Genomic DNA, 55,465 nt, shown 5'->3' on the forward strand with positions numbered 1-55,465 from the left:
CACCTGGGCGAGCAGAGCCTGCACGGGCTGAATGCCCGCGACCGGGCCCGCCGGGTCGCGGTGCTCGAACAGCACTCGGTCACGGGGCTGGACCTGCGGGTGCGTCAGGTCATCGAGCTCGGCAGGATCCCGCACCGCGGTCGCTGGCCCGCGTCACGGACCGAGGGTCGTGACGCCATCGCCCGGGCCATCCAGCTGGCCGAGGTCGGCGACCTGCTCGACCGCAGGTGGCAGACCCTGTCGGGAGGCGAGCGCCAACGGGTGCAGCTCGCCCGGGCCCTGGCGCAGGAGCCCGAGATCCTGATCCTGGACGAGCCGACGAACCACCTCGACCTGGGCCACCAGATCGACTTCCTCACCACGGTGCGGAGGTTGGGGCTGACGGTGATCGCGGCGCTGCACGACCTCGACCTCGCTGCTGCCTTCTGTGACCAGCTGGTGCTGCTGCAGGACGGAGGGGTCGTCGCGTCGGGCGCGGCTGTGGACGTGCTGACGCCGGCCACTATCCAGCGGGTCTACGGCGTCCGGACGTCCGTCGGCCCGCACCCGGACTCGGGACGACTGCACGTCGTCTGGCACCACCGGGACCGACTCGTCGGCCCGTCTCACGTCGGCCCGTCTCACGTCGGCCCTCACTCGGACGGTTCGGTGTCGCACTCGACCTTCGGGTTGACGCCGAAGTAGTTCAGCGGGCCGGCCACGATCGTCAGCGCGGTGTCGCTGAAGGTCTTGCAGTTGACGTCGCGGTCGTCGCTGAAGTAGCCGCGCTGGATGGCGGCCAGCACTCCGAAGACCAGCCAGATCACGACCACGATGCCGCCGATGCTCGTCTGTCTCACGGTGCCCTCCTGGGGGTCGACGCTGTGGCCCCTGCAGTACCCCGAATCGGGTGGTTCACCGCGATTGGTTCGGCTCGGGGCGCGATGTCCCACCACGGCCACGACAGCACGGCGGCCACCGCGGCGCCGGCGGTGTTGAGCAGCACGTCGTCCACGGAGGAGACGCGGTCGAGCCGCAGCGTGTACTGAGCCGTCTCGATCAGGGCCGAGCAGCAGGCCGCGAGGACCACGATCCGCGGCAGTGACGCCAGCGACCGGAACCGCAGCGGGGCGAAGAAGCCCAGCGCCGAGAGCAGCACGAGGTTGCCGACGACCTGGATCTCGGACATCGTCTCGAGGTCGCGGAACGGTTCGAGGCTCACGGCACCAGTCACCAGACCCGCCTGGTTGCCGGGCAGCATCGTCATCCACACCCACGGCACCGTTCCGTGGACGAGCCCCACCTCGGCGATCGACGTGCGCCAGGCCCGGCCGGGCAGCGCGCCGGTGCGGATCCGAAGACGGGCCAGCGCCCAGACCCCCAGCAGGGCAAGGGGAAGCAGCGCCAGCGCGCCCACGGCGATGCCCGTCGCCGTACCGAGGATGTCGTGCACCCCGTGGACCCTCACTGCTGCAACCTCGGGTCCTCGGTCGGGTCGGCGTACGGGCGCGGACAGCCGATCTGCCGTGCCTCGGGGCGCAGCTCGAAGTGCCACGGTTCGTTGCGATAGACCTGACAGAGGCCGTACGACGACCCGTGGCGGGCCAGCCAGGTCGTGGCGTCACCTTGCGAGATGTCGACGGCGTCACCGGAGACGTGGGCGGAGGTCTCCGGGGTGGCGACCCAGCGGGCCGCCTCCTCGCGCGAGCCGTACTCGTCGACCGCGTCGTCGAGCAGCTGCTCCTGGTACGCCTCGGAGCGCCAGCCGCTGTTGACCTGGAACGTGATGCCGCTGGCAGCGGCATCGTCGGCGGCATCGCGGAGCGCCTGCAGGAGGTCGGAATCGAGGTTGGCCACCGCGGGGTAGCTGTCGTCGTGGACCGTCACCCCGTCCGGGACGACCCCGCCGTCGCGGCCCAGCGCGCCGCGATCGTGACCGAGGAAGGCGTCGAACGGCGTGGTGATCGTGGAGGAGGTGGAGCCCAGCACCTGCTGGCTCAACGGGACCGCGATCGCAGCGATGACAACGATCGTCCCGATCGCGATCGTCTTGGCGTGGTTCATGGGTCCAGCCAAGGCAACGCGGCGTTGCCGGCGCGTATGCGGTTTTCGATATGCCGGCGATATGCGGGGACTCGTAGCATCGGCATTGCCATGCGCGTGCTGATCGTCGAGGACGAACCCCTGCTTGCAGTTGCCATCCGCGATGGCCTGCGTCTCGAGGCGATCGCTGCCGACATCGCGGGCGACGGTGACACCGCGCTGGAGCTGCTCGCGATCAACACCTACGACATCGCCGTGCTCGACCGCGACATCCCCGGACCGTCGGGCGACGAGGTGGCCCAGCGCATCGTCGCGTCGGGCAGCGGGATGCCGATCCTGATGCTCACCGCGGCTGACCGGCTCGACGACAAGGCCACCGGGTTCGAGCTCGGTGCGGACGACTACCTCACCAAGCCGTTCGACCTGCGCGAGCTGGTGCTCCGGCTCCGAGCTCTCGACCGCAGGCGGGCCCACAACCGTCCGCCGGTCAGCGAGATCGCCGGACTGCGGCTCGATCCGTTCCGGCGCGAGGTCTACCGCGACGGCCGGTACGTCGCGCTCACTCGCAAGCAGTTCGCGGTGCTCGAGGTCCTCGTGGGTGCCGAGGGTGGCGTGATCAGCGCCGAGGAGCTGTTGGAACGGGCGTGGGACGAGAACGCCGACCCGTTCACCAACGCCGTGCGGATCACCGTCTCGTCCCTGCGCAAGCGGCTCGGTGAACCGTGGCTGATCGCGACGGTGCCGGGGGTCGGCTACCGGATCGACACCACACCGTCGACCGCCACCGAGGGAGTCGGGCATGCGTAGGCAGCGGGGCCTGAGCGTGCGGCTCAAGCTGACCCTCAGTTACGCCGCGTTCCTGATGGTCGCCGGGACCTTGCTGCTCGCGGTGGTGTGGGTCTTCCTGCTGCGCTACGTGCCGGAGGTGACCAGCACGGGTGGGTACGTCGTGCCCGACCGGTCGTCCCTGCAGCCCGCCTTCATCCCGAACCGGTCCGACCTCGAGCGCGCCTTCGTCCCGAAGGCGGCGGCCATCCTGGGATTCCTGCTGCTCTTCGGCCTCGTGGGCGGCTGGGTGCTTGCCGGCCGCATGCTCGCGCCGCTGAACAGGATCACCCGCGCCACCCGCCAGGCCACGACCGGCTCGCTCTCCCACCGGATCGAGATGGAGGGGCGCAACGACGAGTTCCGCCAGCTCGCCGACGACTTCGACGCGATGCTCGCCCGGCTCGAGGCGCACGTCGCCGAGCAACAGCGCTTCGCCGCCAACGCCTCGCACGAGCTGCGCACCCCGTTGACGATCACGCAGACCCTGCTCGAGGTGGCCCGCAACGAACCGACCCGCAACGTCGAGGAGCTCATCGACCGGCTGCACCACGTCAACACCCGCGCCATCGACCTCACCGAGGCGCTGCTGCTGCTCAGCCGCGCCGACCAGCAGGCCTTTGCGCGAGGGGTCGTCGACCTGTCACTCGCCGCTGAACAGGCAACGGAGACCTTGCTGCCGCTCGCCGAGAAGCGCGGTCTCAGCATCGAGACGTCCGGTGACCAGGCGCTGACCACCGGGTCGCAGGCACTCCTCCTGCAGATGACGACGAACCTCGTGCACAACGCGATCGTGCACAACCTGCCGGCAGACGGCGCGGTGTGGGTACGGACCGGAGCTCATCCGGCGGGCGTCGTACTCACTGTCGAGAGCACGGGCGAGATGCTCACGCCGCAGCTGGTGTCGACCCTCGTCGAGCCGTTCCAGCGCGGCACCCAGCGGATCCGGACCGACCACGCGGGCGTCGGCCTCGGGCTGGCCATCGTGCAGAGCATCGTGAACGCCCACGACGGAACGCTCACCCTGACCCCGCGCCCTGGCGGCGGGCTGAGCGTCACCGTGGCTCTTCCGCCGTCGACGACCTGAGGTCAGAAGGCCTGCGGACCCATCCGCTCCACCGCGACGAAGACGGCCAGCGCCAGCAGGACCACGGTGAAGGCGACACTCGGCCACTCGTTGCGGCGGGCGTGGGTCAGGGCCGCGCCGGCCATCGTGACGGCCAGGCCGATCGCGGCGGCCGGGACCAACCAGGTCGCGACATCGAACGCGCCCGGAAGGATCAGGCCGAGTGCGCCGGCGACCTCGGCTGCGCCGATGAGCTTGATCATCCCCGGGGAGAAGGACTCGGCCCAGCCCAGCTTCGGATCGGCGAGGATCTGCTCCTTGGACTTGGCCAGCTTCATGGTGCCGGCCATGAGGAACAGCGCGGCCAGCAGGCCCGAGACGATCCAGACGACGACGTTCACGGGGACTCCCTTGGGTGACGGATCTTCAGGTCACCTCGAGGGTAGTGGACGTGTCTACGAGTCTGCGCGCTCGCCCGGTCCCTCGGGATGGGTGAGGTCGTAGGCCCGCGCGACCTTCTGCGGCACCACCATCCGCCATGCGTCGACCACGAACTCACGGGCCTCGACCGGATCGAGAGCCGCCAGGTTCGCATGCACCCAGTGGAAGCGCAGGTCCGACTCCCGTGGCATCTGGAACTTGTCCGGGTTGCCGGCGACCAGTGCCGCCCGCTCCTCCTTGGGGAACGCGAACCCCATCACGGTCTCGTCGAGGGAGAACGCGACGTACACGATCTGCTTGACCCGGAACTTCAACCGGTTGCGCACGTACACCTCGTAGGAGCGCTCGAGCTCGGAGCCCAGCGCCCGCACGTCCTCGATCGTTGCCATGGTTCGCCCAGCCTCTCACCGGACTCCAGAAAGAGGGCTTGACCCTGACGTAGCGTCAACCCTTGAAGGTGGGTCCATGAACCAGACAGCACCTGCCATCGAGGTCGCCGGACTGCGCAAGGCGTACGGCGACCACACCGTCCTCGACGGCGTCGACCTCTCCGTTCCGGAGGGCACCGTCTACGCCCTGCTCGGCCCGAACGGCGCCGGCAAGACCACCATCGTCCGCATCCTGTCCACCCTCACCACCGCCGACGGCGGCGCCGCCCGGGTGGCCGGGTACGACGTCCGTACCCAGTCCGACGGCGTACGACGCTCGATCGGGGTGACCGGGCAGTTCTCTGCGATCGACGAGCTGCTGACCGGCCGGGAGAACGTGCGGCTGATGGCCGATCTCGCCCATCTCCCGAAGCGTGAGGCCGCCGCACGAGCCAGCGAGCTGCTCGAGCGCTTCGGACTGACCGACGCAGCCGACCGGCGCGCGGCGACGTACTCGGGCGGGATGAAGCGGCGCCTCGACCTGGCCATGACGCTGGTCAATCGACCGCGACTGATCTTCCTCGACGAGCCGACCACCGGGCTCGACCCACGCAGCCGCCGCGACCTGTGGCAGATCGTGCGCGAGCTGCTGACCGAGGGGGTGACGGTCCTCCTCACGACCCAGTACCTCGAGGAGGCCGACCAGCTCGCCCACCGGGTGGGGCTCCTCGACAACGGCCGGCTGGTCGCCGAGGGGACGCCCGCCGAGCTGAAGGCGCTGGCCGGAGGGGAGTCCCTGGACGACGTCTTCCTTGCCCTGACCGGCCACCCGGCCACCACCGACCCCACTGACGACAACGACAAGGAGACCGTCCGATGACGACTCTCGCCCTCACCGCCCGTGACTCGGTCACGATGCTGCGCCGCAACCTCAAGCACATGGTCCGCTACCCGTCGCTGACGATCATGTTGATCGCCCAGCCGGTGCTCTTCCTGCTGCTGTTCGTCTACGTCTTCGGCGGCACCATGGGCGCCGGGCTGCCCGGTGGCGGCGGGCGCGACGACTATCTCGCCTACGTGGCGCCGGCGATCCTGCTCGTGACCGTCTGCTCGGTCGCGCTCAGCATCGCCATCTACGCGGCCAAGGACGCCACCGAGGGGATCATCGACCGCTTCCGGACGATGCCGATCGCGAAGTCCTCGGTGCTGACCGGCCTCGTCCTCGCAGCCCTGGTGCAGACCGCACTGGCGCTCACGGTCGTGTTGGTGATCGCCGTCGCGCTGGGTTGGCGTCCCGATGCCGGACCCGTCGGCTGGCTCGGTGCGATCGGTGTCCTGGCCCTGCTCGCCATCGCCCTCACCTGGCTGTGTGTCGCGCTGGGACTCGCCGCGGACAGCGTGGAGACGGCGAGCAACAGCCCGATGTTCCTGGTGCTGCTGCCGTTCATCTCCAGCGCGTTCGTGCCGACCGACTCGATGTCGACCGGGCTGGCCTGGGTCGCGGAGAACCAACCGTTCACGCCGATCATCGACACCCTCCGCGCCTGCTTCGAGGGCCGCGCTCCGGGAGCCGACCTGGCCTGGGCCATTGGCTGGTGCGTGCTGATCACCGTGCTCAGCTTCGCGTGGGCATGCCGACTCTTCGCCCGGGCTCAGGCACGCTGAACCCATGCTGACGATCGGTGAGCTGGCGTCGTACGCCGGAGTGACGGTGCGCGCCGTACGGCACTACCACGCGAAGGGGCTGCTCCCGGAGCCCGAGCGGGACCACTCCGGCTACCGGCGCTACGACGCCAGGGCGGTCGCCGACCTGATCAAGATCCGCACGCTGGCGGAGGCCGGCGTACCCCTCGCCCGGGTGCAGGAGCTGCTTGCAGCCGATCCTGTCGAGTTCGCTGCCGCGGTCACCGACATCGACCACCGGCTGCGTGCGGAGATCCGGGAACGCCAGCGGCACCGGGAGCGGATCGCCCAGCTCGCGGCCGGCGACAACCTCGCGCTGCCGCCCGAGGCGGTGGCCTACCTCGACCGGTTGCGGGAGGCGGGCGTCTCGGAGCGCCTGATCGAGGGCGAGCGGGACGCCTGGATCCTCGTCGCTGCGCAGCTGCCCGAGCACATGCCGCTGTTCATGGAGCTCAAGGGACAGCAGCTGGACGACCCCGTCGTCGCCGACTTCTACGGCGACCTCAACGAGGCCCTCGACTGGGCGCCCGACGACCCGCGCCTCCCCGCGTTCGCCGACCGGATGGTGTCGATGTTCGAGGCGGGCGAGCCGGCCGACCTCGAGGAGTGGGAGGCCTTCGAGCTCCCCGCCGACCTGGTCGAGCTGCTCGACACGGTCTTCCTCGACGCCGTACCCCTCGCCCGGACGTTGCTCGGACTTCTTGAGGAGCGCGGCTGGAGGGGTTGGACGAAGCTCGAGCGGATCAGTTGACTGCTCGGGACGTCATACGAAGTGGTCGCCGGAGCAGCCAGATCGTATGACGTCTGGCGGGCCAGCCACGTCAGCGAACAGCCCGCTCCGCCAGCCGTACGGCGGCGTGCCGGACGATCGCGGCTTCCTCACTGTCGCGCGCGGCCTCGTGGGGAACCGCACCGCCGAGCAGGCCGGCGGGCTGGGTGAGCCACGCCCACACCTGCCACGCGTCCATCGTCGAGGCGAGCAGCGGCTCGAGCACCGGCACCAGTTCGGCGCGCACCTCGCCGGCGTCGTCGAGCTGGAACGCCGGGATCAGCGTGCCGCCGTCGTGGGACACGACGAGGAGGGCGTGCCGCTCCGCGGCCTTGTGTACGGCGAACCGGGTGGAGTTCTCCGACGTACCCCGGACCTCGGCCAGGCTCGCGTAGCCGTGCGACGCCGTGGCGAGCAGGGCCGTGCGGACCCGTGCCTGTCGCCGCAGCTGCACCAGCGCCAGCGGGACCGCGTGGGCCGGGTCGTCGCCGTCCTGGTGCAGCATCCGGTCCAGGGCCTCGATCTGGTCCGCGTTCATCGGCAGCCCGGTCGCGGGGTCGCGCCAGTGGGCGACCCCGTCGGCGTCGCGTTCGAAGGTCGGCAGGCCCGCTTCGCCCAGGTGCTGGGCGAGGTCGAGCTCGTCCAGCCACGCCGCCAGCTGTGTCCCGACCTCGGTGGATCCCGATGCGGTGGAACGGCAGGCGTGGGACTCGTCGTGCATGGATCCAGCCTCCCACCGGAACCAGGCGTGTCCGACCAGGGGTCAGCTGGTGATCGAAGCGGGCTCGGTGCGCCCGACGATCAGCCGGTCGAGGGAGATCCGGCCCGCGCCCGTGCCGGCCAGGACGAGAGCGAGGAACCCGATCACACCGACCAGTTCCCAACCACCGGCCGAAGAGAGCACCTCGGTGCCGCGGTGGGCGTACCAGAACGCGCCGGCCATCTGGCCCACGACGAGCAGCCCGGCCAGAGGGGTGAGCAGCCCGGCGATGAGCAGGGCGCCGCCACCGATCTCCGCCACCAGCGCGTAGGCGGCCGCGACCTCCGGCATCGGGATCCCCATGGCCGCGAAGCCGTCGGCGGTGGGGCCGAAGCCCGACTCGAGCTTGTCCAGGCCGTGGGTGAGCAGCACGACGCCGAGGCCCACGCGGGCGACGAGCAGGACGATGTCGCGCAGGGGAGCGGGTGTGCTGAATCCGAGAAGGGCGTGCATGGGTGCCTCCGAGTGGGCGTCGTTGATGAGCGGCTCAAGTAGTTGAACCTTCATCCAGACCCTCCCGGACGATCCTGTGGGGTTCCTGAGGGAATCCCGTGCACCTCCCGTCAGGTGGTGACGAGATCAGCGGCCGTACGGGGCCGGAGGACGAGGAGGGCGACGAGCAGCGCGCCCGCCATCATTGCGACCGGGAGCCAGAAGGCCGACTGCACCGCCGCGCTGACGTCGGGTGCGAGGGCGAGCCGTTCTGCGGGGGAGAGTCGCTGCAGGTCGCCGATGCCGTCGTCGCCCAGCTGGGGCAGCCGCGCCGACAGCTGGCCGGCAAGGAGCACCGCCACGGCTGCCGTGGTGACCGAGGTGGCGAGCTGGTTGAGGACGTTGATCATCGTGCTCCCGGACGGGATGTCCACGTCCGCCAGGTCCCGGGTCGCCAGCGTGATCGTCGGGAGCATGGTCGCTCCGGCACCGGTCGTGCCGAGCATCAGGAACGGCACCAGTGACCAGTACGACGCGTCGGCCGCCAGCTGCAGGGTGAAGCCGCCGTACCCGGTCACGGCCAGCGCGATCCCGGTCGAGATCACCCGCACCGGCGGCACCCGGTCGATCAGCCGGCCGGAGACCTGGATCGAGATCCCGGCGAGGACGGCCTGCGGGATCATCAGCAGCCCGGTCGTGGTGGCCGTCTCGCCGCGCGCGACCTGGAAGTAGAGCGGGACCAGGATGAGCGTCGAGAAGTAGCCGCCGGCGAACAGCACCATCAGCAGCGCGCCGCCGCCGGTCGCCCGCACTCCGAGCAGCCGCACCTTCAACAGGGGTACGGCGGTCGTCAGCGCATGCCGCACGAAGCCGGCGAGCAGCACCAGTCCCAGCCCGATCGGCACCACTGACCTGAGGTCCGAGAGATTGCCCTCGGCCAGCGAGGTGCCCACCACCAGCAGCGCCATCGCCGGAGCCAGAAGGAGCAGCCCGGCGCGGTCGAGGGGAACGGACGGGTCGCCCGGCACCGCGGGCAGGTTGCGTCGCCCGAGCCAGAGTGCGACCAGGCCGATGGGCACGTTGACCAGGAAGATCCAGCGCCACGACAGGCTGTCCAGCACCCAGCCGCCGAGCGGCGGACCGAGGACCGGCCCCACCAGGATGGGCAGGCCGAGCAGCGACATGACCCGGCCGCGGTCCCCGACCGGCGCCGCGCGCAACGCGAGGGTCATCGCGGCCGGCATCACGAAGCCACCGCCGAACCCCTGGACCACCCGGAAGGCGATCAGGCTCGGTGCGTCCCACGCGGTGGCGACCAGGGCAGAACCCGCCGTGAACAGGGCGATCGCCGCGAGGAAGACCGAGCGGGCGCCGTACCTCCTGATCGCCCAGGCGGCTGCGGGAATCACGCTGGCCAGGGCGAGCGTGTAGCCGGTGCTCACCCACTGGATCACCGGCAGCGACGCGTCCATCTCCCGGGCGAGGGGTGCGAGCGCGACGGCGACGACGGTGACGTCGAGGGGGATCATCACCGTCCCGGCGATGACGGTGAGGGCGACGGTGGTGGCGCTCCGGGACGCGAGGGAAGGGCTGGCGAGAGCAGTCATGGACCCTACGGTCCAACCTCAACTTCTGTTGAGGTCAAGCGGTCTCGAGACGGTTGCTGCGCAACCTCCTCGACCAACGTCGCTCCGCTCGCACCGGAGCCCCCGCCCAGAGTTGGCGGGGGCTCCGGTTGTCAGTGGCGATCAGTACGACGTCTGCGACTGCACGTTCAGCTCGCCGACGGTCACGCCCTGGGCCGGGGCGACGCGTGGGTCGTTGACCTGGAACACGTCGAAGCCCTGCTGGATGTCACTGGAGTAGATGTGGCCGTTGTACCAGTACGCCGACCACGAGCCACCCAGGATCAGCCGCTCGGTCGAGAGGGGTCCGCGATCGAAGTACGCGATCTCCTTCGGGTGGGCCGAGTCGGTGAAGTCCCACACCGAGATCCCACCCTGGTACCAGGCCTGGACCATGATGTCGCGGCCCTTCACCGGCACCAGCGAACCGTTGTGGGCCACGCAGTTCTCCGTGTTGGCCTGGGTCCGCGGGATCTTGAAGTAGGAGCGGAACTGCAGCTTGCCGTCGACGATGTCGTAGATGCCGTCGGCACCCTTCACGTCGCCGACGGTCGGGTTGCAGGTCGGGCCGCCACCGCCGCCGAGCTCGTCGGTGAAGACGACCTTGGTGCCAGCGTTGTTGAACGTCGCCGAGTGCCAGAACGCGAAGTTCTCCGTGTCGCGCACCTGCTCGGTCACAACCGGGTTCTCGCGGTCGGAGATGTCGAGCAGCACGCCGTCACCCATGCACGCACCGGCCATGACGTCCTTGTTGGGATACGCCGTGAGGTCGTGGCACCCGGACGTCTCGCGGGAGTAGCCGCCCGAGGGGTTGCCGCCTTCCGGGAACAGCACCGGTGTGCTCACGATCGCCGCGTCCTCGGGAGCATCCACGGGCACCTTGACCACGCTGATCTGGTCGTGCGGCGGCTGGCAGTCCGGGTAGCTCGCGTTCGGTGCGTACGACGACGCGTAGACGAACACGTCCTTGCCGTCCTTCGACGGGGCCAGTGTGTGCGTGTGGGACCCGCACGCGGTCTCGACCGCGGCGACGTACTGCGGGGAGGTCGGGTCACTGATGTCGAAGACCCGGATGCCCTCCCACGACTCCTTGATCGTGGCCGACTGGGGCACGTTGTCGCAGGTGTTGTTGCTGCGGCTGGAGTCCACGCTGAGCACGAGCAGGTCGCCGTACACGGAGATGTCGTTCTGTGAACCGGGGCAGAGCACCTGGGTCACGATCCGCGGCTTGCGCGGCTTGCGGATGTCGTAGACGGTCAGGCCGTCGTAGTTGCCCTGGAAGGCGTAGTTGCCCTGGAAGGCGAGGTCGGTCTCGAACGACGACTCGGCCGAGAATGCTCCGGACTTCGGAAGGTTCGCGAGCAACTCGATGTTGCGGCTCTTTTCGATCGCACCGGGCGCGAGGACGGCGTCGGTGTCATCGAGCTGCGCGATGTCCTGGCCTGCGATGTCGTGGCCGGGCTGGCAGGCGTCGTCGAAGTTGTCGCCGGCCTTTTCGGCGGCGCGTTCCTGGCCGGGCGGACACGCCGAGGCAGGGTGGTCGTGGTCGCCGTCATGGGCGTCGGCGGGCAGGGTCACTGCCGTGATGCCGAGGGCCAGCACGCCCAGCGCGGTGACGCCGAGCCTGCGCAGGCGCAGGGGAACAGGGATCGCCATGTTCACTCCCGAGAAAAAGTTGGCTGCGGATCCGAGCTTCGACCCTCGCCTATGGTGAGGGCTTCCCACAACCCCTTTTGAGGAGCTTCTCGGTGTCTCGGTCTCGGTCTCGGTCCTGGTCGATGTCGTTGTGCTCTGCCGCCGTCGCCCTCGTGGCGGCGCTCTCGCTGAGCGGATGTCTGGAGAAGGAGAACGACCCGGAGCCGGACGACTCGTCCTCGCCCCGGGTCGTGCGGCCCGGGGGACCGGGGGACGACGCGGCCACCGTCGATCCCGGTCAGGTCGTGAAGGAGTCCGACGTCGCCCACGACGACGTGGCCTTCATGCAGATGATGATCCCGCACCACGCGCAGGCGCTGACCATGTCGAAGCTGGCCCGCACCCGCGCGGAGTCCCCCGCAGTGAAGTCGATCGCGCGCCGGATCCTCGCCGCCCAGCGGCCGGAGATCCTGACCATGGCCGCGTGGCTCGAGAACAAGGGCGTCGCCGTACCGTCGGCCAAGGACGACCCGGCGGACTTCGATCACGGCGAGCACGGACACGACACGATGCACGGGATGCTCACCGACGCCCAGCTCGCCGACCTCAGGAACGCCAGCGGCGCGGACTTCGACCGGCTCTACCTCGAGGGCATGATCCAGCACCACGAGGGCGCGATCACGATGGCTGACGCCGTCGCGACGGGTGGCACCGACGTGCAGGTGACCGAGATCGCCAACGAGATCGTGATCGGCCAGGGCGCCGAGATCGACCGGATGAAGGCGTTGCTGGCGGGCCTCTGACCGGCCGATTTCGCCCGGTGTTCGGCCACTGGCATTGCGCGCCCCCCCGGCCCAGCGGTTAGCGTGGAGCCCATGACTCGGGATCATGAACACGCTGGCGCGCACACCGCATCGCGTCCGGCCCGCCAGTACAGCGGCCCGCCGACGGCCTACTCCATCCGGCAATTCGTCGCCTACCAGCGGCTGATCGAGCGCCGCGAACGCGTCGATCCGGCGGTGGCCGTCGCGGAGTACGCGCGGGCGAACCCCGGCATCGACCTCGACGCCCGCAGCACCTTCGCGGAGTGGCGGCGCGGCAGTCGCCTCGACGACACCGCCGAGCGCCCGGGTGGCTACTTCCGCTGACCCTGCGGACGACGCTGCGGATGACGGGGCGCGGATGACGGGTCGTGCGCACGGCGGCCCTACGCTCCAGACATGCATCGAATCGTGGCCGCCGCAGCGTGCGCCGTCCACATGGTCTTCGTCGCGTTCGCGATCCTGGGCGGCTTCCTCGCCTGGATGATGCCGTGGGTGTTCCTTCCCCACCTCGCGGCCGCGGCCTGGGGAGGCCGGATGTCGGTCTCCCGCGCGGCGTGCCCGCTGTCCCGGATCGAGGACTGGGGACGCGAGGGCGCGGGCCGGCCGCCGATGGGGGAGCGAGGCTTCATCGCGCACTACTTCGAGGGCAACGTCTACCCCGCGAAGATCGCCCGCAGGGTCGAGGTCCTGGTCGGGACGCTCGTCGTCGGCTCGTGGCTCGGCCTCGTCGTCCGCTGACCAAATTCTGAAGAGCCGTCACCAAATAACACATCGCGGACGGCGCCGCAAGGGGCAGAATCGAGGCTCTCGCATCGGCGGCTGCCCGCGTAGCGTCCACGAACAGTGCCGGATCTCTGTGCACTGGCCCAACTCAGACCTCGGTCGGTCTGATGTGTTCTCGGGGGGCATTGTTCCAACCGAGTCATGGGGGCTCCGAACATGCGTGCGTTGCGACTTCTTCTTGCCGGGGCCATCTCAGCCGCTGGATTGACCGCCGTCGTCGCGCCACCGGCGGTCGCCGCGAACGCCACCGTCAGTGGCTTCTCGCAGTGCTCCAACGGCACCGGTACGGCGTTGACGTGCGCCGGCGGCTGGATCAACGGCGCCATCCAGAGCAGCAACTCCCACTTCAACGAGGACCAGGTCGTGCCGCAGCGCGCCGTCCTCTCGTTGCCCGCTGACAATGCCGAGCACTCCCTGACCTTCACCTACCAGGACCGCAAGGGGAGCGTGCACGCCTACGACTCCCTCGCGACGTGGAACAAGACCGTCTCCGCCGCCGACCCCTGCCAGAGCCTGTCCGCGAGCCTGTGCTCGGCCGCGCCGTCGACCATGCCCATGGCCACGGACCCGGCGCTCAACATCCCGCCTGCCGCCGCCACTCTCTCGACCGCCGTCGCCGCCCACCAGCTCCCTGCGGCCGACCGCCTGTGGACGCTGTACGGCGGCGTCCTGACCAGCGACGCCGTGATCTCGCACAGCTCCCCGGCCGCCGGTGACGACCTGGTCACCGTGACCGTCCGCTTCCGGAACGCCACTCCTGCGGTGGCTCGCGACGTCGTACTGCTGTTCGGCGGGCACCTCGCCGTCGGCGGGCCGAACACCCTGCCGCGCGCCTGGGGCCAGAACCTCGGCGCCAGCTCGGTGAGCGGTGGCCCGTACGCGTTCAAGCTCGAGCAGATCGACGGCGGCTCCACGGGCGCGACCGCCAACACCATCCAGGCCAGCGCGACAGGCCCCGTGCCGCCGCCGGCCTTCACGATCACCAAGACGGCCAGCCCGACCACCGCCACCCCCGGCCAGACGGTCAACTACACGGTCACGGTCAAGAACAGCGGTGGTCAGGCCGGGTCCACGACGTTCACCGATGACCACGCGGACACCGTCACGCCCTCGGCCGTGACCAGTACGCCGTCCGGCGGCACCTGTGTCGCCGTCACCACCGGCAACAAGGTGCTCAACTGCACCACCTCGAGCATCGCCGCTGGCTCCTCCCAGGTCTTCATCTACTCCGCGGTGATGCCCGGATCCTTCACGTCGGGCGCCGGTTCCGGCGGTTGCGGGAGCGGCCTGTACCCCGTGGCCAACACGGCCACCCTCACGGGCGCGAACCCCGCCGTGGGCGCGCTCCCGGCCACGGCAACGGTCTGCGTGAACGCATCTCCCCAGTTCACCGTCACGAAGGTCGCCAGCAACCTGTTGCCGAGCGTCGGCCAGACGATCACCTACACGATCACGGTCAAGAACACGGGTACGGCGTCCGGCTCCACCACCTTCACCGACGACTACGACAACCGGCTGGACCCGGCGGCTCCGGGCGGTTGCTCCAAGGCCGGCGGCGTGTTGACGTGCACCACCAACCAGCTGGCGCCCAACGCGACCCAGGACTTCAGCTACAGCGTGGTCCTGCCCGGTTCCTTCGACGGCAGCGACCACACCGGTTGCGCGGCCGACCGCTATCCGGTGAAGAACACCGCCTCCATCGGGACGACCAGCACGTCCGTCGTCACGGTCTGCGTCCTCGCGGCCGTCAAGTTCACCGTGACCAAGGTCGCCGACGACCTGACCGCGACCCCGGGACAGCTGATCCAGTACACGATCACGGTCAAGAACGAGGGCACCGCCGCCGGGTCGACGACCTTCACGGACAACTTCGACGACCGGCTCTCGCCGAGCTCTGCGACGTCGGTGCCGACCGGCAACAACTGCTCGCCGACGACCACGGGCGACAAGGTCTTCACCTGCACCACCGGAACCATCGCCGCCGGCCAGTCGCAGACCTTCACCTACACCGCCGCCATGCCGACGACCTTCTCCGGTTCCACCGGAGCGTGTGGAACGGGCTCCTACCCGATCGTCAACAACGTCACCCTGGCCAACAACCAGACGAACGGGGTCACCGTGTGTGTCGGTGCCGGCCCCAACTTCACCATCACCAAGGACGTGGACGACAACACCCCGGAACCGGGTCAGACGGTCACCTACACCCTCAAGGTGAAGAACACCGGCTCGGCAGAGGGATCCACCAGCGTCACCGACACCTACGACCCCCGGATGCAGGTGAACCTGGCGACCGGCTGCTACGCCTACGGCTCGACCGACAGCTTCACCTGTGGGATCGGCAACATGCTGCCGGGCGCCACGGTCACCATCACCTACACGGCGGTGGTCCCCTCCAGCTTCGGTCCGACCTCGGGTGGTGAGCCGTGTGCCGTCGGGAGCTACCCGATCAAGAACACCGCGACGGTGCTGAACGGGCCCAGCGACTCGGAGACCCTCTGCGTCGCGGCCGCGCCGAACCTGTCCGTGACCAAGACGGTCAACGACACGACCGGCGTGCCGAACCAGGTCCTGACCTACACGATCACGGTCAGGAACACGGGCACCGCCGCCGGCACCACCAGCTTCGTCGACAACTTCGACGACCGGCTCTCCCCGACCAACATCACCCGGACCCCGAACACGGGCTCCTGCACGGTCGTCGGTACGACGGCGAAGACCCTGAACTGTTCGACGGGCGTCATCCCGGCCGGTGAGCAGCAGGTCTTCACCTACCAGGTGACCCTCCCGGCGACGTACGACACGGAGAACGGCGAGGGCTCCTGCGACCCAGGCACCTACCTCGTCGCGAACCGCGTCAACCTCGGCAACGGGTTGGGCAGCGCGGGCGTCGACGTGTGCGTCACCGCCGCGCCGCACTTCCTGGTCGAGAAGTCGATCGACAAGTCCAACCCGGCACCCGGCGAGACCGTCACCTACACGATCAAGGTGACCAACGACGGCACGTCGTCGGGCGCGACCACCTGGTCCGACGACTACGACAACCGGCTGTCGCCGGGCAGCGCAACGTCCACCCCCGCGGGCAACAACTGCACCCCCGCCGCAGGCGCGTTCACGGCCTGCCAGACCGGCGTGATCAAGGCCCTCGGACAGCAGACCTTCAGCTACTCGGCGAAGATCCCGGACACCTTCTCCGGGAGCACCGGCGGCTGCGCACCGGGCACCTTCGAGATCTACAACAAGGTCGTGCTCGGCAGCGGAGCCCAGGACGACGTCTCCCTCTGCGTCACCGCAGCGCCTGACTTCGACGTCACGAAGAGTGTCGACGACACCGACGTCGCCCCCGGCGACACAGTGACCTACACGCTCACCGTGGAGAACAACGGCACCAGCTCGGGCTCGACGACGATCGTCGACGACTACGACAACCGCCTCGACCCGAGCACTCCCGGTGGCTGCACGAAGGGCGGCGGCAAGCTGACCTGCACGACGGGCACCATCCTCGCGGGCGGCAACCAGGTCTTCACCTACACCGCCGTCATCCCGACCTCCTTCACCGGAGAGGACGGTGCCGGCGACTGCGATCCGGGTGAGTTCCAGATCGTGAACAGCGTGACCGTCTCGGGTACGACGGCCGCCGACAGCGTCGAGCTCTGCGTCCCTGCCGCCCCTGACTTCTCCGTGGTCAAGACGGTGAACGACACCACCGTCGGCGCCGGCGAGCTCGTCACCTACACGGTCACCGTCAAGAACATCGGCAAGGCTCCCGGCAGCACCACGTTCGTCGACAACTTCGACGACCGCCTGGCGCCGTCGTCCGCGGTGTCGACGCCTGCCGGCAACGACTGTGCACCGACCGTGTCCGAGGGCAACGAGCTGTTCGACTGCGACACCGCCTCCCTGGACCCGGGCCAGTCCCAGAAGTTCGTCTACTCGGCCGTGATGCCAGACGCCTTCACCAACGAGGACGCGACCTGTGCGGGTGGCGGCTTCGCCGTCGTCAACAAGGTGTCCGTCGACAGCGACACCAGCGATGAAGTCACCATCTGTGTCGCCGCTGCGCCGAAGTTCACCATCACGAAGTCGCCGAGCTCCTCCACGGCGATGCCGGGCGGTTCGGTCGGCTACGACATCACCGTCAAGAACATCGGTACGGCCGAGGGCTCGACCACCTTCACCGACCAGGCGGAAGCGACCATCACGTCCACGCCGGAGGGCTGTGACCTGGTCACCGCCCACTCGTTGAGCTGCACCACGGAGTCCCTCGAGGCCGGCGAGAGCCAGCTGTTCGAGTACGACGCCACCGTCCCGGCCACCTACACCGGCGAGCCGGACGTCGAGGACTGTGACCCGCCGGCGTACCCGGTCCGCAACCGGGCCCGGCTCGCCAACGGTGACGTCGCCGACGCGGTCGTGTGTGTCGGGGCGGCCCCGGACTTCACCGTCGAGAAGACGGTGGACGACGCGACCGGCGTACCGGGCCAGACGGTCCACTACACGCTCACCGTCACCAACAACGGCGCTGCTGCGGGCGCGACCACGCTGGTCGATGACTACGACAACCGGTTGACGCCGACCGTGCCCGGCGGCTGTACCGCCGCGAACGGGCTCCTCACCTGCACCACCGGCGTGCTCCTGTCCGGCGGACAGCAGCAGTTCAAGTACGACGCCGTCCTGCCCGCGACGTACTCCGGCACCTCCGGAGTCGCGCCGTGCCAGACGGGTGAGTACCCGGTCGTGAACTCGGTCCGGATCGACGGCGAGCTGGTGGCCGAGAAGACGGTGTGTGTCGCGGCGGCCCCGAAGTTCACCGTCGACAAGTCGGCCGACGACGTCACCGCGACGCCCGGCCAGGTCATCACCTACAAGGTGACGGTCAAGAACACCGGATCGGTCGCCGGCTCGACCACCTTCACCGACGACTACGACTCCCGCCTGTCGCCGTCGGTGCCCTCGGAGTGCACGGCCGCGGGTGGCGTGCTCACCTGCGAGACGCCTGTCATCCAGCCCGGCACCGAGGCGGTCATCACCTACACCGCCGCGATGCCGGCCAGCTTCACCGGACCCTCGGGCCTGGGTGACTGTGCAACGGGATCCTTCCCGGTCGCGAACGGCGTGCTGATGGCCAACGGGACCAACGACGCGGTCACTGTCTGTGTGGCAGCCGCCTCGAAGATCACCCTGAAGAAGACCTCCTCGGTCGACAACCGCCCCAACGGCGACCAGGTGCTGACCTACACGATCAGCTGGGTCAACAACGGCCCCGCCGAGGCCTTGCAGGTGGTGCTGACCGACGCCATCCCGGCCGGGACGCAGTACGTGTCCTGCACCGACGGGTGTTCGGTCGCCGGGTCTCCCGCCACGGCGACGTGGAACCTCGCTCCGATCGCTCCGCTCGGTGGCAGCGGCTCGGTGACGCTGGTGGTCAAGCTCGTCAGCAACCAGGTCTGCACCGTCCCGAACACGGCGAAGATCAAGGTCGGCGCCGAGCCGGTGATCAGCTCCAACCCGGTGTCCGACAACGTCACCCCGCAACCGGACCCGTCGACCGGGAAGTCGAACGGCGCCGCCATCGGCGTCCAGGTCAAGACCTCCGGCATCCTGACCCTGATCACGGGCCTGGCCAATGCGGTCATCAGCAACAACAGCACGGTCGCCATCAGCAACGCCTCGAGCAGCCAGACGGGTCTCGGGGGTCCGACCACGAACAGTGACTCGCTCCTGTCGCTCAGCCTGGGTGGACTGCTCACGGCCGGGGTCGTCAGCACGACGAGTTCCAGCTCGGTCACGGCAGCTCCTGCGGAGGCCCGGCAGACCACGACGGCAGAGGTCGCCGGTGTGTGCCTGGTGCCGGTCGCGGGACTGTGCACCGTGCAGACGGGCACGGTCCGGGCGGTCGCCTCGACGTCCGCGAACGGGTACTACGCCACGGCCACCTCGACCGGTTCGACGATCCAGGACCTGAAGATCGCCGGACTGGCGACCCCGGTCGACCTCAACCAGACCACGACGATCCCGCTGAATCCACTGGTCTTCGGCAAGAACAGCTATGTCGCGATCAACGAACGGACGTCCTCGACCGGCCTCTCGGGCGGCAAGTACGTCGCTGACCAGAGCGTGGCGATGATCCACGTGAAGATCACCGGTCTCCTGCTCGGGGTCCAGGCGGCGGAGATCTACGTGGCCAAGGCAACGGCGCACAGCGAGTTCGGCAAGACGCTGGTCTGCAGCGGTGCGGCGACCCGCTCGGTGAGCGGTCACGCCTACACCGCACGCGTCTACACCGGTCCGCTGCTCGCCGACCTGCTCCAGGGCTACGTGCAGATCTCGCCCCTGGGTGGCTCGGAGAGCGAGCACGTCGCTGCGGTGGCGCTGCCGGCCGGTGGCGGAATCGTCGGTGCGAAGGTGGCCGACAGCTCCAGCTCCGGCTCGTTCAACTCGTCGGCGGCCACGTCGACCAGCTGGGCCGAGGTCGCAGGCGACGGGACGAAACCGGTCTGTGTGCTGGGCTGCACCGTGACGGCGACTGCGGTGAGATCGCAGGCCAGCTCGAACGCCACGGCGAGCGGGTCGACCTCTACCTCCGCAGGGACGTCCCTGGCCAACCTGAAGGTGGGTCCGCTACCCATCGCCGCGAACGTGGCACCCAACACCACGCTTGTCGTGCCAGGCATCGGGTTCATCATCCTCAACGAGCAGTTCTGCGACGGCGGTGGCGCCGCCAACGGCAGCTGCTCGGCGGCCGGCCACACCGGGATCACGGTCCGCGCCCTGCGGGTCGTCGTGACCGTGGCCAACAACATCCTCGGCCTGACCCCGGGCATCGAGGTCGTCGTCGCCGAGGCGCACGCGGACACCACCTACCAGTAGGTGATCCCAGTACGTGGTGAGGAGCGGCCGTACCTGGGGGGACGGCCGCTCGGAACGGGTTGAGCCAGGTGCCCACGTGGTACGTCACTCCGCGCCTGTCGTCTCGTTGAGCGCACGTGGCCGGCAGCAAGGATTCCCCCGTGGGCAAGAGCCGACTGCTGAAGGCGCCGCGAGCCGACCTCAGCGGGCGTGATCCGGTCTTCATCCGGCGGATGCTGCCGCGGCTGTGGCTGGTGGCCAGCGTGTGGTTCCGGGCCGACGTCGAGGGACTCGAGAAGGTGCCTGACGAGCCGGTGCTGTTCGTCGGCAACCACAGCGGTGGCGCGGGCGTGCCGGACACCTTCGTCTTCCTGCTCGCCTACAACACGTACATGACCGTCGAGGGCCGACCGCTGTTCTCGCTCGGGCACGAGATGGTCACGTCCCTGCCCGGCGTCGGTGCCTTCGCCCGCAAGTTCGGCGTCGTCACCGCCAGCCCGCGCGCCGCGGCCGACGTGTTCGCCCAGGACGGGTCGGTGCTGGTCTATCCCGGCGGGGACGTCGAGGCGCTGCGCCCGTGGCGCGACCGCCACAAGATCGTTTTCGACGGACGCAAGGGCTTCCTGCGCCTGGCACACGAGAACGGCGTGAAGATCGTGCCGGTCGTCGCGACCGGCGGCCAGGACACCTTCTTCGTGCTGAACGACGGCCGCAAGACCGCCAAGCTGCTGCGCTTCGACAAGCTGCTGCGGGTCAAGACACTGCCGATCTCGTTCAGCATCCCGTGGGGCTTCCTGCCCGGCGACCTGCCGCACGTGCCGCTGCCCGCCAAGATCCGGATCCAGGTGCTCGACCCGATCGACCTCACCGAGCGGTTCGGCGACCAGCCCGACTGGGACGACGCGTACGACTACGTCACCAGCGTGATGCAGGCCGGGCTCTCGACCCTGGCCGCCAAGACCGTCCTCCCGGTGCTCGGATGATCCGATGAGCTCCACGGCCACGGTCGCCGCCGTCGTCCGGCGGCCGCGCGACGAGGTCTCGGCCTTCGCCACCGACCCTGCTCGGGTGCTGCCGCTGATCAGCGGGTTCGGCCGGTTCCGGTTCATCGGGCCGCTGGACGAGCCGGAGCACGAGGAGTGGGAGGCGTTCCTCGACGTCGGCACCCTCCACATCGGGGGCGCCGTCGACGTCGACCGGACCGCCGACCACCACCTCGCCTGGACCGCCCTGCGGGGTACCCGGCACACGTTCGACCTGACCGTCGAACCGGACGGCCCCGACAGCTCGCTCGTCACGATGACGATGACCATCAGCCTGTCCGGCCTGGTGATGTCGCGGATCGCCGAGCAGTTCGCCCGCGGCATCATGGGCCGGCACCTCGACGCCGCCCTGCAGCAGCTGCGGCACCACCTGGAGTGGGAGCAGGGCTGAGTTGACGCGTGGGGTCGACCCGCGGGGTCCCTCAGGCGCTGGCTTCCCAGACGAATCCGTCCGGGTCGCTGAACGGACCCGCGGAGCCCGCGAGCACGATCCGGTGGGAGCCGGAGCCCTCCTCGGGCACGCCCACGTCCTTCGCCAGGGCGCGGCGGCCGTAGAGCGCGAGCTTCAGCGGGCCGGAGCCGGCGTCGAACTCGACGTACTTGCGGCCGTAGCTCTTCGCGACCGTCAGGCCGCGCTCGACGTAGAACCGCTTGGTCGCGGCGACGTCGGTCGCGCCGAGCAGGAGCACCAGGTCGTCGTACTCCTTCGACGTGGGGGCGGTGTCCTTCTTGTTCGACGTGGCGACCTTCCAGATCGTCCCGTCGGGAGCCTGTACGACGCCGCCGTACCCCCAGAACGACTTGGCGACCGGCTTCAGGACAGTCGCGCCAGCGGCCACCGCGGCGTCGATGAGGGCGTTGACGTTGGCCGGCTGGGCCACCGTGAGGGAGAGGGAGAAGCCACGGAAGCCGCTCGTGGCAGCGTCGGTGGCGCGGAAGTCGATCTGCGAGTCGAAGCCGAACGCGTCGGCGTAGAAGGCCCGTGCGGCGGCCGGGTCGGCCACCTCGAGGGTGAGGGCGGACAGTGTGGTCTGGGTGTCGGTGGTGTTCATGTCCTCGACGTTAGGTCCGGCGCCACCGGTCCTGCTTCTCGATTCCTGACCGGCTGGAATCGAAACGCGTCGGCGTGGGTTCTCCTCCCATGACGACGGAGCAGCCGACCGGCACGATGCGCGCAGTGGTCCTCGACGCGGCGCCCGCTCCGCCCGAGGGCCTGATCATTCGTGAGCTGCCGATCCCGCAGCCCGCGGCGGGCGAGGTGCTGATCCGGGTCCGCGCCTTCGGCCTGAACCGCTCCGAGCTGCACACCCGGATCGGGCTGGCCCACGGCGTCACCTTCCCTCGCGTCCTCGGCATCGAGGCGACCGGCGAGGTCGCCGCCTGTCCCGGAGGAGAGCTCGCCGTCGGCCAGCAGGTGGTGGCGATGATGGGCGGGATGGGGCGCACGTTCGACGGTGGCTACGCGGAGTGGGTCGTCGTCCAGGTCCAGAACACGATCGCGATCGACACCGGTCTCGACTGGGCGACGGTCGGCGCGATCCCCGAGATGCTGCAGACCGCGCACGGTTCGCTCACCATCGGCCTCGACGCGCAGCCGGGCGAGACCCTCCTGGTCCGCGGCGGTACGTCGTCCGTGGGCCAGGCCGCGACGATCCTGGCCAAGCAGCGCGGAATGACGGTGGTCACCACGACGCGATCGCCCGCGCGGGCACAGCTGCTGCTCGACCTCGGCGCCGACCACGTCGTCATCGACAACGGCACCATCGCCGACGAGGTCCGCGCACTCTTTCCCGACGGGGTCGACCGGGCGCTGGAGCTGGTGGGTGCGCCGACCCTGCTCGACACCCTCGCCACCGTCCGGGTGCACGGCGTCGCCTGCATGACCGGGATGCTGTCGAACTCGTGGACGCTGCCGGACTTCTACCCGACCGGTGACCTGCCGCGGGGCGTGTGGCTCGCGGGTTATTCCGGCGGCGCGGGTGACCTGCCTGCCGCCGTACTGCAGGGCTATCTCGACGATGCCGCGGCCGGGCGGGTCCACGTGCCGATCGGCCACGTCTACGCGTTCGACGAGATCGTGCAGGCCCACCGGGACCTGGAGGACGGGACCTACGCGGGCAAGCTCGTCGTCCTCACCTGACCTCTGACCGCCTGCCGCGAGCCCGTCAGGGGCGCAGCAGGACCTTGCCCTTGCGGCCCGGCTCGCCGTTCGCGGCGGCCGCGGCCCTGACCTCGTCGAACGAGTAGATCGTGTCGACCGGCAGGGTCAGCGCGCCCGAGGCGATCCGCTCGATGAGCTCGCCGAACAGCGCGCGGCGCTGCTCGGCGGGCATGGTCTGGCTGACCGTGCTGCCCCAGAATCCCTTCACGGTGGCCTGCTTGAAGATCAGGTCGCCGGACGACAGCTCCATGGTCGGCGACTGCATCGCGCCGAACACGACGAGCGTCCCGTTCTCCGCGAGCAGGGAGAGGACCTCACCGCTGGCAGGTCCGCCGACCGAGTCGACGCCGGCCTTGATCGGCGCGCCGCCGGTCAGCGCGCGCACCTGGTCGGCCCAGCCCTCGGTGTCGGTGGCGACCACGTTGGTGATGCCCTGGTCGGCGAGCTCCTCGACGCCGGCCGCCCGGCGCACGAGCCCGACGACATGGATGCCGCGGGCGGCACCGAGCTGGGCGACCATCCGGCCGACCGCTCCGTTGGCGGCGTTCTGGACCAGCCAGTCACCAGGGGCGAGCTCGAGCGACTCGAGCAGGCTGATCGCGCTGAACGGCATGGAGACCAGCTGGGCGGCAACCTCGTCCGGGATCGCGTCGGCGACCGGGATCAGGCCGCCCGCCTTGGCGATGAACAGCTCCGACCACGCGCCGAAGGTGCCGCCGCTCGCGACCCGCTGTCCGACCTGGAACCTGTCGACACCCTCACCGACGGCGTCGATGACGCCGACCGCCTCGGTGCCGGCCCGCGCCGGGAGCTCGGGCTTGAAGCCGTAGGAGCCACGGATCGTCCAGAGGTCGTGGTTGTGGATCGCGGCCAGCAGGGTCCGCACCCGCACCTCGCCGGGACCCGGCTCGGGCACCTCCACGTCCTCGACGCCGAGGACCTCCGCAGGATTGCCGAACTCGTGGTGGATGACAGCGCGCATGGAGCCATTGCAGCACGCAGGGAAAGGCTCAGTCACTGGCACGTCACTTGGCCGCGAGCTGTGCCTTGATCTCCGTCTTCAGCACCTTGCCGACCCGGGACCGCGGCAGGTCCGGCCACACCTCCACCTGCTTCGGCGTCTTCACGCTGCCGATGCGCGACTTCACGAACGCCTGCACCTCCGCGACGTCGACGTCCTCGCCGGGACGGAGCTGGAGCACGGCGGTCAGCCGCTCGCCCCACTTCTCGTCCGGCAGGCCGATCACCGCGCAGTCCGCGATCGCCTCGTGCGCCATCAGTGCCTGCTCCACCTCGGTCGAGTAGACGTTGAACCCGCCCGTGATGACCATGTCCTTGGCGCGGTCGACGATGAAGAGGAATCCCTCGTCGTCCGGCTCGTTGCTGAGGTAGCCGATGTCGCCGGTGTGGTGCCAGCCGTGCGCTGACGCCTCGGCGGTGGCCTCGGGGTTCTTGTAGTAGCCCCGCATCACCAGCGAGCTGCGCACGACGATCTCCCCGCGTTCGCCCCGTTCGAGCAGGCGGCCCTGCTCGTCCATGATGGAGACCGTCACCAGCGGGGCCGGCCGCCCTGCTGATGACAGCCGTTTGTGAGCGACCGTCCCGTCGGCGCGGAAGTGGTCGCGTGGCGCCATGGTCGAGATCATCATCGGCGCCTCGGTCTGCCCGAAGAGCTGCGCCATCACCGGGCCGATCCGGGTCAACGCCTCCTCCAGGCGCCGCGACGACATCGGCGCGGCGCCGTACCAGAAGCACTGCAGGGACGAGAGATCCGTCGACTCGAGCGCCGGGTGGTCGAGCACCATGTAGATCAGCGTCGGTGGCAGGAAGGTGTGCGTGACGCGATGCTCCGCGACGTGCGCAAGGAAGCCCCCGACGTCGGGTTGGCGCATGACCACGATCGAGCCACCCTGCGCCAGGACCGGGAAGCAGAGCACACCGGCGGCGTGGGTCAACGGGGCGAGCGCGAGGTACGTCGGCCGCGCCGGCGCCTCGGGCCACGGGTAGCCGATCAGGGTCAGCGCCGTCATCGTCTCGATGTTGGTCCCGGTGAGCATCACGCCCTTCGGGCGACCGGTCGTGCCGCCGGTGCCGACGATCAGGGCGAGGTCGTCGTCAGCGGCCGGGGTTTCGAGGCTCGCTGACGCTCGCACCTCAACCACCGGCTCGGTGTCGAGGAACTCCTCCCAGCCCAGCGCCCACTCGAGGTCCGCGTCGAGGCAGACCAGCGTGGTGACCCGGGGCAGGGCGCCTCGGATCTCGTCGACCAACGGGGCGTACGACGCCTGGAACACCAGGACCGAGCACTCGAAGAGGTCGAGCAGGTCGCGGTTCTCGGCGGCCTCGTTGCGCGGGTTGATCGGGCACCACACCGCGCCGGCGAGGCTGATGCCGAACACGCAGGTGAACGCGACCGGGTCGTTGGACGCGAGGATCGCGACCTTGTCGCCGGGAGCGACTCCGCGACCCGCGAGGGCGGAGGCGATCCGCCCGGCGAGGCCACGCACCTCGTCGTACGACCACGTCCGCCCCTCGCAGACCAGGCAGGGTGCGTCGCCTCCCAGCGACGCACCCTTGTCGAGGTGGTCGACCAGCCTCACGTCAGCCCTCGGTGGTGAGGACCGGCTCGGCCACCAGGCCGAACGCCCGCAGCTGTCCGAGCAGCTCACGATGGCCGAACGCCTTGCAGCCCGAGGCGAAGCCGACGCGCAGCGGCGGCTGCTGGAGCAGCGAGTAGGCCGCGTAGGCCTGCAGCAGCCCCGTCTGCTTGTAGTTCTGGTTGCCGTGGATGACGCAGTGCGCGCGACCCAGCGGACCGGAGGCGTGCACGGAGTCGAGCGACTTGTTGAGCCGTGGGTTCTCCCGCGGCGGCATCTGGTTCATCACCTGGGCGGCGGTGGCGGCGAGCGTGGCGTCGCGGTCCTCGTCGGACATGTCCTTGGTCGCCTCGATCGCCCCGGCCACGATCTGCGGCACCCCGTGCATCAGCGCCGCATTGAAGACGCCGCCCTGTGCCTTGCAGTTCGCGACGCGGGGGTCCTTGCGGTACCAGACCGGGTGCGACGTGCCGCCCCACGGCAACGAGAGGGCGAGCTCGTGCTGGCCCGGGACGACGAGCGGGACGAGGCCCTGGGTGGGGTCGAACTCGACGTAGGCGTTCTGCGCGAGGAAGTGTGCCTTGGACGTCGCCGCGTTGACGAGGATCGTCTGGGTCGAGGCGATCGTGGGGGAGCCGCCCCAGAACACGGCGATGTCGAGGGTGTCGAGGCCCGGCTTCTCCAGGCACAGCTCGGCCGCGATCTCCCCAGTCGTGTACATCTGGGCGAGACCGGGGGAGAGCAGCAGCCCGGCTGCGGCGAAGTCGGCGCCGTACTGCTCGTCGCAGGTGATCAGCCAGTCCTGTTCGCCCGTCGTGTCGAGGTAGTGGACGCCGGCGGCGAGCGCCGCCTCGACCACCTCGGGTCCGTACTTGCTGAACGGGCCGACGGTGTTGCACACCACCGCGGCGCCACGGAAGAGCTCGGTGAGGGCGGCGACGTCGTGCTCGACGGCGACGACCTCGTAGTCGGCGGTCTCGATGCCGGCCACGTTGGACTCCATCGAGGACTTCAGGCGGCCCTCGTCGCGGCCGGCGGCGATGAACGGGACGCCGAACTCACGGAGGTACTCGCAGATGAGGCGACCGGTGTAGCCGGAGGCGCCGTAGACGATGACGGGCAAGCTGTTGCTCATGGAAGGTCTCCTCACATTCCCATGCCGCCGTCGACCGACAGGCCGACGCCGTTGATGAACTTCGAACGGTCCGAGGCGAGGAAGACGACCGCGTCCGCGATCTCCTCCTCGGTGGCCAGGCGGCCGGACGGGGTCAGCGCGACCACACCGGCCACCGCCTCCTCGGGGGAGGGGAACAGGCCCAGGCTGGTCATCTCGTTCGCCAGGCCCGCGCCCATCTCGTTGGGGACCAGGCCGGGGCAGATGCAGTTGACGCGCACGCCGAGCCCGAGCTTGCCGCTCTCCATCGCGGCGACGCGGGTGAGCCGGTCGACGGCTGACTTGGACGCGGAGTAGGCGGAGAGCGCGGGGAAGGCGATCGTCGCAGCGACCGAGGCGATGTTGATGACCACGCCGCCTCCGTCGACATGGCCTGCGGCGCCACCGGGACCCATGGCGCGGAACGCGTGCTTGATACCGAGCGAGGTACCGACCACGTTGACGTCGAAGATGCGTCGGACGACGTCCGGGTCGAGGTCGATGAAGAGCCCGGCGATCTCGATGCCGGCGTTGTTGACCAGGACGTCGAGCCCTCCGGCCTGGCTCACGGCCTGGGCGATGCCCGCCTCCCACGAGGCGTCGTCGGTCACGTCGAGGTGCACGAAGGAGCCGCCGATCGACTCGGCCACCTCCTTGCCCTTCTCGTCCTGCAGGTCGGCGACGACGACGGTGGCGCCGGCGGCGGAGAGGAACTCGGCGAACTTCCTGCCCAGGCCCTGGGCGCCACCGGTGACGAGCGCCTTGCGGCCGGCCAGTTCGAGTTGGTTCATGGGAAGCGACTCCTGTGTCGTTGGGGTGTCGATGGGGTGATGCACGCCACACAATCGCGTTTCCTTGACAACCGTCAAGACTTTTCTTGACAAACGACCAGAAAAAACTTGTCACTTGTCAACAAGTACTCCCGGGATCGGCGCGTGGCCGGTAGGGTCGGCCGACATGACGACTGCCACGGCTCGTCGCACGCCGGCCGACAAGCACGACGAGCGCCGACGAGCGCTCGCTGACTCCGCGCTGCTGACCCTCGGCGAGCTGGGCTATGCGCGGTCGAGCCTGCGCGAGATCGCGAACAACTCGGAGTTCTCCCACGGCGTCGTCCACTACTACTTCCAGGACAAGCTCGAGCTGATCGTCTACTGCGTGCGGCAGTACAAGGCCACCTGCGTGCACCGGTACGACGGAGTCGTTGCCGACGCCACGACGGCCGACGGCCTCGTCGCGGCGTTCGCCGACAAGCTCGTGGAGACGGTCGTGGACGAGGCCCCGATGCACCGCCTCTGGTACGACCTGCGCTCGCAGAGCATGTTCGAGGACAGCCTGCGCGACGCGGTCCTCCAGATCGACCAGACGCTGGAGGACATGATCTGGCGGGTCGTCAGCACCTACGCCGACCTGGCCGGCCGGCCGGCGGCACTGACCTCACGCGTCGCCTACGGCCTGCTCGACGGCCTGTTCCAGCAGGCCCTGCTCGGCCACCTGTGTGGTCGCGAGGGCGTCCTCGACGAGCTGCGCGCCGAGGTGCACGACCTGATGCCCGTGCTCCTCGTCCCGTAGGGCGCCCGCCGCCCCGGTGACCGCGGAGGTACCTACGCCGTCGCGCGGAACGCCACCCAGGCGTCGCTCATCCGCTGTGCCTGGCCCTCCGTGAACATGTTCATGCACGAGTCCTGGGAGTAGTCCATGAAGTTGTGGATCGGGTCGAGGCCGGGCGTGGCGCAGGTGTCGGCACCCTCCGGGCAGTTGAACTGCGGGATCGCCTCACGGGGCGTGTCGGCGACGCCGTCGCCGGACGCCGAGCACCCGGTGTGGAACGTGTGCTCGAGCATCAGCCAGTGGCCGACCTCGTGGGTCAGGGTGTCGCCCAGGGAGTACTTGCCCGCCGTACCGCCGGGCATTGACTCGTCGAGCATCACGACGCCATCGATGAAGTCGCGACCGTTGTTGTAGCCCTTGGGGAAGTACGCCCAGCCGAGCAGGCCGGCGCCGATGTCCGCGGTGTACACGTTGAGGGTGGTGGAGTCCCCTTCGTAGAGGGCGGCCTTCATGTCGCGCTCGGTCTTGCCCGGGACGACGGTGTACCACTCAGCGTTGTCGACGAACTCGATCGAGGTGAGGTCGAACCGGAACGGGGTGTCGGCCGCGTCCGGCGCGGTGTCGCCCGAGTAGGCGGCGTTGAGCACGTCCATCTGCGCGTTCACCATCGTCTCGAGCCGGGCCCGGTCGGCGTCGCTCGCGCCGTCGGTGATGACGTGGAAGACCGTGTCCACGGTGACCGTGCCGTTGCCGAGGTAGGGCGAGTCCTTGAGGACCCCGTACTTCTTGGCGTCCTTCTTGTCGTACAGCTGGGGTTCCGTGGCGGCGGAGCCCTCGGCGACCCGGGCCGCCGAGCCGTCGAGGCACGCGGCGGCGCCCGGCGAAGCGCCGGCCGTCGCGGTGCCGAGCGGCGCGGACGAGAGCGGTACGGCGAGCAGCAGGGAGCCCGCAACGACGCCGATCAGGCGACGCGTGGTGAGAGACGTCATGGGTGGTGACCTTCCGTTGGACCGTGCCTCCGACCCTAGGCGCCGAGCAGGGCGTTGTCTGCCCCCGATTGCACGGGTCAGTCGGGCGCGTAGGCCAGGCCGCAGGCGGCCATCGCCGCGGCCATCCGGTCGAGCGCGATCGGCCCGACCCCGTGCAACGCTGCGAGGTCGCGGCGGGTCCAGCCGCTGACCGCCTCGAGGGTGTGGAGGTCGACGCCGCGCAGTGCCCGGGTGGCGGGCGCGCCGATGGTGCGGGGCAGGGGCGTGCCGGTCCGGCGGGGAGCCCGCTCCCGCGGTCCGTCCTCGTGGTCCAGCACCGCTTCACCGCGGGGGGAGAGGCGGTAGCCGATCGCGAGTGACTCGGTCAGCCCTCGCTCCTTGAGCTTGCGTACGTCGATCTTGAACTCCGGCGTCGGACGCCCCATCTGCTCGGCGAGCTCGGGAGCGCGCACCTCGGGGTTGGCGTCGATCAGTCGCAGCGTCGCCCGGGTCCACGGACCGATGCGCGAGGCGGTGTCGAGGCGGTTCAGCCGGGCCACGATGTCGGCGAGCTCGGCGGCGGTCGGCACGGACTCGCGCAGGACCTCGCGGGGGTCGGGGCCGGCGTACCGCAGGCCGATGCGGAAGACCTGGCCGTCCTTGCGGGCGCTCAGTGCCTCCTTGAGAGCGGCGAGTGATGCGGCGCCGCAACGCCGGGCGTCGTCGGCGCGCAGGGCCGAGAGCGCCACCGGTTCGACGGCAGTGACCTCGAGCAGCCCGACGGCCGTCCGCAGCCGGGTGCCCACCTTGACCCGCGCCCGGTCCCAGCGCCGGAACGCCAGGTCGATGTCGCCCGCACGGATGGCGTCGAGCTCTGCGGGTCGGATCAGCACGATCGGAGCATAGGCACCGAACGGACGCGGCGGGAGAGGGGCCGGGCAGGACTTGACCAGCGTCGCCGAACGGTGATTACATCGCCATATGGCGATGAATCAGGTGGAGCCCACCAGCGAGGTCGAGGCGCTCGTCGCGGCGGCGTGCCTGCTGCACGGTCTCAGTGATCCCAACCGGCTCGCGCTGCTGCAGCACCTTGCCCTCGGCGAGCACCGCGTCATCGACCTCACCGACCACCTCGGGCTCGCGCAGTCCACGGTCTCCAAGCACCTCGCCCTGCTGCGCGACTGTGGCCTGGTCGTCTCGCGCCCGAGCGGACGGGCGTCGATGTTCTCGCTGGCCCACCCCGAGGCCACGGCCGACATCCTGCGTGCCGCCGAGCGCCTGCTCGAGGCCACCGGTGAGGCGGTCGTGCTGAGTGCCAACTTCGGGCCGACCACCCTGCACGCCGACGAGGAGTGGTGATGGGAGCCGGACACGGACACGGCCACACTCCCGCTGCCACCGGTCACGCGGGCGCCCGCCACCGTTGGCGGTTGGCGGTCTCCTTCGCCCTGATTGCCGCGTTCTTCGTCGTCGAGGTCGTCGTCGGCTTCACGACCGGGTCCCTCGCGCTCATCTCGGACGCCGGCCACATGGCCGCCGACGTGGTCGCGCTCGGTGCCGCACTGGTCGCGACGAAGATCGCGACGCGCGAGGACAGCAGCGGTCGTCGTACCTATGGGTCCTACCGGGCCGAGGTCTTCGCCTCGGGCCTGGCTGTGCTGATGATGCTCGGTGTCTCGGTGTACGTGGTCGTCGAAGCCGTCGCCCGCATCGGTGAGGACGCAGAGGTGGCCAGTGGTCCGTTGCTCGTCGTGGGCTTCCTCGGCCTGGTCGTCAACGTGATCGCCCTGCTGCTCCTGCGGGCCGGCGCCAAGGACTCGATCAACGTCAGGGGCGCCTACCTCGAGGTCGTCGCGGACACGGCCGGCAGCGTCGGCGTACTGATCGCCGGAGGGCTGATCATCGCGACCGGGTCGAGTGTCTGGGACACCGTTGTCGCGTTCCTGATCGGCGGGTTCGTGGCCGTCCGGGCGGTGATGCTCGGCCGTGAGGTGCTGGCGGTCCTCGGCCAGCACGTCCCGGCCGGCCTGGAGATCGATGCCGTCACCGCGGCGCTCGCCGCCATCGACGGCGTCCGCGACGTCCACGACCTGCACGCCTGGACCCTGACGTCCGGCATGAACGTCGCGACCGCGCACCTGGTGCTGGACGACGGTGCCGACGGCGGGGGCGCGCTGCGCGACGGGCAGGCGTTGCTGCGCGACCGGTTCCAGATCGAGCACGCCACGCTGCAGATCGAGGGTCACCGCTCCACGGACTGCGACGCCGTCACCTGGTGATCCCCCTAGGGTGAACGCCATGACGCAGATAGATCCCACCGCGCCCGTCCTCGTCACCGGCGGAAGCGGGTACGTCGCCAGCTGGATCGTGCGGCAGCTGCTGGAGGACGGCCGTACGGTCCGCGCCACCGTGCGCAACCCGCAGAAGCCGAAGGGCCTGGAGCACCTGCATGCGCTCTCCGAGGCGCACCCCGGCCGGCTCACGCTGCACCAGGCCGACCTGCTCGACGAGGGCAGCTTCACGGCCGCGATGGACGGCGTCGAGCTGGTCATCCACACCGCGTCGCCGTTCCTGCTCGGCAAGGTGAAGGACCCACAGGCGCAGCTCGTCGACCCGGCCCTCGAGGGCACCCGCAACGTGCTGGCCAGCGTGAATGCCACCGACAGCGTCAAGCGCGTCGTCCTCACCAGCAGCGTGGTCGCCCTGCACGGCGACAACTGCGACGTCGTGGGCCGGCCGGTCACCGAGGCCGACTGGAACACCACCAGCAGCCTGGAGCACCAGCCCTACCCGTACTCCAAGACGGTCGCCGAGAAGGACGCCTGGTCGATCGCCGAGGCCCAGGAGCGTTGGGACCTGGTCACCATCCACCCCGGCCTCGTCCTCGGCCCGGCGTTGACCACCTCGAGCGTCTCCGGCTCGATGGACACGATGAAGCACTTCACCGACTACTCCCTGACCCTCGGTGTCCCGAAGCTCTACCTCGGCGTGGTCGACGTACGCGACGTCGCGCGGGCGCACATCGCCGCCGGCTTCACCCCCGAGGCCAAGGGTCGCTACGTCACCAACGCCGACTCGATCAGCATGCTCGGCATCGGCCGGGTGCTGGCCAAGACGTTCGGCAACAAGCTGACCTTCCCGCGGATGATCGCGCCCAAGGCGGCGGTCAAGCTGAGCGCTCCGCTCGCCGGCCTGACCCGCGAATTCGTCGAGAAGAACGTCGGCCACCCGCTCGCGTACGACAGCAGCCGCACCACCGCGGAGCTCGGCATCGACTTCCGTCCCGTCGCCGACACCATCACCGAGCACTATCAGCAGATGATCGACGACGGGCTCGCCAAGGCCTGATGCCGAGTTGGGGTTTGTCACCGTCGAGTTGGGGTTTCCCACCGATCTGAGGCGTGACAAACCCCAAGTCGACGGTGACAAACCCCAAGTCGCGGTCAGGCGTGGGCGAGGGAGAGCTTGAGGGCGAAGCCGAGGAAGATCGCGCCCACCGCTGAGGTGCCGACCGCAGACAACGACTTGCGGCGCCGGAAGGCGTCGGCGAGGCGGGTGCCGCCGAAGATCAGTGCGGACAGGTAGGCCACGCTCGCGATCTGGGCGAAGATCCCCAGCACCAGGAACGACAGGGCCGGGTGGGCGTACGACGGATCGACGAACTGCACGAAGAAGGCGACGAAGAAGAGGATCGCCTTCGGGTTGAGCAGGCTGATCACCAGGGCGCGGCGGTACGGGCGCTCGTCGGGAGCCAGTGGCGGCGCTCCGTCGGCCACGGCCTGGACCGCCCGGTGGCGTGAGCGCCACATCAGGAACGCGCCGCGCAGCATCGTGAAGGCGAGGTAGCCGAGGTAGCCGGCGCCCACCCACTTGACGACGGAGAAGGCCAGGTCGTTGGCCTGCAGCAGCGAGGCCACCCCGGCTGCCGACAGCGTCATCAGGACGGCGTCGCCGGTGAAGACGCCGGCCGCTGCGGAGTAGCCGTCGCGCACGCCGCGCCGTGCGGCCACGGAGAGCACGTAGAGCGAGTTCGGTCCGGGCAGCAGGATGATCAGGATGAGTCCGACGAGGTACGTCGACAGGTCGGTGATGCCCAGCACGGGCCGATCCTCCCACGGGGTGCTCCACCCGGCCGATGAGTTTTCGACGGCGCCGTGGTCAGATGCGACATGGGCATCGTGACCGCGGACATCACCACCACCGTCGATGGATTCGGGGCGGCGGCCGACCAGAGCTTCGAGCGCCCCTTCGGCAGCCTGGACCACATGACCCTCCACGCGTGGCAGATCGATCACCGCGACGACAACCCCGAGGAGGCTGCCGGGATCCTCGACGCCGGTGCCTTCATCATGGGGCGCAACATGTTCTCCCCGGGCCGCGGTGACTGGGACCTGGCCTGGCGCGGGTGGTGGGGCGAGGAACCGCCGTACCGCGCGCCCGTCTTCGTGGTCACCCACCACGAGCGGGAGCCGCTGGAGATGGCGGGCGGCACGACGTTCCACTTCGTCACGGGTGGGATCGAGGAGGCGCTCGACCGGGCGCGCGCGGTCGCGGGCGACGCCAATGTGGCGGTTGCGGGTGGTGCGTCGACGGTCAACGCCTACCTGGCGGCGGGACTGCTCGACGAGCTCCGGTGGCATGTCGCACCGCAGGTGTCCGGGCTCCGCGAAGGGTCACGGCTCTTCGAGGGCGTGCCGTCGAGCGACCTCGTGCCGGTGGCTGCCCGCGTCACGCCGTACGTCACGCACCTGACCTACCGGCGCGCCTGAGAGCCCTGAGGGTCCTGAGGGTCCTGAGGGCCCCGAGGGCCCCGAGGGCTCAGTCGCGCGGCGCGCACAGGCAGAACGGGTGCCCGTCGGGATCGATCATCACCTGCCACGCTCCGCCTCCGGGCTGGTCGCCGGCCACGGTCGCGCCGAGGGCGATGGCGTGGGCGGTCGCCTCGGCGAGGTCGGCGACCCGGAAGTCGACGTGGAACTGCTGCGGGTGCTCCTGACCGGGCCACTGCGGACGGGCGTAGTCGGCGACGGTCTGGAAGTTCAGCGTGGAGCCGAGCACGGAGGCGGCGGCGTAGCCGTACTCCGGGTAGACGCCGGTGACCTCGCCGCCGGTGAGGTCGGCGTAGAACTGCGCGAGGCGGGCGGCGTCGGACGTGTCGATGCAGATGGCGATCAGCTCGGTGACCGGGCTGGTGGTTGAAGTGGTCATGCAACCAGCGTGCACCTCGCCGCCGACAGTGCCCTCCGCAATTACTACACATGTGTAGCAATTGCGCCGGAAATCATCTACCGTCGATCGCATGACGACCTCGACCCCTACCGAGAACAAGCCGATCAACGTCAAGGACCTGCTCGTCGTGATGGTCTGGCTCGGCCTGCCCTACGTCATCGTCGGGGTGTTCTGGGCCGATGCCCACCACGCCCACGTCGAGGGCCTGCACGGCATGGACGCGTTCTTGTCCTACCTCGGGGAGATCGTCGCCTGGCCGCTGCTGATCTTCAGCGACATCACGCTCAAGTGACCCGCCCGGGCGCCCGCCCGAGCAGCGCGACCACGGCTTCGGTGAGCCGCTCGGCGGTGAACCGTTCGGGATCGGCGATGACGAGCTGGCCGAAGCGCTCGAGCATGGCGATCACGGCGTGCGACAGCACCTCGGCATCGGTACGGCGACCGAGGGCCCCGGTCACCAGTCGCTCGATGGCCAGCCGGACCTGCTCGCGGTCGGCCTCGACGCGCTCCCGGACCGCTTCGGGAGCGTGGGTGGCGCTCTGCAGGATCGCCCGCCAGGTCACCGGGTCGTCGAGCAGCATCTGGTGCAATGCGGGTCCGGCCTGACGGATGAGGCCGGCGGGATCGCCGTCCTCGAGGTCCTGGGGCAGGGCGCCGAACAGCTGCATCAGCGCGCGCTGCTGCTGGCGCTCGAGCAGGGCCATCAGCAGCGGACCCAGGCTGTCGAAGGCGCCGTACACGACGGGGCGGGTGACCCCTGCCTGCTTGGCGATCGCATCGATCGAGACGCCGTCGTAGCCGTCGCGATCGACGACCTGCAGTGCCGCGTCGAGCAGCTGCTCGCGGCGTTCGGCCATGGGCACGCGAGCCGCGTAAGGCCGTCTCTTCCGCGCCTGGTCCGACATGCGCACACCCTAGATCAGCGGTAGGTCTTCCATTTACTACACAACTGTAGCATTCTGGGGCCATGGCACTTCGCAAGCAGCGTGAGATCACCCCTGCCGAGGACCACGGCTTCTTCGGCCCCGACTCGGTGGCGTGGAAGGTCTGGGGCTACCCGACCTCGTTGACCATCGGCTTCAGCCGTGCGGTCGTCGTCGAGGAGCTCGACCCGAACCTGGTCGCCTCGGTCGACCGGACCCAGGACATCTACAAGCGCCCGAAGACCCGCTACGACCGAACCATCCACTACTTCGCCCTCGTCGCGTTCGGCGACAGCCGCAGCACCAGCCGCGCCGCCGACGTCCTCGTCAAGGTGCACAGCAAGGCCATCGGCACCGAGCCCTACGGGGGCGGGAAGTACGACGCCAACGACCCCGACTCGCAGCTGTGGATCCTGGTCACGGGCTGGCACTCGGTGCTCAAGGCCTACGAGATGTACGGTCCGGGCAAGCTGTCGGAGGCCGACGAGCGCAGATTCTGGGACGAGTGCGCGATCGCTGCCGAGCTGCAGACCTGCAACCCCGACGACGTCCCCCGGACCCGGGCCGAGCTGCACGCCTACTACGAGCGGATGCACCCGCTGATGTCCGGTTCGCCGATCGCGCAGAAGGCGATGCACCACCTGATGGACATCGACCAGCTGGTCCAGGTGCCGCTGGTCCTGCGCCCCGCCCAGTGGGTCGTCGGCAAGTTCTTCACCGCCGGCGTGATCGCGACGCTTCCCGGCTGGATGCGCGAGATGGGCGACCTGCGCCAGCCGCGGGCTGTCGACATCGCGGTCCGACCGGTGCTGCGCGCCGTCTTCGCCGCCCTGTCGCTGAGCGCCGGACTGCAGCTGCGGATCCTCGCCCTGCTCTCGCCCAGCACCATCCCCGTCGTGACTCCCGTCTTCCGTGGCGTCGAGCCGACCAACCCCGAGGTGCTGACCCCCGCCGAGGCCCGGGCGCGCTACGGCTACGACAAGCCCGCCGAGGCGCACCTGGCCTGGCGGCAGAAGCAGCACGAGAAGGTCTTCGGCCGTGGCGAGGAGCCCAGCAACGACGGCCTGATCGAGTCGGAGCCGGTCCTCGGACGACTTGCCTGACAAGGTGGTCCCGACAGGCTCGACCACCGAGCCGTCGCCGTACGACAAGGAGAAACCGTGGGACTGAATCCTGTTGCCGACATCCTCAAGCGCACCGACAAGACGCTCAAGGCCGCCGAGGCGGCGCTGAGCAACGTCGACCAGACGCTCGGGACGGTCGACGGCACGTTGACCGGTGTCGACGAGAAGCTGGCCACCGTCGACGCCACGCTGGCCGAGACCAAGGTCGTGCTGGTCGAGGTGCAGACCCTGCTCGGCGACCTGAACGACAAGCTCGTCCTGCTCGACGAGGTGCCTGACCTGAAGGCCAAGCTCGACAAGGTGCTGGCGGCGGTCGAGAAGGGCTGACCGCTTCGCCCACTGACGTGGCTGACATGGCTGACATGGAGTTCACCTTCTCGGGCCCCGTCGTCGAGTGGCGCGGCCCGGCGCCGTACTTCTTCCTCGCGGTTCCCGTCGAGGACAGTGACGACATCAAGGAAGCGGCCCGGGGCCAGGAGTACTGGGGGCAGGTGGCCGTCGAGGTCCGGATCGGCGACACCGACTTCACCACCGCGTTGTTCCCGAAGGACGGGCGCTACCTGGTGCCGCTGAAGGCCGCCGTACGACGCAGCGCCGGCATCGAGCCCGACACCGACCTGACGGCGTCGCTGCGGCTGGTCGCCCGTCTCGTCTGAGGTCCCACGGGACGTCCTCGCCGGTCGCCACCTGCCGGCAATTGCTGCCGGCCGTTGACGACTGACTTAGTGGTCGGTAAGTTGTGCCGATGTGTGGCGACCGTCACACATCGGAAGTAGTTCTGGTCGTGCGGCAGTGGGGGCTTTTGCGGCTCGAAGAGGAGACATCTTGCGTACGACATCGAAGCTCAGGTCCCGATGGGCAACGGTCCTGGCGGCCAGCTGCGTCACCGCGTTGCTGGCCGTGGCCAACCCGGCGCCGAGCGTCGCCGACACCCCCGCCCCAACCCTGAACAACTGGGACTGCCAGCCCAGCGCCGCGCACCCGAAACCCGTGATCGTCGTCCACGGCACGATGGGTGACAGCGTCAGCCTGCTGGAGAACCTCGAGGCCGCACTGCTCAATGCCGGCTACTGCGTCTTCGCGCTCGACTACGGCAACCGCGGCACCGGTCCGATCGCGGACTCCGCAGCCGAGCTCTCGACCTTCGTCGACCGGGTGCTCGCGGCGACCGGCGCGGCCAAGGTGAGCTTCGTCGGCCACAGCCAGGGCGGCATGATGCCGCGCTACTACCTGAAGTACCTCGGTGGCCAGGACAAGGTCGATGACCTGATCGGGCTGGCGCCGTCCAACCACGGCACCTACCACTACCTGCTGACCAGCCTGGCGCAGGGCTTCTGTCCGGCCTGCGCCGAGCAGGGCAACGGTTCGCCCTTCATCACCGACCTCAACTGGGGCGACGAGACTCCCGGCAACGTCAGCTACACCAACGTCATCACCCAGTACGACGAGGTCGTGGTCCCCTCCACGTCGGGCTACCTGTGGGGCTGGCCGGACCAGGTGTCCAACCTCAAGATCCAGGACTACTGCCCGCTGACGTTCGTCGAGCACATCGGCATCCCCGGCAACCCGACGGCGATCGCCATGGCGCTCGACGCCCTGGCGCACTCGGGACCGGCCCAGGCCTGGCGCAGCTACCCCTGCGCCTGAGCCCCTGATCGTCCAGGCCGGGGCGTTCGTCGGTCCGCCCCGGCCCGGACTCAGTTGTTGCTCGACCCGGTTAGCCTCACCACGTGCCCGTGACCCTCGCCCATCCGGCAGCGGTGCTGCCGTTGCGGGGCCTCGGACTTCCGCTCTCGGCCATGGTGATCGGTTCGATGGCGCCGGACCTCCCCGTCTTCTCGCAGTCCTGGGAGACCTACGGCTTCACGCACAGCCTGGCGGGTCTCGTCACCGTCGACCTCGCGATCACCCTGCTCCTGCTGGGCTTCTGGGACCGCTGGGGTCGTGACGCCCTCGTCGACACAGCGCCGTCGAGGGTCCGGGACCGGCTGCCCGCCCGGGTCCGGATCGGACGGACCGCCTGGCTGCTCGCACCGCTGGCTGCCGTGCTCGGATCGGCCACCCACGTCCTGTGGGACGCCTTCACCCACGCCGGTCGGTGGGGCGTGCAGGCCGTTCCGTGGCTGCACGAGACGCACGCGGGGATGCACGGCTCGCAGTGGGCGCAGTTCGGCAGCGGAATCCTGGGCCTGCTCGTCGTGGGGGCCGCGATCCTGGCCGTGGTGCAGGGCCCGGTGCTGCCGGACGCGCCTCGGCCACGACGCCTGCCGGGCGTCGTACTCCCGGCGGCGATCGCCGCCGCCAGCGTGGTCTCGGTCGGCACGTTCCTCGCGCAGCTCGACACGGGCGCCCACACCGCGGCCTTCTTCGCCGCGGTGGTCGGGATCGTCGGCCTCGCCCTGGCCGTCGCCGGGGTCACCGCAACCTGGACGCTCGCGGTGCCGGTCAGCGACCCGGACGCTCCCGCAGGACCACCGGCTCCCTCGAGTACGACGCCAGCGTCTCCCTGACCGCGTCCGAGATCGGCCACGACGACTGGGCGGCCGGGTCCCAGAGCACGATCGCGCTCTCGGCCAGGAGCGCCGGCGCGTGGTCGGGCGCGACGCGCAGCTCGTAGGAGAGCGTGAGGGAGGACCGGCCGACGTGGCCGATCCACATCCGCACCAGGAACGGCTGGTAGGCCACGAACCGCATCTCTGCGTTGTAGTTGACCTGCTGCGACCCCATCAGGTCGGTGATGCCGGCAGGCACGTCGCGGAACAACCCCGGCAGGTCGGACCCGGGCAGCGGCGCGAACCGGAAGAACAGCAGTCGCGCCTCGTCGAGCACCCGGAGCGCCTCGACGTTGTCGACGTGGCCGCCGAGGTTCACGTCGCGCAGCCGGGCCTGGATCTCGCACTCGAAGTAGTCGCCCACGGCGGCATCCTCGCAGTCACGGTTCGAAGCGGTAGCCCATGCCCGGTTCGTTGCGGAAGTGCACGGGGCGGGCCGGGTCGGCCTCGAGCTTGCGCCGCAGCTGCGCCATGTACAGGCGCAGGTTGCCGTGTGCCGTCTCATAGCCCGGTCCCCACACCTCGGTCAGGAGGCGGCTCTGGCTCATCAGCCGGCCGGGGTGACGCACCAGCACCTCGAGCAGGTGCCACTCGGTCGGCGTGAGCCGTACCTCGGACCCGTCGACGGTGACGCGGGTGGCGGCGAGGTCGACGCGCACCCGCCCGAACTCGACCGCGTCGCCCGCTTCCACCGGCGTGCTGCGCCGCAGCATCACTCGCAGTCGGGCGAGCAATTCGTCCATCCCGAAGGGCTTGGTGACGTAGTCGTCGGCGCCCGCGTCGAGGGCGTCGACCTTGTCGGCGCTGTCGCTGCGTCCGGACAGCACCAGGATCGGGACCGCCGATCGGGCGCGCAGCCGGGTGATCACGTCGACGCCGTCCAGGTCCGGCAGCCCGAGGTCGAGTACGACGACGTCGGGTGCGCTGGCGTCGGCGACCGCGAGCGCCTCGGTGCCGTCGCCGGCCGTCACCACCTCCCAGCCGCGGGCGCGCAGGTGGATGCCCAGGGCCCGGACGATCTGAGGTTCGTCGTCGACGACCAGCACCTTGCTCACGGCGCCATCTCCTGCACGTTCGTCGGGTTGGCCGGGGCCATCGGAATCGTCAGCGCCATGGTCAGGCCGCCGCCGGGTGTCTCCCGGGGGAGCAGGGTGCCGCCCATCGCCTCGGTGAGGCCGCGAGCCAGGGCGAGCCCGAGGCCGATGCCCGTCGTGGTGTCGGTGTCGCCGAGACGCTGGAAGGGCAGGAAGATCCGCTCCTCGTCCGTCGCGGCGATGCCCGGCCCGTGGTCGACCACCAGCAGTTCGATGCCCGAGCCGATGCCCGAGCCGATCACCTGGGCACTGACCAGGGCCGGCCGGCCCGGGGGCGAGAAGCGCTGGCTGTTGGCCACCAGGTTGACCAGGACCCGTTCCAGGAGGCCGGCATCGGCGAGCACGTCCGGCAGGTCGTCGGCCACCTCGAGCAGCACCCCGCGCGGTGCGACCCCGAGGTCGTCGAGCGCCCGCGACAGCACGTCGCCGACGGCGACGGGGCGCAGGTGCACCGGCATCGCCCCGACCTGCAGACGGCTCATGTCGAGCAGGTTCTCGACGAGTCCGGTCAGCCGGTCCAGCGACCGGTCGGCCGTCGCGAGCAGCTCGTCACGATCGTCGGCAGCGAGCACCAGGCCGGGGCTGCGCAGTCCGGAGACGGACGCCTTCGCGGCCGCCAGCGGAGTGCGCAGGTCGTGCCCGACTGCGGCGAGCAACGCCGTACGGAGTCGGTCGGCGGCCTCGATCTCGGCCGCAGCAGCGGCGGCCTTCGCTCGTCGTGCGGCCAGGTCGACCACCCATGCCACCATCACCGCCACGACGACGAACGCCACCAGGGCCACCACGTTGTTCCCGTCCCTGACGGCGAACTCGTGGAACGGGGGCGTGAAGAAGAAGTTCAGCAGGGTGGCGCACAGGACCGCTGCCACGAGGGCCGGCACCAGGCCGCCGATCAGCGCCGACGCCACCACCACGACCAGGAACAGTGCGACGTCGCTGGCAAGGTTCAACCGGTCCCGCAACGGCACCAGGACCGGCAGCAGCAACAGGGGAGCGGCGAGCGCCACGACCAGGCCGGTACGACGGCGCGACCGGCTCAGGCTCGTGCTCATCCCCACCTCCTGACGTGCGCGCCGGTCGTCGTACCGACGGAAGGTGCTCATTGTGCTCCCGACACCAGCACGGCCACACCGGCGTACAACCCGAGGCGCAGCAGGTCGGCCGGCGCGAACGTCAGCACTCCGAAGTCGTTGACCGCGAAGCCCGTGGCGAAGGCCCAGGCGGAGACGCCGACGCCGATGGCCAGTCCGAGCGGGAGCACCACGCACCAGGCCGCCGCGATCGCGAGGAGCAGCACGACGCCGTACCAACCCGAGAGGGGGAGGGCCGTGCACATCGCCGCACCGACCAGGAGCGAGCCGCCGGCCATGCCGAAGCGGACCTCGGGTCGATCGACCGGGGTCGCGGTGTGCAGGGTCTGTTGCCGCATGCCTCCAGTGAAGGCCACCTGTCGGGGAGAGAGCGGGTTCCTGACAACTTCCTGACGCGTCCGGCTGTTAGGGGTCCGTTAGGGCGCGGGGAAACGCGTCGGGACAGGAGTTGCATGGAGCCGTGTCCATCTCCACCACGCCGTCCGCTCCGTCATCCCGGCCTGACGGCACTGTCGCGACGACCGACGAACACCCAGCCGAACACGTGGCCGAGCAGCCCGAACACACCCGCCCCTGGTGGCAGGTGATGTGCCTGACCGGCGTCGACTACTTCTCCACGCTGGGCTACCAGCCGGGCATCGCGTTCCTCGCGGCCGGCCTGCTCAGCCCGCTGGCGACGATCATCCTCGTGCTGCTCACCCTGTTCGGGGCGCTGCCCGTCTACCGCCGTGTCGCGCAGGAGAGCCCGCACGGGCAGGGCTCGATCGCGATGCTCGAGCGCCTGCTGCCCCGGTGGCGCGGGAAGATCTTCGTGCTCGTCCTGCTCGGGTTCGCGATGACCGACTTCATCATCACGATCACCCTGTCGGCCGCCGACGCGAGTGCGCACGTCGTGGAGAACCCGCACGTCCCGGACTTCCTGCACGGCCAGGAGCTGTGGATCACCCTCGGCCTGATCGCCTTGCTGGGTGGGGTGTTCCTCCGCGGCTTCAAGGAGGCCGTCGGTGTCGCCGTCGTCCTGGTCGTCACGTACCTGCTGCTCAACGCCGTCGTCATCGGGGTGGCCGCGGTGCACGTCGTCCAGAACGGTCACGTCGTCACCGACTGGTCCACGTCGCTCACCGCCGAGCACGGCAACATTGCGCTGATGATCGCGGTGTCGTTGACACTGTTCCCGAAGCTGGCGCTGGGCCTGTCCGGGTTCGAGACCGGTGTCGCCGTGATGGGCCACGTCAAAGGCGCTCCCGATGACGACCCGATCCGGCCGGAGACGCGGATCCGCAACACGAAGCGGCTGCTGACGACGGCCGCGCTGATCATGAGCGTCTACCTGATCGCGTCCAGCCTGGTCACCACCCTGCTCATCCCCACCCAGGAGTTCGAGGACGGCGGCGAGGCCAACGGCCGTGCCCTGGCCTTCCTGGCCCACGAGTACCTCGGCAACACCTTCGGCACCGTCTACGACGCCTCGACCATCCTGATCCTCTGGTTCGCCGGCGCCTCGGCGATGGCCGCGATGCTGGCCCTGATCCCTCGTTACCTGCCGCGCTACGGCATGGCGCCGGAGTGGGCGGGCGCGGTGAAGCCGCTGGTGTGCGTGCTGACCGCGACCGCGTTCCTGATCACCTGGATCTTCGACGCCGATGTCGACGCGCAGGGCGGCGCCTACGCCACGGGCGTCCTGGTGCTGATCACGTCGGCGAGCGTCGCGGTGGCGCTCGCCGCGCGCAAGGCGCGCCAGCGCGGCTGGACGATCGGCTTCTCCCTGATCGCCCTCGTCTTCACCTACACGACCCTCGACAACATCAAGGAGCGTCCGGACGGCGTGAAGATCGGTGGCTGCTTCATCGCCGCGATCATCGCGGTGTCCCTGCTCTCCCGCCTGACCCGGTCGCTGGAGCTGCGCACCACCGAGATCGAGTACGACGCCAAGGCGGACGCGTTCATCCGCGACTGCGCGCGCCGTACCCTCCGGCTGGTCGCCCACGACCCGGAGCACCGCGACGCCGGCGCCTACCGCGCGAAGGTGCGCCAGATCGTGGACTCGCACGACCTGCAGAACGGCGGGGACCTGGTCTTCGTGGAGGTGGTGGTCGAGGACTACTCCGACTTCGAGAGCCGGATCGAGGTCGAGGGCTCCGTCGTGCACGGCGAGTTCCGGGTGCTGCGGGTGCACGCGGCGACCATCCCGAACGCGCTCGCCGCACTGCTGCTCGACCTGCGCGACAAGTCGGGTGTGCGGCCGCACATGTACTTCGAGTGGACCGAGGGCAGCCCGATCGCGCAGATGGCGCGGTTCCTGCTGTTCGGCACCGGCGAGGTGGCGCCGCTGACCCGCGAGGTGGTCCGCCGGGCCGAGAAGGATCCGAAGCGGCGGCCGCACGTGCACGCGGGCTGACCGGACCGGGAAGTCATACGAACTGGTCGCTCGGGCAGCCAGATCGCATGACGTCCCGCGCGGCGTTACTCGCCAGTCACCCCTAGCCGGATGTCGGCGGCCCGTTCTAGCGTCGAAGCATGACGGCTTCCTTCACGCTCGACATCGACGTCGCACGCCCCGAGCCACCGCTCGCAGGTGACGAGACGGCGACCCTGCTCGGCTCGCTCGAGCGCCAGCGCCTGACCTTCGCGTGGAAGTGCGGCGACCTCGAGGACGAGGAGCTCGGGCTGACGCTCGGCAGGTCGACGATGACGCTCGGTGGGCTCCTCAAGCACCTCGCGCTGGTCGAGGACGAGGTGTTCACGCGAGCGCTGCTGGGGCGTCCGTTGCCGACGCCGTGGGACACCGTCGACTGGGAGCGTGACTCCGACTGGGAGTGGCGAACGGCGGCTGACGACAGCGCCGAGTCGCTCTACGCGCTGTGGCAGGGCGCCGTACGCCGTTCCCGCGCTGCGGTCGCGAAGGCCATGCGGGGCGACGGGCTCGACCACCCTGCTGATGCCTTCGTGCACGGGGGTCACCCCAGCCTGCGTCGCCTGGTCGTCGACATGATCGAGGAGTACGCCCGCCACGTCGGCCACGCCGACCTCCTGCGCGAGTCGATCGACGGCCTGACCGGCGAGGACCCGTCCGACGTCGTGGCGGCCTACCCGCGGCTGGATGCCTGACGTGGCCCACGCCTACGAGTCACTCAGCGCCGAGGAGTTCACTGCCGACGAAGGCGTCGAGGACTGGCGCGTCTCGGGGGTCACCGCCGAGGCGGTCTTCGCGACCGGCAGCTTCGTCACCGGGCTGGCCCTGGTCAACGAGATCGGCCGCTTGGCCGAGGAGGTCAACCACCATCCCGACCTGACCCTGACCTACCCCAGGGTCGGCGTCAGCCTCACCACGCACGACACGGGCACCCTCACCACCGCCGACCGCGACCTCGCTCGTGCGATCTCTGCCGCGGCGCGTGCACTGGGGGTCGTGGCGGACCCCGGCTCGACCGACGCCTGACCGGTCACCTCGGGCGACCGGACCGGGCCGCGCCTGTGGTGAAGAACGCGGTGACCAGAAGGCGCCTTTGCCCATCAACCTGTGTCACGGTGTAGCAGAATCATCAACGCCCATGGGGGGTTTGTTGCCCTCCCTGGCAGAGGGGGGTGGCGTTGTGGTCGATGGACTCATGGGGATGGCCGACGTGCCCGCTCCCGTGCCGTACGACGACGGTCCGGCGTCGTACGAGCTGTTCGGGGTGAACTGGGTCCGCCGGGTCCTGCACCTCGAACGGATCCTGAGGACGGTGGACCAGGTGCTGGGCGACCAGATCGCGCTGGGACCGATCGGTGCCGGCCCCGGTCGCGCCTTCGCGAGCATCAGCTTCGTCGGTACCTACCACCCGACCACCGGCCACGAGATTCCTGCCGAGCTGCTGACCTACGCGTTGAACCTGCCGATCAGCGTGGTCTTCGACCTCGACCTGCCGATGGACCGGCTGACGTTCAACGGCGAGGTGGTCATCCCGTTGGTCCTGGTGGTGCACACCGAGGAGCCGTTGAAGCTCCGCCTCGAGCTGCGCACACCGACCGAGGACCAGATCCAGCTCCAGCTCCACACCGACACGCGCCGCGGATCGGTGATCCGCAAGATCGCCGGGATCGACGGCGAGCTGCGCCGCTTCGTGCTCAAGGTGATCGACACCGAGCTGCGCAAGCCCTACGTCAAGAAGGCGACGCACCTGGACATGGAGGCGTTGATCAGCGAGGCCTGGCCCGCACTCACCCAGCAGTTCCTGCCGCGGGGACCCGAGGACCGCCGGAGCGAATGAGCGGCTGAGCGTCAACCGGGGGGCAGTGAGACGCAGATCACCGACGGCCAGGGTTAAATCTGGCGGATCCCCACCAATTGGGTCCTTGGTCCCGGGCTGGTCCCCTACGTTGTTCGGAGGAACCGGTTGCCCGTGGGGGTTGCAACCGGTCGGAGTGCGAACGGCCGCGCAGGGACGCGTCGGTCGGATCGGCTCCGCATCGCCCTTCTTCGGAAGCGATGCCTGGTTGTTGTTGGACGAGGCCGCGGACTGCCCGCGCCCGAACACGTGGGGACACACGATGCTTGACTCTTCGCGCCCTTTGCGGCGCCCATTCTCGCGTGGAGGCCGGCTCGCGCTGGTCGTGCCGACCGCGCTCCTCGCCGTCACGGCGATGATCTCGCCCAGCTTCGCGGACGACGTGACGCCCGACGACGGTGGCGAGACGCCCGCCGTGACCGAGACGCCCGTGCCGTCGGCCGAGCCGGATCCGGCTCCTGCGGTCGACCCGGCCCCGGCCGAGACGGTGCCCGAGCCGAAGTCCGAGCCGAAGTCGGAGCCCAAGTCCGGCTCCCAGCACTCCGCCCCGACCCCCGGTGCGGCGTTCACGGACGGTGACGACGAGTCGGCCGACGTGGAGCTCGCCGTCGCCGTCAAGGACGACGAGCCCGACGACAAGAAGGTCGTGGTCTGCAAGTACGTCGGCACTCCGCCGGGCGTCCCGGACCACATCATCGTGGTCAGCAAGAACGCCGCCCTCAACAAGGGTTGGGTCGAAGGTCAGTTCCCCGGACCGTTCGCGGACGCCCACGACTCGGTCGCCCTGCGCTGGGCCGTCGGCAACGAACAGCCCGGTGACGAGGAGCTGGGCGACTGCCCGCTCGCCGCGGCCACCGTTCCCGAGGTCCCGGTCACGGACGCCTGTGGTCCTGACAACGCCGTCTACGGCGCGGTCCCGACCGGCCACTACACGATCCTGCGCAACCTGGACGGCTCCATCACGCTGAAGGCCGACCCTGGCTACGAGTTCCCGGGCGGCTCCGACGAGCACGTCTTCGTGGCCCCGACGGACTCGAACGAGCCGTGCGACGAGCCTTCCGAGATCGAGGCTCCCGAGATCCCGGTCACCGACCCCTGCGGTCCCGACAACGCCGTCTACGGCGACGTCCCCGCCGGTGCCTACGACGTCGACCGCCACGACGACGGCAGCATCACGCTGACCGCCCTGGGCGACGCGACCTTCGCCGGTGGCGACAAGACCCAGGACTACCCCGCCCCGGTGGACAACGGCGTGGTCTGCACCGACACCGAGAACGAGAAGAAGGTCGTCGTCTGCAAGTACGTCACGACGCCGGGTGGCGAGCTCGACCACATCATCATCGTCAGCATTGCGACGCTCATCCAGGACGGCTGGGACGGCGTGACCTTCCCCTTCGACTTCGGTGACGCGCACGACTCCCGCGCGATCCGCTTCGCGAAGGACGGTGAGCACAAGGATGACGTCCCGCTCATCGACTGCTCCGACGAGGAGCCGGCCGAGATCGAGCCGCCGGTCGTTCCGATCGAGGACTCGTGCGACACCGGCAACGCCGTCTACGGCGAGGTCCCCGAGGGTGCCTACGACGTCAAGGTCAACGAGGACGGCAGCATCACGCTGACCGCCCTGGGTGACGCGACCTTCGCCGGTGGCGACAAGACCTACGACTACCCGGTGCCGGTCGAGGAGAACACCGAGGCCTGCCCGATCGTCGACGACACCCGGGTGGTGCTGTGCACCTACCCGGCGACGGCCCGCGCGGCAGCGCCTCTCGGCACGATCGTGATCCTCGACCTGCTCGACGTGGTCGCCCACGGCTTCGACGGCGTCTTCCCGTTCGACTTCGTCGAGGGCAGCACGGCGTCGACCGTGATCCGCTACGCCAACGAGGGCGAGGTGGCCGAGGACATCGACGCCATCGCCTGCGGCGTCGACGGTGAGATCGAGGAAGAGGTTCCGGGCGAGGTCGGTGGCATCGCCGAGGAAGCGCCGGCCGCTGCTCTCCCCGACACCGGTGGCCCGGCTGGCTGGCTGGTGCCGCTCGGTGCCGGACTGGTCCTGGCGGGTGCCGCCCTGGTGCTGGCCCGTCGCCGCGAGACCGTCTGATCCGAGGCAACCGGTCTGACCGGATGATCGCCCCGTCGCAGCTCAGCTGCGGCGGGGCGATTGCCTTCCGGGAGCGTGCACCGCCCCTGGAGGCCCCGTCGGACTATCGTTTCCGATGGTTTTGGGCAAAATCCGTCGAATTCGGCGTCGATGGCGCTAACAACCCGCCTAACGTCCGTGGTGGGAGCTGATCGCGAGTGGGGTTGTGATCAGCAAGAGGGAGTGTTCGACCGAGGTCACGCACAGTCGCGTGGCCGGGGCCGAGCGCTCCTTTTTCGGTTTGGGGCCGTCCCGCTGTGACGAACTCCAGGCCACGGGTCACCGTGGCCGACCAAGACGTGGGGACACAACGACATGAAGACATCTTCGCGGCGCGCGCGCCGCCCGCTCCGTCGCGGAGGCCGGCTCGCGCTGGTCGTGCCGACCGCGCTGTTGGCCATCACTGCGATGGTCTCGCCCAGCTTCGCCGACGACGTGACGCCCGACGACGGCGGCGACCCGCCGGCCGTGGTCGAGACGCCCGCCGCTGACCCGGCACCTGCTCCCGACCCGGCACCTGCTCCCGACCCGGCACCTGCTCCGCCGAAGGACGAGCCGAAGGACGAGCCCAAGGACGAGCCCAAGGACGAGCCCAAGGACGAGCCCAAGGCTGAGGAGCCCGAAGCCGAGGAGCCCAAGGCCGAAGAGCCCGCCGCGGAGCTCCAGGAGATCCCCGCGGACGCCGTACCTGCCGGTGAGGAGGCCGACGAGGGCGCCAAGCTCGTCCAGAAGGCCGCCATCCAGGCCCTCGACGTGATCAACACCGACAAGGTCATCGTCTGCAAGTACTCCGCCACTCCTGAGCTGGGCGAGAAGGCCCAGACCGTGGTGATTCGTGACCGGCCGAAGTCGGTGACCCTGCCCGTCACGTTCCCCTTCGACTTCCAGGACGCCCAGATCGCCTCGATCGCGGTCCGGCACCCGTTGCAGGGCGAGAACTCCAACACGCTCGACGTCGACAAGGAGTGCCCGCCGTACGTTCCGCCGGGCATCGTGGTTGCTCCCGACCTGGACGTCAACGACGCCTGCGGTCCCGGCAACGTCGCGTATGTCCTGCCGCCTCCGCCGGGGCACTACACCTACGTGCTGAACGACAACGGCAGCGTCACGCTGACCGCCACCACCGGCTACGTGTTCCCCGGTCCGTCGGCGACGTACACCTACGACCCGCCGGTCGACTCGAACGCACCCTGCCCGGCCACGGCGCCGGACCGGCCCGGGACCACCGACCCGTGCGGCCTGAACAACGCGTACTTCTCCTCGGTGCCCCCGAGCACCGAGCAGTACACGGTGGTTCCCTCACCCCTGGTGAAGCCGACCACGATCACGATCTCCGCCAACCCCGGCTTCGCGTTCAACCCGCCCGGTGATGTCGTCTACACGGTCGTGGACTCGGGCGAGCCGTGCTTCGGTCCCATCCCCCCGGAGCCGACCACGGTCGACGACTGCGGTCCGGGCAACGCCTACTTCACCGACATCCCGCCGAGCACCGACGAGTACACGGTGCTCCCCGAGCCCGAGGAGAAGCCGACCAAGGTCACCTTCACCTCCACTCCCGGCAACGCGTTCGACGGTGGTCTGACCGAGTTCTCCTACACCGTCGTGGACGAGAACGTGCCGTGCCCGGCCACTGCTCCGGGCAGGCCCGCGACCATCGATGACTGTGGTCCGAACAACGCGTACTTCACCGACGTGCCGGAGAGCACCGAGGAGTACACGGTGGTGGCTGAGCCGGCCGAGAAGCCGACCACGGTCACGATCACGGCCAACGAGAACTTCGTGTTCACCCCGGACGAGCCGGTGATCTACACCGTCGTCGACTCGGGCGACCTGTGTGTCGTCGTGGCTCCGGAAGAACCCGACGTGACCGATGACTGTGGTCCGGACAACGCCTACTACACGACGGTGCCGGAGAGCACCGACGAGTACACGGTGGTGGCCGAGCCCGAGGTGAACCCGACCAAGATCACGATCACGGCCACCGAGGGCAACGCGTTCGACGAGCAGGACACGCTCGTGATCGTGTACGAGGTCACCGACAGCGGTGAGGCGTGCCCGATCTACGTGGCGTGCGTCTACCCGACCGCACAGGTCGATGGCGCAACCCGCGTTCCGGTCACGGTGATCCCCAAGGGCGTCATCGACATCATCGACCAGGCTGAAGCGCTCCTCAACGGCTTCCTCGGGACCTACCCGTACAGCTACACGGCTGGTGCCACGACGGTCAAGATCCTCCAGGAGCTCGCTCCCGGTACGGATCCGGCCAGCCTGGACGCCGCGACCCTGTGTGGATCGGTCGCAGGCATCGTCGAGGAGCCGCCGACGGTCGGTGGCATCGCGGAGCTGCCGGACACGGGTGGCCCGGCCGGTTGGCTGGTGCCGTTCGGGGTGCTGCTGACGATGGCAGGCGCCGCACTGATCATGGTGAGGCGACCCCACTCCGCCTGACCGTGGTCGGGTGCCCCTCACCGGACATTGTCCGGGAGCAGTGAGGGGCACCCGACGACCCGGGTCCGCCCGGGGTTCGCTCCGTCGGCGTAGCGCTACATCGACGGAGCGAACGTCGTTTCCGGCCGGGTCGAATCAGCCGGGCGGGATCAGCCGGCGATCGATGCGCCTTCGTCGACCTGCGGTACGACGCCCGCGACCACCGTCGCGGTGCGCAGCCGCCGGATCGGTCGGCTCCCCTGCAGCCGGAAGAAGCGCAGCCTGCGGTTGACCTGCTCGAGGTCGGCCAGCAGCGGCGGGCACGTCGCACACGACGACAGGTGGGCGTCGACCCGGCAGCTCACCGGGGAGCTGAGCGTGGATCTCACGTAGCGGCCCAACCGCTCGCGCACCCAGTGACACTCGCTGGTCTGGCCGGGCTCGCGCCGTACGAACTGGTCGAGGTAGGCCGCGCGCAGGCCCTCGCGTCCGCGATAGGCCAGCGACGACACGGCCGCCGGCTGCAGTCCCATCAGCGCGGCGGTCTCGGCGATGCTGCGTTCCTCGACCTCGAGCAACCTGATCACCTGTTGCCAGGCGTCCGGGAGGCTCGCGAGGGCGGCCGCGGCGAGCTCGGCGTCGAAGTCTTCGGCCGGGTCCTCCAGTGGAGCGATCGCCGCGTCGAGCAGCCACGGGTGGTCGGACGCCGGCTCCTCGTGCCCGCCGCGACGCCGGAGGTCACGGTGCCGGTTGCGCATCGTCGTGAACAGGTAGCCGTGGAAGTTGGAGGTCGGACCCCCTCCGACCGTGAAGCGGGCGACCACCCGCGCGAACGCGTCGGCCAGGAGGTCGTCCGCGTCGTCGAACCCGACCAGCAGGACCGCCAGGCGGTGCGCGGCGTTGCGATGGAGCTCGTAGAGCTCGCCGATCGCAGCGCCGTCACCGGTGCGCGCGCGCGTCAGGAGCTCGGTGTCGTCCAGCGACGGTTCCGGCGTCGTGATCACGATGGCTACCTCGGGTGGCTTCGGATCATTCGACGGTAATCACGGGTCCTCGGATTCCGCCGGGGAATGGAGAACTTCGGGACCCCAACGGCGAAGTCTTTACCAAAGTCTTTACGATCCGCGCGTCATCCACGCCTCCGAACTCCGTCATGGAGGCGAAGGGACTTTTGTCCCGGTCGCCTGCGATGCTCCCGTCCGGCGGCGAACACTCGAGTACAGAGGTGCCTCCCTATGAGGACAATCGGTACGGCTCGAAGGCGAATTGGGGTCGCTTTCGTGGTCGGAACCGCCGCGATGGCAATTCCGTTCATCGCCGCTGCTCCGGCGCACGCCGCAGACATCACGGAATCACACGAAGGCTCGGTCACGGTCGAGTCGTTCCCGAGCACCAAGCACGTCCTCCTCGACCAGTTCGACGACGACGGCGGCCTCCTGCAGCTCACCAAGGTCAAGGTCACCGCGACTGTCGACGGTGAGCTCGAGGGCTCGGTGAAGAACCTGAGCGCTTCTCAGAACAAGACGCTCCACGGCGAGTTCAGTGCCGGGATCGTCGTCAACGGCACCGGGGTCACCGACCTCGCGGCCGAGGGCTCCGACACCGAGACCTGGAACCTGGCGCCGGGCGCCAGCGCGCCCATCTCTCTCATCGGCAACGACTCGTCCGAGGCCACGATCACCGATCCGGACGTGCTCGAGGGCTTCGTCGGTGACGGAACCGTCGACTACACGGTGGCCAGTGACGTCAGCGTCCAGATCGACGGGCCGGCGCCGTACAAGACCACCGGTGTCGCGGGTGGCGAGGCGACCGTCAAGGTCGACTACACCTACGAAGACACCTGTGTGGTCGACCCGGACTCGGAGATCTGTGCACCGGCCGAACCGGACTGCTCCACCGACGGCGTCTCCGTCACGAAGATCGCGCCGGTGAAGAACGAGACGGAGCAGGTGTTCGACCTCGATGGTGGTGGCACCTTCTCGATGACGCTCCTCGCGGAGTCGAACCCGATCGGTGAGATCTTCAACTGGACGTCGACGGTCGACGTCTTCGAGATCCAGGTCAAGGGCGGCCCCGGCTTCGAGCCGTACTTCTACCCCGCCGGTTCCATGGGCGCCGACGGACTCCACGCTCCACTGCAGGTCAGTCAGGACACCTGGCACTCGGTGAACTACATCCTGGTGTGTTCTGCACCGGACGAGCCGACCTGCGAGGACGACCCGACGATGGACGGCTGCTCGCCTCCGGACTGCCTGGAGAGCGACAGCTTCAAGATCGATCCGGTCACCGCTGGCGACCACGCGTTGCCGGGTGGTGGGACCTTCACGATCGTCAAGCACGACAGTGAGGAGGCCGGCGAGACCTTCGACTGGACCTCCGACGTCCCGATCTTCTGGATCAGCGTCAAGGGTGGGCCGCAGGCGATCCCGCAGCAGTTCTTCGACTACGCGCCGCAAGGTGCGACGTCAGACGATGGGCTGCACGCACCGTTCAATGACAACAGCGGGAAGTGGTACGGCCTGAGCCACCTCACGATCTGCGCGGGTGACTCCGAGCCGACGTGCGAGGACCAGCCGGACATGGACGGTTGTGGCGAGCCGACCTGTGAGGAGGACCCGAACCAGGAAGGCTGCACCGAGCCGACCTGCGAGGACGACCCGAACATGGAGGGCTGCGCGCCGGCATCCAACCAGTGCGACACGGTCGAGGGCTTCAAGATCGACCCCGTCACCGAAGGTGATCACGGTGTCTTCACCATCACCGACATCTACAACACCGACGACGGCCAGGTCTTCGACTGGACCTCGACGGTGCCGATCCTCGCGATCACCGTGAAGGGCGGGCCGGTCGCCAACGATCCGCAGTTCTACTCCTACGCACCCGACGGTGCCACGAGCGGAACGGGGCTCCACGCCATCCTCAACCCGAACAGCGGCAAGTGGTACGGCCTCAGCCACCTGTGCGTGAAGGCGGACGAGCCGACCGGACCGGCGGGCCTGACCTCGGAGACACCGCGCAAGGACCAGAAGGAGTCGAAGGAACAGCCAGCGGCCAAGGTCGACCCGGTGCCCGCTCCGAAGCAGGACGACGACGAGGGAGATGTCGATCCCGAGCCCGAACCGGCCCCCGAGCCGGAGCCCGCACCCGAGCCCGAGCCACAGGTGGAGGAGACGCCGCCCCCGGCGCCCGAACCCGCCGCGGCGTCCGAGCCCGAGCCCACCCCCGAGCCGGCTGCAGGCGACGCGCCTGCGGGCGAGTAGAGGGAGGCGATGATCATGCGAGGAGCATTGATGACGAAGCGGGCACTGCGGATTGCGGCAGCGACTGCAGCAGCGTCGCTCACGGTCTTCACCATGGGGGTGGCGCCTGCGACAGCAGCCACCGGCGACACCCAGACCGTGAGCTTCAACCTGGGAGACCTCGACGCGTCGGGAACGGGACAGATCGAGCAGTTCGATCCCGCCCTCGGCACGTTGACCTCCGTGAAGATCGAGGCGGAGGTGACGATGGACTTCGCGGTCTGCGTCACCAACCTCAGTGAGGCGACGGCGTCGGTCAACAGCGGCAACGTCTCGGGCGCTGCGCCCCTGACGTTCGCCGGTGACCTCGTCGCCGAGACCTCGGGCGCACTGGCGGTACCGGCGTTGGAGCTCGCAGCCAACACGGGCACCGACGGCTGCGCGGCCTGGCTCGAGGCGGGCGGCGATCCGAACACCCAGCCGGCAGGGGCGAACAGCCGCCTGACGGCGGGCACGGACACCGACACCTACTCGGCGACCATCACCGACGAGGCCGCGCTGGCGCCGTACACGGGAACGGGCACGGTGGGCTTCGACTACGACGCCACCTCTGCGTCGGACCTGGCCCAGCCGTCCGAGTGGACGCTGGTCTTCCTGGCCTCGGGCGAAGGTGAGGTCTCCGTGACCTACACCTATGACGAAGGGGATGTCGGAGGTGAGGTCGAGGGCACTGACGACGCGTTGCCCAACACGGGTGGTCCTGCTGGATGGCTCGTTCCTGTCGGGGCCGGCTTGGTACTTGCCGGCGCCGCGTTGGTCATGGTGAGGCGTCCCCACTCCGCCTGACCATGGTCGGGTGGTCCTCTCCGGACCCACGTCCGGGAGCAGTGAGGAACATCTGACGAACCCGGTTACCCGGGTGTTCGCCCCGCCGCAGGAGCGCTCTTGCGGCGGGGCGAACGACGTCAGGAGTCGTTCGCCCCGGTGTCCTCGGCCTCGTCGGCCGGTACGTCGACCGCGCGCACCGCAGCGATGACCTGCTCCAGTGCGGGAGCAGGAAGGGCGCCCGCCTGGGAGAACACCAGGGTGCCGTTCTTGAACGCCATCAGTGTGGGGATGGACGTCACCCGCGCCGCCGAGGCGAGCTGCTGCTCCTCCTCGGTGTTGACCGATCCGAACACGAGGTCGCCGTGCTGCTCGGCCGCGGACTCGTAGATCGGCGCGAAGTTGCGACACGGGCCGCACCACGACGCCCAGAAGTCAACGAAGACGATGTCGTTGTCGAGCACGGTCTGCTCGAAGTTGCCGGACGTCAGGTCGATGGTGGACATGACACGTCAACGCACCACGGGGCCCGAGTGTTCCGAGCGCTGAGGGGTACCGCCGGATCCACCGCTCGAGCACCCCGGACAGTGGATCACGCTCAGCGAGTGGCGGCGCGCGACGAGTGGTGGATCGGCCGGGGCTCAGGCCGAGGGTTGCATCAGGTTCAGGTCGGCGGGGCCAGCAATGCCGGGCACGGAGCCGTGGTCGTCGTACTGCCAGATCTCCCAGTCGCGGCGCGGGGCGCTGTCGCCGAGGCGGCGTACCCACTGCGGGTGGTCGGCGAGGTCGGCGGCGAAGCCGAAGCGTTCCTCGAAGTCGGGGTAGAGGTAGACCACCGTGCTGGTGTCGTACTCCTCGTCGACTGCGGCGAGGAACTCGCGCACCTCGGCGAGCAGCACCTTGCGGGTGGGCGGGTTCGGGCAGCTGCCGACGAGCTCGAGGTCGACGGCGGGGGCGAGGGCTGCGGCGCCCTCCTCGCCGAGCACGTCGATGAAGTG

Annotated in this window: 58 protein-coding genes (2 of these 58 only partly in view); 32 read left to right on the forward strand and 26 right to left on the reverse strand. The window is 69.5% G+C overall.

What is annotated here, in order from left to right; all coding sequences use genetic code 11:
* Positions 1-684, forward strand: partial view of an ABC transporter ATP-binding protein gene (locus ASD84_RS11875; protein WP_082573319.1) — the 3' portion only. It extends 171 nt beyond the left edge of the window; the window shows 684 of its 855 coding nt (coding positions 172-855); its start codon lies off the left edge, out of view; its stop codon occupies positions 682-684.
* Here the strand turns inward: ASD84_RS11875 and ASD84_RS11880 are convergent.
* The 3 genes from ASD84_RS11880 to ASD84_RS11890 are packed head-to-tail and all read right to left on the reverse strand — an operon-like array spanning position 633 to position 2,043.
* Positions 633-839: a hypothetical protein gene (locus ASD84_RS11880; RefSeq protein ID WP_056710270.1), complete on the reverse strand. Its 207-nt coding sequence runs from the start codon at positions 837-839 to the stop codon at positions 633-635. The two genes, ASD84_RS11875 and ASD84_RS11880, sit on opposite strands and share 52 nt — an antisense overlap.
* A complete protein-coding gene (locus ASD84_RS11885) occupies positions 836-1,447 on the reverse strand; it encodes a VanZ family protein (protein WP_082573320.1) in 612 nt (203 codons plus the stop codon). The genes ASD84_RS11880 and ASD84_RS11885 overlap by 4 nt, the downstream gene beginning before the upstream one ends.
* On the reverse strand, positions 1,444-2,043 hold the full coding sequence (locus ASD84_RS11890) for a M15 family metallopeptidase (protein ID WP_056710272.1): 600 nt from the start codon (positions 2,041-2,043) through the stop codon (positions 1,444-1,446). The genes ASD84_RS11885 and ASD84_RS11890 overlap by 4 nt, the downstream gene beginning before the upstream one ends.
* A 90-nt stretch (positions 2,044-2,133) precedes the next feature.
* Here ASD84_RS11890 and ASD84_RS11895 point away from each other — a divergent pair, with 90 nt between their 5' ends.
* Both ASD84_RS11895 and ASD84_RS11900 read left to right on the forward strand, forming a co-directional pair.
* Positions 2,134-2,829 carry a response regulator transcription factor gene (locus ASD84_RS11895; protein WP_056710274.1) on the forward strand — a complete coding sequence of 232 codons (696 nt, stop codon included), beginning with the start codon at positions 2,134-2,136 and terminating at the stop codon, positions 2,827-2,829.
* Positions 2,822-3,934 carry a sensor histidine kinase gene (locus ASD84_RS11900; protein WP_056710276.1) on the forward strand — a complete coding sequence of 371 codons (1,113 nt, stop codon included), beginning with the start codon at positions 2,822-2,824 and terminating at the stop codon, positions 3,932-3,934. The genes ASD84_RS11895 and ASD84_RS11900 overlap by 8 nt, the downstream gene beginning before the upstream one ends.
* A 2-nt stretch (positions 3,935-3,936) precedes the next feature.
* Here ASD84_RS11900 and ASD84_RS11905 read toward each other — a convergent pair whose 3' ends face one another.
* Complete coding sequence (locus tag ASD84_RS11905) at positions 3,937-4,314, reverse strand: DoxX family protein (protein ID WP_056710279.1); 378 nt, start codon at positions 4,312-4,314, stop codon at positions 3,937-3,939.
* 54 nt (positions 4,315-4,368) lie between these two features.
* The gene (locus ASD84_RS11910) at positions 4,369-4,743 is read right to left on the reverse strand and encodes an MmcQ/YjbR family DNA-binding protein (protein WP_056710280.1); all 375 of its coding nucleotides are present in this window, start codon (positions 4,741-4,743) and stop codon (positions 4,369-4,371) included.
* Positions 4,744-4,819: 76 nt separating this feature from the next.
* Between ASD84_RS11910 and ASD84_RS11915 the strand changes: the two genes are divergently transcribed.
* The 3 genes from ASD84_RS11915 to ASD84_RS11925 are packed head-to-tail and all read left to right on the forward strand — an operon-like array spanning position 4,820 to position 7,156.
* The gene (locus ASD84_RS11915) at positions 4,820-5,602 is read left to right on the forward strand and encodes an ABC transporter ATP-binding protein (protein ID WP_056710281.1); all 783 of its coding nucleotides are present in this window, start codon (positions 4,820-4,822) and stop codon (positions 5,600-5,602) included.
* The gene (locus ASD84_RS11920) at positions 5,599-6,387 is read left to right on the forward strand and encodes an ABC transporter permease (RefSeq protein ID WP_056710283.1); all 789 of its coding nucleotides are present in this window, start codon (positions 5,599-5,601) and stop codon (positions 6,385-6,387) included. Before ASD84_RS11915 ends, ASD84_RS11920 begins: the two co-directional genes overlap by 4 nt.
* A 4-nt stretch (positions 6,388-6,391) precedes the next feature.
* Complete coding sequence (locus ASD84_RS11925) at positions 6,392-7,156, forward strand: MerR family transcriptional regulator (RefSeq protein WP_056710285.1); 765 nt, start codon at positions 6,392-6,394, stop codon at positions 7,154-7,156.
* Positions 7,157-7,226: 70 nt separating this feature from the next.
* Here the strand turns inward: ASD84_RS11925 and ASD84_RS11930 are convergent, their stop codons facing one another.
* The 4 genes from ASD84_RS11930 to ASD84_RS11945 all read right to left on the reverse strand — a co-directional run bounded on the left by ASD84_RS11930 (position 7,227) and on the right by ASD84_RS11945 (position 11,647).
* A complete protein-coding gene (locus ASD84_RS11930) occupies positions 7,227-7,895 on the reverse strand; it encodes a hypothetical protein (protein ID WP_056710287.1) in 669 nt (222 codons plus the stop codon).
* A 42-nt stretch (positions 7,896-7,937) separates the two neighbouring features.
* Positions 7,938-8,387: a DoxX family protein gene (locus ASD84_RS11935; protein ID WP_056710982.1), complete on the reverse strand. Its 450-nt coding sequence runs from the start codon at positions 8,385-8,387 to the stop codon at positions 7,938-7,940.
* Positions 8,388-8,497: 110 nt separating this feature from the next.
* Entirely contained in the window at positions 8,498-9,973 is a 1,476-nt protein-coding gene (locus ASD84_RS11940) for a DHA2 family efflux MFS transporter permease subunit (RefSeq protein ID WP_056710289.1), read from the reverse strand.
* 141 nt (positions 9,974-10,114) lie between these two features.
* Positions 10,115-11,647 carry an LVIVD repeat-containing protein gene (locus ASD84_RS11945; protein WP_056710291.1) on the reverse strand — a complete coding sequence of 511 codons (1,533 nt, stop codon included), beginning with the start codon at positions 11,645-11,647 and terminating at the stop codon, positions 10,115-10,117.
* Positions 11,648-11,739: 92 nt separating this feature from the next.
* On the opposite strand from ASD84_RS11945, the gene ASD84_RS11950 reads away from it, so the two are divergent.
* The 6 genes from ASD84_RS11950 (at position 11,740) to ASD84_RS11975 (ending at position 21,513) form a co-directional block, all read left to right on the forward strand.
* On the forward strand, positions 11,740-12,429 hold the full coding sequence (locus ASD84_RS11950) for a DUF305 domain-containing protein (protein ID WP_156391795.1): 690 nt from the start codon (positions 11,740-11,742) through the stop codon (positions 12,427-12,429).
* A 72-nt stretch (positions 12,430-12,501) separates the two neighbouring features.
* Positions 12,502-12,774, forward strand: a complete 273-nt coding sequence (locus tag ASD84_RS11955; RefSeq protein ID WP_056710295.1) for a hypothetical protein — start codon at positions 12,502-12,504, stop codon at positions 12,772-12,774.
* 72 nt (positions 12,775-12,846) lie between these two features.
* Positions 12,847-13,188 carry a DUF2784 domain-containing protein gene (locus tag ASD84_RS11960; RefSeq protein ID WP_056710297.1) on the forward strand — a complete coding sequence of 114 codons (342 nt, stop codon included), beginning with the start codon at positions 12,847-12,849 and terminating at the stop codon, positions 13,186-13,188.
* A 186-nt stretch (positions 13,189-13,374) separates the two neighbouring features.
* The gene (locus tag ASD84_RS11965) at positions 13,375-20,100 is read left to right on the forward strand and encodes a choice-of-anchor P family protein (RefSeq protein ID WP_156391797.1); all 6,726 of its coding nucleotides are present in this window, start codon (positions 13,375-13,377) and stop codon (positions 20,098-20,100) included.
* A gap of 140 nt (positions 20,101-20,240) precedes the next feature.
* On the forward strand, positions 20,241-21,062 hold the full coding sequence (locus ASD84_RS11970; protein ID WP_200954499.1) for a lysophospholipid acyltransferase family protein: 822 nt from the start codon (positions 20,241-20,243) through the stop codon (positions 21,060-21,062).
* A 4-nt stretch (positions 21,063-21,066) separates the two neighbouring features.
* On the forward strand, positions 21,067-21,513 hold the full coding sequence (locus ASD84_RS11975; RefSeq protein ID WP_056710303.1) for an SRPBCC family protein: 447 nt from the start codon (positions 21,067-21,069) through the stop codon (positions 21,511-21,513).
* A 31-nt stretch (positions 21,514-21,544) separates the two neighbouring features.
* On the opposite strand, the gene ASD84_RS11980 is transcribed toward ASD84_RS11975, so the two are convergent.
* Entirely contained in the window at positions 21,545-22,174 is a 630-nt protein-coding gene (locus tag ASD84_RS11980) for a glyoxalase (protein WP_056710305.1), read from the reverse strand.
* Positions 22,175-22,263: 89 nt separating this feature from the next.
* On the opposite strand from ASD84_RS11980, the gene ASD84_RS11985 reads away from it, so the two are divergent.
* A complete protein-coding gene (locus tag ASD84_RS11985) occupies positions 22,264-23,262 on the forward strand; it encodes a zinc-binding dehydrogenase (RefSeq protein WP_200954500.1) in 999 nt (332 codons plus the stop codon).
* 25 nt (positions 23,263-23,287) lie between these two features.
* Here ASD84_RS11985 and ASD84_RS11990 read toward each other — a convergent pair whose 3' ends face one another.
* From ASD84_RS11990 to ASD84_RS12005, 4 genes are read right to left on the reverse strand one after another with little or no spacing between them, the layout of a single operon-like run.
* Positions 23,288-24,265, reverse strand: a complete 978-nt coding sequence (locus tag ASD84_RS11990; RefSeq protein WP_056710308.1) for a zinc-binding dehydrogenase — start codon at positions 24,263-24,265, stop codon at positions 23,288-23,290.
* 43 nt (positions 24,266-24,308) lie between these two features.
* Positions 24,309-25,883, reverse strand: coding sequence for an AMP-binding protein (locus ASD84_RS11995; RefSeq protein ID WP_056710309.1), 1,575 nt, complete (start codon positions 25,881-25,883; stop codon positions 24,309-24,311).
* 1 nt (position 25,884) lies between these two features.
* Complete coding sequence (locus ASD84_RS12000; RefSeq protein ID WP_056710311.1) at positions 25,885-27,015, reverse strand: DUF5938 domain-containing protein; 1,131 nt, start codon at positions 27,013-27,015, stop codon at positions 25,885-25,887.
* Between the two features lie 11 nt (positions 27,016-27,026).
* Positions 27,027-27,824: an SDR family NAD(P)-dependent oxidoreductase gene (locus ASD84_RS12005; protein WP_056710313.1), complete on the reverse strand. Its 798-nt coding sequence runs from the start codon at positions 27,822-27,824 to the stop codon at positions 27,027-27,029.
* A gap of 166 nt (positions 27,825-27,990) precedes the next feature.
* On the opposite strand from ASD84_RS12005, the gene ASD84_RS12010 reads away from it, so the two are divergent.
* Positions 27,991-28,605, forward strand: a complete 615-nt coding sequence (locus tag ASD84_RS12010; protein ID WP_056710314.1) for a TetR/AcrR family transcriptional regulator — start codon at positions 27,991-27,993, stop codon at positions 28,603-28,605.
* Positions 28,606-28,637: 32 nt separating this feature from the next.
* On the opposite strand, the gene ASD84_RS12015 is transcribed toward ASD84_RS12010, so the two are convergent.
* A complete protein-coding gene (locus ASD84_RS12015) occupies positions 28,638-29,573 on the reverse strand; it encodes a zinc metalloprotease (protein ID WP_082573321.1) in 936 nt (311 codons plus the stop codon).
* Between the two features lie 77 nt (positions 29,574-29,650).
* Positions 29,651-30,445, reverse strand: coding sequence for a hypothetical protein (locus ASD84_RS12020; protein WP_056710317.1), 795 nt, complete (start codon positions 30,443-30,445; stop codon positions 29,651-29,653).
* 88 nt (positions 30,446-30,533) lie between these two features.
* Here ASD84_RS12020 and ASD84_RS12025 point away from each other — a divergent pair, with 88 nt between their 5' ends.
* From ASD84_RS12025 to ASD84_RS12035, 3 genes are read left to right on the forward strand one after another with little or no spacing between them, the layout of a single operon-like run.
* Positions 30,534-30,911, forward strand: coding sequence for an ArsR/SmtB family transcription factor (locus ASD84_RS12025; RefSeq protein WP_056710319.1), 378 nt, complete (start codon positions 30,534-30,536; stop codon positions 30,909-30,911).
* Positions 30,911-31,831, forward strand: a complete 921-nt coding sequence (locus ASD84_RS12030; RefSeq protein ID WP_056710322.1) for a cation diffusion facilitator family transporter — start codon at positions 30,911-30,913, stop codon at positions 31,829-31,831. Before ASD84_RS12025 ends, ASD84_RS12030 begins: the two co-directional genes overlap by 1 nt.
* A gap of 19 nt (positions 31,832-31,850) precedes the next feature.
* Positions 31,851-32,900 carry an NAD-dependent epimerase/dehydratase family protein gene (locus tag ASD84_RS12035; protein ID WP_056710987.1) on the forward strand — a complete coding sequence of 350 codons (1,050 nt, stop codon included), beginning with the start codon at positions 31,851-31,853 and terminating at the stop codon, positions 32,898-32,900.
* Between the two features lie 95 nt (positions 32,901-32,995).
* Here the strand turns inward: ASD84_RS12035 and leuE are convergent, their stop codons facing one another.
* Entirely contained in the window at positions 32,996-33,652 is a 657-nt protein-coding gene (gene leuE / locus ASD84_RS12040) for a leucine efflux protein LeuE (protein WP_056710324.1), read from the reverse strand.
* A 69-nt stretch (positions 33,653-33,721) separates the two neighbouring features.
* On the opposite strand from leuE, the gene ASD84_RS12045 reads away from it, so the two are divergent.
* Positions 33,722-34,321, forward strand: coding sequence for a dihydrofolate reductase family protein (locus tag ASD84_RS12045; protein WP_056710326.1), 600 nt, complete (start codon positions 33,722-33,724; stop codon positions 34,319-34,321).
* A gap of 49 nt (positions 34,322-34,370) precedes the next feature.
* On the opposite strand, the gene ASD84_RS12050 is transcribed toward ASD84_RS12045, so the two are convergent.
* Positions 34,371-34,760, reverse strand: a complete 390-nt coding sequence (locus ASD84_RS12050) for a VOC family protein (protein ID WP_056710328.1) — start codon at positions 34,758-34,760, stop codon at positions 34,371-34,373.
* A gap of 91 nt (positions 34,761-34,851) precedes the next feature.
* Here ASD84_RS12050 and ASD84_RS12055 point away from each other — a divergent pair, with 91 nt between their 5' ends.
* Positions 34,852-35,073, forward strand: a complete 222-nt coding sequence (locus ASD84_RS12055; RefSeq protein ID WP_056710330.1) for a hypothetical protein — start codon at positions 34,852-34,854, stop codon at positions 35,071-35,073.
* On the opposite strand, the gene ASD84_RS12060 is transcribed toward ASD84_RS12055, so the two are convergent.
* Entirely contained in the window at positions 35,066-35,638 is a 573-nt protein-coding gene (locus ASD84_RS12060; RefSeq protein WP_056710332.1) for a TetR/AcrR family transcriptional regulator, read from the reverse strand. The genes ASD84_RS12055 and ASD84_RS12060 overlap by 8 nt on opposite strands.
* Before the next feature lie 110 nt (positions 35,639-35,748).
* Between ASD84_RS12060 and ASD84_RS12065 the strand changes: the two genes are divergently transcribed.
* The 5 genes from ASD84_RS12065 (at position 35,749) to ASD84_RS12085 (ending at position 39,338) form a co-directional block, all read left to right on the forward strand.
* Positions 35,749-36,807, forward strand: coding sequence for an oxygenase MpaB family protein (locus ASD84_RS12065; RefSeq protein WP_056710334.1), 1,059 nt, complete (start codon positions 35,749-35,751; stop codon positions 36,805-36,807).
* A gap of 57 nt (positions 36,808-36,864) precedes the next feature.
* Positions 36,865-37,155: a hypothetical protein gene (locus tag ASD84_RS12070; protein ID WP_056710336.1), complete on the forward strand. Its 291-nt coding sequence runs from the start codon at positions 36,865-36,867 to the stop codon at positions 37,153-37,155.
* A gap of 26 nt (positions 37,156-37,181) precedes the next feature.
* Complete coding sequence (locus ASD84_RS12075; protein ID WP_235531066.1) at positions 37,182-37,484, forward strand: DUF1905 domain-containing protein; 303 nt, start codon at positions 37,182-37,184, stop codon at positions 37,482-37,484.
* A gap of 169 nt (positions 37,485-37,653) precedes the next feature.
* Positions 37,654-38,475: an esterase/lipase family protein gene (locus ASD84_RS12080; protein WP_056710338.1), complete on the forward strand. Its 822-nt coding sequence runs from the start codon at positions 37,654-37,656 to the stop codon at positions 38,473-38,475.
* 83 nt (positions 38,476-38,558) lie between these two features.
* Positions 38,559-39,338: a DUF4184 family protein gene (locus tag ASD84_RS12085; protein ID WP_082573323.1), complete on the forward strand. Its 780-nt coding sequence runs from the start codon at positions 38,559-38,561 to the stop codon at positions 39,336-39,338.
* Here the strand turns inward: ASD84_RS12085 and ASD84_RS12090 are convergent.
* The 4 genes from ASD84_RS12090 to ASD84_RS12105 are packed head-to-tail and all read right to left on the reverse strand — an operon-like array spanning position 39,274 to position 41,903.
* Positions 39,274-39,744, reverse strand: coding sequence for an acyl-CoA thioesterase (locus tag ASD84_RS12090; protein WP_056710342.1), 471 nt, complete (start codon positions 39,742-39,744; stop codon positions 39,274-39,276). The two genes, ASD84_RS12085 and ASD84_RS12090, sit on opposite strands and share 65 nt — an antisense overlap.
* A gap of 16 nt (positions 39,745-39,760) precedes the next feature.
* Entirely contained in the window at positions 39,761-40,435 is a 675-nt protein-coding gene (locus ASD84_RS12095) for a response regulator (RefSeq protein ID WP_056710344.1), read from the reverse strand.
* Positions 40,432-41,526: a DUF4118 domain-containing protein gene (locus tag ASD84_RS12100; RefSeq protein WP_200954501.1), complete on the reverse strand. Its 1,095-nt coding sequence runs from the start codon at positions 41,524-41,526 to the stop codon at positions 40,432-40,434. The genes ASD84_RS12095 and ASD84_RS12100 overlap by 4 nt, the downstream gene beginning before the upstream one ends.
* Positions 41,527-41,573: 47 nt before the next feature.
* Positions 41,574-41,903 carry a hypothetical protein gene (locus tag ASD84_RS12105; RefSeq protein ID WP_056710348.1) on the reverse strand — a complete coding sequence of 110 codons (330 nt, stop codon included), beginning with the start codon at positions 41,901-41,903 and terminating at the stop codon, positions 41,574-41,576.
* A gap of 122 nt (positions 41,904-42,025) precedes the next feature.
* Between ASD84_RS12105 and ASD84_RS12110 the strand changes: the two genes are divergently transcribed.
* From ASD84_RS12110 to ASD84_RS25525, 6 genes are all read left to right on the forward strand, one after another.
* Positions 42,026-43,963 (forward strand): amino acid transporter, encoded by a 1,938-nt coding sequence (locus tag ASD84_RS12110; protein WP_321164026.1) that lies wholly within the window; start codon positions 42,026-42,028, stop codon positions 43,961-43,963.
* A 119-nt stretch (positions 43,964-44,082) separates the two neighbouring features.
* Positions 44,083-44,673, forward strand: coding sequence for a DUF664 domain-containing protein (locus ASD84_RS12115; protein WP_056710350.1), 591 nt, complete (start codon positions 44,083-44,085; stop codon positions 44,671-44,673).
* Positions 44,666-45,004 carry a 4a-hydroxytetrahydrobiopterin dehydratase gene (locus ASD84_RS12120; RefSeq protein ID WP_056710353.1) on the forward strand — a complete coding sequence of 113 codons (339 nt, stop codon included), beginning with the start codon at positions 44,666-44,668 and terminating at the stop codon, positions 45,002-45,004. Before ASD84_RS12115 ends, ASD84_RS12120 begins: the two co-directional genes overlap by 8 nt.
* Before the next feature lie 175 nt (positions 45,005-45,179).
* Entirely contained in the window at positions 45,180-45,815 is a 636-nt protein-coding gene (locus tag ASD84_RS12125) for a hypothetical protein (protein WP_056710356.1), read from the forward strand.
* A 343-nt stretch (positions 45,816-46,158) separates the two neighbouring features.
* The gene (locus ASD84_RS12130; protein WP_056710358.1) at positions 46,159-47,937 is read left to right on the forward strand and encodes an LPXTG cell wall anchor domain-containing protein; all 1,779 of its coding nucleotides are present in this window, start codon (positions 46,159-46,161) and stop codon (positions 47,935-47,937) included.
* A 354-nt stretch (positions 47,938-48,291) separates the two neighbouring features.
* Positions 48,292-50,424 carry a hypothetical protein gene (locus ASD84_RS25525; protein WP_056710360.1) on the forward strand — a complete coding sequence of 711 codons (2,133 nt, stop codon included), beginning with the start codon at positions 48,292-48,294 and terminating at the stop codon, positions 50,422-50,424.
* Between the two features lie 149 nt (positions 50,425-50,573).
* On the opposite strand, the gene ASD84_RS12140 is transcribed toward ASD84_RS25525, so the two are convergent.
* Positions 50,574-51,407 (reverse strand): sigma-70 family RNA polymerase sigma factor, encoded by an 834-nt coding sequence (locus ASD84_RS12140; protein WP_056710362.1) that lies wholly within the window; start codon positions 51,405-51,407, stop codon positions 50,574-50,576.
* Between the two features lie 294 nt (positions 51,408-51,701).
* On the opposite strand from ASD84_RS12140, the gene ASD84_RS12145 reads away from it, so the two are divergent.
* Together ASD84_RS12145 and ASD84_RS12150 are read left to right on the forward strand one after the other, a co-directional pair.
* A complete protein-coding gene (locus ASD84_RS12145) occupies positions 51,702-53,663 on the forward strand; it encodes a choice-of-anchor E domain-containing protein (protein WP_162251528.1) in 1,962 nt (653 codons plus the stop codon).
* Between the two features lie 30 nt (positions 53,664-53,693).
* A complete protein-coding gene (locus tag ASD84_RS12150; RefSeq protein WP_056710366.1) occupies positions 53,694-54,488 on the forward strand; it encodes a choice-of-anchor E domain-containing protein in 795 nt (264 codons plus the stop codon).
* Positions 54,489-54,607: 119 nt separating this feature from the next.
* On the opposite strand, the gene trxA is transcribed toward ASD84_RS12150, so the two are convergent.
* Positions 54,608-54,973, reverse strand: a complete 366-nt coding sequence (trxA, locus tag ASD84_RS12155) for a thioredoxin (RefSeq protein ID WP_056710368.1) — start codon at positions 54,971-54,973, stop codon at positions 54,608-54,610.
* A 135-nt stretch (positions 54,974-55,108) separates the two neighbouring features.
* On the reverse strand, positions 55,109-55,465 hold the final stretch of the coding sequence (locus ASD84_RS12160) for a glycoside hydrolase family 25 protein (protein WP_082573325.1). It continues 423 nt past the right edge of the window; 357 of the gene's 780 nt are visible here — the last part of the coding sequence; the start codon falls outside the window, past its right edge; the stop codon is at positions 55,109-55,111.

This window comes from Nocardioides sp. Root682, assembly GCF_001427795.1.
Classification (GTDB): Bacteria; Actinomycetota; Actinomycetes; order Propionibacteriales; family Nocardioidaceae; genus Nocardioides.

What these genes read in the sequence shown, in the direction of transcription:
- ASD84_RS11890 (WP_056710272.1), bottom strand. Translation starts at nt 2,043, where the DNA reads ATGAACCACGCCAAGACGATCGCGATCGGGACGATCGTTGTCATCGCT.
- ASD84_RS11895 (WP_056710274.1), top strand. Translation starts at nt 2,134, where the DNA reads ATGCGCGTGCTGATCGTCGAGGACGAACCCCTGCTTGCAGTTGCCATC.
- ASD84_RS11900 (WP_056710276.1), top strand. Translation starts at nt 2,822, where the DNA reads ATGCGTAGGCAGCGGGGCCTGAGCGTGCGGCTCAAGCTGACCCTCAGT.
- ASD84_RS11910 (WP_056710280.1), bottom strand. Translation starts at nt 4,743, where the DNA reads ATGGCAACGATCGAGGACGTGCGGGCGCTGGGCTCCGAGCTCGAGCGC.
- ASD84_RS11915 (WP_056710281.1), top strand. Translation starts at nt 4,820, where the DNA reads ATGAACCAGACAGCACCTGCCATCGAGGTCGCCGGACTGCGCAAGGCG.
- ASD84_RS11920 (WP_056710283.1), top strand. Translation starts at nt 5,599, where the DNA reads ATGACGACTCTCGCCCTCACCGCCCGTGACTCGGTCACGATGCTGCGC.
- ASD84_RS11925 (WP_056710285.1), top strand. Translation starts at nt 6,392, where the DNA reads ATGCTGACGATCGGTGAGCTGGCGTCGTACGCCGGAGTGACGGTGCGC.
- ASD84_RS11930 (WP_056710287.1), bottom strand. Translation starts at nt 7,895, where the DNA reads ATGCACGACGAGTCCCACGCCTGCCGTTCCACCGCATCGGGATCCACC.
- ASD84_RS11935 (WP_056710982.1), bottom strand. Translation starts at nt 8,387, where the DNA reads ATGCACGCCCTTCTCGGATTCAGCACACCCGCTCCCCTGCGCGACATC.
- ASD84_RS11940 (WP_056710289.1), bottom strand. Translation starts at nt 9,973, where the DNA reads ATGACTGCTCTCGCCAGCCCTTCCCTCGCGTCCCGGAGCGCCACCACC.
- ASD84_RS11945 (WP_056710291.1), bottom strand. Translation starts at nt 11,647, where the DNA reads ATGGCGATCCCTGTTCCCCTGCGCCTGCGCAGGCTCGGCGTCACCGCG.
- ASD84_RS11955 (WP_056710295.1), top strand. Translation starts at nt 12,502, where the DNA reads ATGACTCGGGATCATGAACACGCTGGCGCGCACACCGCATCGCGTCCG.
- ASD84_RS11960 (WP_056710297.1), top strand. Translation starts at nt 12,847, where the DNA reads ATGCATCGAATCGTGGCCGCCGCAGCGTGCGCCGTCCACATGGTCTTC.
- ASD84_RS11965 (WP_156391797.1), top strand. Translation starts at nt 13,375, where the DNA reads ATGGGGGCTCCGAACATGCGTGCGTTGCGACTTCTTCTTGCCGGGGCC.
- ASD84_RS11975 (WP_056710303.1), top strand. Translation starts at nt 21,067, where the DNA reads ATGAGCTCCACGGCCACGGTCGCCGCCGTCGTCCGGCGGCCGCGCGAC.
- ASD84_RS11980 (WP_056710305.1), bottom strand. Translation starts at nt 22,174, where the DNA reads ATGAACACCACCGACACCCAGACCACACTGTCCGCCCTCACCCTCGAG.
- ASD84_RS11985 (WP_200954500.1), top strand. Translation starts at nt 22,264, where the DNA reads ATGACGACGGAGCAGCCGACCGGCACGATGCGCGCAGTGGTCCTCGAC.
- ASD84_RS11990 (WP_056710308.1), bottom strand. Translation starts at nt 24,265, where the DNA reads ATGCGCGCTGTCATCCACCACGAGTTCGGCAATCCTGCGGAGGTCCTC.
- ASD84_RS12000 (WP_056710311.1), bottom strand. Translation starts at nt 27,015, where the DNA reads ATGAGCAACAGCTTGCCCGTCATCGTCTACGGCGCCTCCGGCTACACC.
- ASD84_RS12005 (WP_056710313.1), bottom strand. Translation starts at nt 27,824, where the DNA reads ATGAACCAACTCGAACTGGCCGGCCGCAAGGCGCTCGTCACCGGTGGC.
- ASD84_RS12010 (WP_056710314.1), top strand. Translation starts at nt 27,991, where the DNA reads ATGACGACTGCCACGGCTCGTCGCACGCCGGCCGACAAGCACGACGAG.
- ASD84_RS12015 (WP_082573321.1), bottom strand. Translation starts at nt 29,573, where the DNA reads ATGACGTCTCTCACCACGCGTCGCCTGATCGGCGTCGTTGCGGGCTCC.
- ASD84_RS12025 (WP_056710319.1), top strand. Translation starts at nt 30,534, where the DNA reads ATGGCGATGAATCAGGTGGAGCCCACCAGCGAGGTCGAGGCGCTCGTC.
- ASD84_RS12030 (WP_056710322.1), top strand. Translation starts at nt 30,911, where the DNA reads ATGGGAGCCGGACACGGACACGGCCACACTCCCGCTGCCACCGGTCAC.
- ASD84_RS12035 (WP_056710987.1), top strand. Translation starts at nt 31,851, where the DNA reads ATGACGCAGATAGATCCCACCGCGCCCGTCCTCGTCACCGGCGGAAGC.
- ASD84_RS12045 (WP_056710326.1), top strand. Translation starts at nt 33,722, where the DNA reads ATGGGCATCGTGACCGCGGACATCACCACCACCGTCGATGGATTCGGG.
- ASD84_RS12050 (WP_056710328.1), bottom strand. Translation starts at nt 34,760, where the DNA reads ATGACCACTTCAACCACCAGCCCGGTCACCGAGCTGATCGCCATCTGC.
- ASD84_RS12055 (WP_056710330.1), top strand. Translation starts at nt 34,852, where the DNA reads ATGACGACCTCGACCCCTACCGAGAACAAGCCGATCAACGTCAAGGAC.
- ASD84_RS12060 (WP_056710332.1), bottom strand. Translation starts at nt 35,638, where the DNA reads ATGGCCGAACGCCGCGAGCAGCTGCTCGACGCGGCACTGCAGGTCGTC.
- ASD84_RS12065 (WP_056710334.1), top strand. Translation starts at nt 35,749, where the DNA reads ATGGCACTTCGCAAGCAGCGTGAGATCACCCCTGCCGAGGACCACGGC.
- ASD84_RS12075 (WP_235531066.1), top strand. Translation starts at nt 37,182, where the DNA reads ATGGCTGACATGGAGTTCACCTTCTCGGGCCCCGTCGTCGAGTGGCGC.
- ASD84_RS12100 (WP_200954501.1), bottom strand. Translation starts at nt 41,526, where the DNA reads ATGAGCACGAGCCTGAGCCGGTCGCGCCGTCGTACCGGCCTGGTCGTG.
- ASD84_RS12105 (WP_056710348.1), bottom strand. Translation starts at nt 41,903, where the DNA reads ATGCGGCAACAGACCCTGCACACCGCGACCCCGGTCGATCGACCCGAG.
- ASD84_RS12115 (WP_056710350.1), top strand. Translation starts at nt 44,083, where the DNA reads ATGACGGCTTCCTTCACGCTCGACATCGACGTCGCACGCCCCGAGCCA.
- ASD84_RS12120 (WP_056710353.1), top strand. Translation starts at nt 44,666, where the DNA reads ATGCCTGACGTGGCCCACGCCTACGAGTCACTCAGCGCCGAGGAGTTC.
- ASD84_RS12125 (WP_056710356.1), top strand. Translation starts at nt 45,180, where the DNA reads ATGGCCGACGTGCCCGCTCCCGTGCCGTACGACGACGGTCCGGCGTCG.
- ASD84_RS25525 (WP_056710360.1), top strand. Translation starts at nt 48,292, where the DNA reads ATGAAGACATCTTCGCGGCGCGCGCGCCGCCCGCTCCGTCGCGGAGGC.
- ASD84_RS12145 (WP_162251528.1), top strand. Translation starts at nt 51,702, where the DNA reads ATGGCAATTCCGTTCATCGCCGCTGCTCCGGCGCACGCCGCAGACATC.
- ASD84_RS12150 (WP_056710366.1), top strand. Translation starts at nt 53,694, where the DNA reads ATGACGAAGCGGGCACTGCGGATTGCGGCAGCGACTGCAGCAGCGTCG.
- trxA (WP_056710368.1), bottom strand. Translation starts at nt 54,973, where the DNA reads ATGTCCACCATCGACCTGACGTCCGGCAACTTCGAGCAGACCGTGCTC.